Source organism: Agrococcus pavilionensis RW1 (assembly GCF_000400485.1).
Taxonomy (GTDB): domain Bacteria; phylum Actinomycetota; class Actinomycetes; order Actinomycetales; family Microbacteriaceae; genus Agrococcus; species Agrococcus pavilionensis.
In genome coordinates, this window is sequence record NZ_ASHR01000043.1 from 1 (window position 1) to 45,482 (window position 45,482).

The 45,482-nt window shown below is 72.4% G+C and carries 39 protein-coding genes; 20 read left to right on the forward strand and 19 right to left on the reverse strand.

Annotated features, from left to right (window positions below; all coding sequences use genetic code 11):
- The 3 genes from L332_RS0115835 to L332_RS28370 all read right to left on the reverse strand — a co-directional run.
- The coding region (locus tag L332_RS0115835; protein ID WP_031224392.1) for a biotin/lipoyl-containing protein at positions 1-511 on the reverse strand (511 nt) is incomplete at its 3' end.
- A gap of 24 nt (positions 512-535) precedes the next feature.
- Positions 536-1,909, reverse strand: a complete 1,374-nt coding sequence (gene lpdA, locus L332_RS28365; protein ID WP_021011742.1) for a dihydrolipoyl dehydrogenase — start codon at positions 1,907-1,909, stop codon at positions 536-538.
- 121 nt (positions 1,910-2,030) lie between these two features.
- Positions 2,031-3,479: a leucyl aminopeptidase gene (locus L332_RS28370; protein WP_021011743.1), complete on the reverse strand. Its 1,449-nt coding sequence runs from the start codon at positions 3,477-3,479 to the stop codon at positions 2,031-2,033.
- A 45-nt stretch (positions 3,480-3,524) separates the two neighbouring features.
- Between L332_RS28370 and L332_RS28375 the strand changes: the two genes are divergently transcribed.
- From L332_RS28375 to L332_RS28400, 6 genes are all read left to right on the forward strand, one after another.
- On the forward strand, positions 3,525-4,445 hold the full coding sequence (locus L332_RS28375) for a PAC2 family protein (protein ID WP_021011744.1): 921 nt from the start codon (positions 3,525-3,527) through the stop codon (positions 4,443-4,445).
- Positions 4,446-4,474: 29 nt separating this feature from the next.
- Entirely contained in the window at positions 4,475-5,773 is a 1,299-nt protein-coding gene (locus L332_RS28380; RefSeq protein WP_235045101.1) for an MFS transporter, read from the forward strand.
- 161 nt (positions 5,774-5,934) lie between these two features.
- A complete protein-coding gene (locus L332_RS28385; protein WP_021011746.1) occupies positions 5,935-7,368 on the forward strand; it encodes an RNA polymerase sigma factor in 1,434 nt (477 codons plus the stop codon).
- Between the two features lie 112 nt (positions 7,369-7,480).
- Complete coding sequence (locus L332_RS28390) at positions 7,481-8,305, forward strand: transporter substrate-binding domain-containing protein (RefSeq protein ID WP_021011747.1); 825 nt, start codon at positions 7,481-7,483, stop codon at positions 8,303-8,305.
- Positions 8,306-8,379: 74 nt separating this feature from the next.
- Positions 8,380-9,036 carry an amino acid ABC transporter permease gene (locus L332_RS28395; RefSeq protein WP_021011748.1) on the forward strand — a complete coding sequence of 219 codons (657 nt, stop codon included), beginning with the start codon at positions 8,380-8,382 and terminating at the stop codon, positions 9,034-9,036.
- Positions 9,026-9,802: an amino acid ABC transporter ATP-binding protein gene (locus L332_RS28400; protein WP_021011749.1), complete on the forward strand. Its 777-nt coding sequence runs from the start codon at positions 9,026-9,028 to the stop codon at positions 9,800-9,802. The genes L332_RS28395 and L332_RS28400 overlap by 11 nt, the downstream gene beginning before the upstream one ends.
- 75 nt (positions 9,803-9,877) lie before the next feature.
- Here the strand turns inward: L332_RS28400 and L332_RS28405 are convergent, their stop codons facing one another.
- Positions 9,878-10,099 (reverse strand): DUF7455 domain-containing protein, encoded by a 222-nt coding sequence (locus L332_RS28405; protein ID WP_031224395.1) that lies wholly within the window; start codon positions 10,097-10,099, stop codon positions 9,878-9,880.
- Between the two features lie 202 nt (positions 10,100-10,301).
- On the opposite strand from L332_RS28405, the gene L332_RS28410 reads away from it, so the two are divergent.
- Positions 10,302-12,383, forward strand: coding sequence for a DNA gyrase/topoisomerase IV subunit B (locus L332_RS28410; RefSeq protein WP_021011751.1), 2,082 nt, complete (start codon positions 10,302-10,304; stop codon positions 12,381-12,383).
- Between the two features lie 18 nt (positions 12,384-12,401).
- Here the strand turns inward: L332_RS28410 and L332_RS28415 are convergent, their stop codons facing one another.
- Complete coding sequence (locus tag L332_RS28415; protein ID WP_021011752.1) at positions 12,402-14,861, reverse strand: DNA gyrase/topoisomerase IV subunit A; 2,460 nt, start codon at positions 14,859-14,861, stop codon at positions 12,402-12,404.
- Between the two features lie 59 nt (positions 14,862-14,920).
- On the opposite strand from L332_RS28415, the gene L332_RS28420 reads away from it, so the two are divergent.
- Positions 14,921-15,949 (forward strand): alkaline phosphatase family protein, encoded by a 1,029-nt coding sequence (locus tag L332_RS28420; RefSeq protein WP_021065145.1) that lies wholly within the window; start codon positions 14,921-14,923, stop codon positions 15,947-15,949.
- A 273-nt stretch (positions 15,950-16,222) separates the two neighbouring features.
- Here L332_RS28420 and L332_RS28425 read toward each other — a convergent pair whose 3' ends face one another.
- From L332_RS28425 to sepH, 4 genes are all read right to left on the reverse strand, one after another.
- Entirely contained in the window at positions 16,223-17,344 is a 1,122-nt protein-coding gene (locus L332_RS28425) for an alcohol dehydrogenase catalytic domain-containing protein (protein WP_021011755.1), read from the reverse strand.
- On the reverse strand, positions 17,344-18,258 hold the full coding sequence (locus L332_RS28430) for an NAD(P)-dependent oxidoreductase (protein ID WP_021011756.1): 915 nt from the start codon (positions 18,256-18,258) through the stop codon (positions 17,344-17,346). Before L332_RS28430 ends, L332_RS28425 begins: the two co-directional genes overlap by 1 nt.
- Before the next feature lie 105 nt (positions 18,259-18,363).
- Positions 18,364-19,731 carry an MFS transporter gene (locus L332_RS28435; protein ID WP_021011757.1) on the reverse strand — a complete coding sequence of 456 codons (1,368 nt, stop codon included), beginning with the start codon at positions 19,729-19,731 and terminating at the stop codon, positions 18,364-18,366.
- Positions 19,732-19,869: 138 nt separating this feature from the next.
- On the reverse strand, positions 19,870-21,111 hold the full coding sequence (gene sepH / locus L332_RS29670; RefSeq protein ID WP_021011758.1) for a septation protein SepH: 1,242 nt from the start codon (positions 21,109-21,111) through the stop codon (positions 19,870-19,872).
- A 232-nt stretch (positions 21,112-21,343) separates the two neighbouring features.
- Between sepH and L332_RS28440 the strand changes: the two genes are divergently transcribed.
- On the forward strand, positions 21,344-21,628 hold the full coding sequence (locus tag L332_RS28440; protein ID WP_021011759.1) for a DUF4193 domain-containing protein: 285 nt from the start codon (positions 21,344-21,346) through the stop codon (positions 21,626-21,628).
- Position 21,629: 1 nt separating this feature from the next.
- On the opposite strand, the gene L332_RS28445 is transcribed toward L332_RS28440, so the two are convergent.
- On the reverse strand, positions 21,630-22,076 hold the full coding sequence (locus L332_RS28445) for a DUF3093 domain-containing protein (protein WP_021065146.1): 447 nt from the start codon (positions 22,074-22,076) through the stop codon (positions 21,630-21,632).
- 69 nt (positions 22,077-22,145) lie between these two features.
- Here L332_RS28445 and dut point away from each other — a divergent pair, with 69 nt between their 5' ends.
- The 7 genes from dut to L332_RS28480 all read left to right on the forward strand — a co-directional run bounded on the left by dut (position 22,146) and on the right by L332_RS28480 (position 30,249).
- Positions 22,146-22,598: a dUTP diphosphatase gene (gene dut, locus L332_RS28450; RefSeq protein WP_021011760.1), complete on the forward strand. Its 453-nt coding sequence runs from the start codon at positions 22,146-22,148 to the stop codon at positions 22,596-22,598.
- Positions 22,595-23,197, forward strand: coding sequence for a DUF3710 domain-containing protein (locus L332_RS28455; RefSeq protein ID WP_021011761.1), 603 nt, complete (start codon positions 22,595-22,597; stop codon positions 23,195-23,197). The genes dut and L332_RS28455 overlap by 4 nt, the downstream gene beginning before the upstream one ends.
- A gap of 2 nt (positions 23,198-23,199) precedes the next feature.
- Entirely contained in the window at positions 23,200-23,940 is a 741-nt protein-coding gene (locus tag L332_RS28460; RefSeq protein ID WP_021011762.1) for a DUF3159 domain-containing protein, read from the forward strand.
- A gap of 107 nt (positions 23,941-24,047) precedes the next feature.
- Positions 24,048-26,864, forward strand: a complete 2,817-nt coding sequence (locus L332_RS28465; RefSeq protein ID WP_021011763.1) for an aconitate hydratase — start codon at positions 24,048-24,050, stop codon at positions 26,862-26,864.
- A 76-nt stretch (positions 26,865-26,940) separates the two neighbouring features.
- A complete protein-coding gene (dxs, locus tag L332_RS28470; RefSeq protein ID WP_021011764.1) occupies positions 26,941-28,917 on the forward strand; it encodes a 1-deoxy-D-xylulose-5-phosphate synthase in 1,977 nt (658 codons plus the stop codon).
- 63 nt (positions 28,918-28,980) lie between these two features.
- Positions 28,981-29,391, forward strand: coding sequence for a hypothetical protein (locus L332_RS28475; RefSeq protein ID WP_021011765.1), 411 nt, complete (start codon positions 28,981-28,983; stop codon positions 29,389-29,391).
- Between the two features lie 57 nt (positions 29,392-29,448).
- On the forward strand, positions 29,449-30,249 hold the full coding sequence (locus tag L332_RS28480) for an ADP-dependent NAD(P)H-hydrate dehydratase (protein WP_021011766.1): 801 nt from the start codon (positions 29,449-29,451) through the stop codon (positions 30,247-30,249).
- A gap of 16 nt (positions 30,250-30,265) precedes the next feature.
- Here the strand turns inward: L332_RS28480 and L332_RS28485 are convergent, their stop codons facing one another.
- The 5 genes from L332_RS28485 to L332_RS28505 all read right to left on the reverse strand — a co-directional run bounded on the left by L332_RS28485 (position 30,266) and on the right by L332_RS28505 (position 37,077).
- Positions 30,266-31,792, reverse strand: a complete 1,527-nt coding sequence (locus L332_RS28485) for a DUF7059 domain-containing protein (protein ID WP_021011767.1) — start codon at positions 31,790-31,792, stop codon at positions 30,266-30,268.
- Positions 31,793-31,818: 26 nt separating this feature from the next.
- On the reverse strand, positions 31,819-33,960 hold the full coding sequence (locus tag L332_RS28490) for a 3-hydroxyacyl-CoA dehydrogenase NAD-binding domain-containing protein (protein WP_021011768.1): 2,142 nt from the start codon (positions 33,958-33,960) through the stop codon (positions 31,819-31,821).
- Entirely contained in the window at positions 33,960-35,144 is a 1,185-nt protein-coding gene (locus L332_RS28495; RefSeq protein ID WP_031224405.1) for a thiolase family protein, read from the reverse strand. Before L332_RS28495 ends, L332_RS28490 begins: the two co-directional genes overlap by 1 nt.
- 93 nt (positions 35,145-35,237) lie before the next feature.
- Positions 35,238-36,437 carry an HRDC domain-containing protein gene (locus L332_RS28500; RefSeq protein WP_052588784.1) on the reverse strand — a complete coding sequence of 400 codons (1,200 nt, stop codon included), beginning with the start codon at positions 36,435-36,437 and terminating at the stop codon, positions 35,238-35,240.
- A 43-nt stretch (positions 36,438-36,480) separates the two neighbouring features.
- Positions 36,481-37,077 (reverse strand): DUF3000 domain-containing protein, encoded by a 597-nt coding sequence (locus tag L332_RS28505; protein WP_021011771.1) that lies wholly within the window; start codon positions 37,075-37,077, stop codon positions 36,481-36,483.
- A gap of 22 nt (positions 37,078-37,099) precedes the next feature.
- Here L332_RS28505 and L332_RS28510 point away from each other — a divergent pair, with 22 nt between their 5' ends.
- Positions 37,100-38,278: an alpha/beta hydrolase family protein gene (locus tag L332_RS28510; protein ID WP_021011772.1), complete on the forward strand. Its 1,179-nt coding sequence runs from the start codon at positions 37,100-37,102 to the stop codon at positions 38,276-38,278.
- A 13-nt stretch (positions 38,279-38,291) separates the two neighbouring features.
- On the opposite strand, the gene L332_RS28515 is transcribed toward L332_RS28510, so the two are convergent.
- A complete protein-coding gene (locus tag L332_RS28515; protein WP_021011773.1) occupies positions 38,292-38,717 on the reverse strand; it encodes a SufE family protein in 426 nt (141 codons plus the stop codon).
- Positions 38,714-39,604, reverse strand: a complete 891-nt coding sequence (locus L332_RS28520) for a sulfurtransferase (RefSeq protein ID WP_021011774.1) — start codon at positions 39,602-39,604, stop codon at positions 38,714-38,716. Before L332_RS28520 ends, L332_RS28515 begins: the two co-directional genes overlap by 4 nt.
- A gap of 131 nt (positions 39,605-39,735) precedes the next feature.
- On the opposite strand from L332_RS28520, the gene zapE reads away from it, so the two are divergent.
- The gene (gene zapE / locus L332_RS28525; RefSeq protein WP_021011775.1) at positions 39,736-40,737 is read left to right on the forward strand and encodes a cell division protein ZapE; all 1,002 of its coding nucleotides are present in this window, start codon (positions 39,736-39,738) and stop codon (positions 40,735-40,737) included.
- Between the two features lie 5 nt (positions 40,738-40,742).
- Here the strand turns inward: zapE and L332_RS28530 are convergent, their stop codons facing one another.
- Positions 40,743-41,948: a Na+/H+ antiporter NhaA gene (locus L332_RS28530; RefSeq protein WP_021011776.1), complete on the reverse strand. Its 1,206-nt coding sequence runs from the start codon at positions 41,946-41,948 to the stop codon at positions 40,743-40,745.
- A gap of 163 nt (positions 41,949-42,111) precedes the next feature.
- Between L332_RS28530 and L332_RS28535 the strand changes: the two genes are divergently transcribed.
- Positions 42,112-43,344 (forward strand): ammonium transporter, encoded by a 1,233-nt coding sequence (locus tag L332_RS28535; RefSeq protein ID WP_021011777.1) that lies wholly within the window; start codon positions 42,112-42,114, stop codon positions 43,342-43,344.
- Between the two features lie 81 nt (positions 43,345-43,425).
- Here L332_RS28535 and L332_RS28540 read toward each other — a convergent pair whose 3' ends face one another.
- A complete protein-coding gene (locus L332_RS28540; protein ID WP_021011778.1) occupies positions 43,426-44,985 on the reverse strand; it encodes an HNH endonuclease signature motif containing protein in 1,560 nt (519 codons plus the stop codon).
- Between the two features lie 233 nt (positions 44,986-45,218).
- On the opposite strand from L332_RS28540, the gene L332_RS0115845 reads away from it, so the two are divergent.
- Positions 45,219-45,482 (forward strand): IS110 family transposase (locus tag L332_RS0115845; RefSeq protein ID WP_031224413.1); only part of this gene is annotated, 264 nt, incomplete at its 3' end.

The following is a 45,482-nucleotide window of genomic DNA, read 5'->3' on the forward strand; positions in this document are numbered from 1 at the left end:
CGATCTCGTCGCCGACCGCCTTGAGCCAGCGGATGATCGTGCCCTCGGTGACGCTCTCGCCGAGCTCCGGGAGCTTGATGTCGGTGCCGCCGCTCGACTGCTGCGCGTCGGCCTGCGGCGCGGGCGCCGACTCCTGCTGCTCGTCGGCCTGCTTCGAAGGCGACTCCTGCGCCTCGGCGGCCGACTCATCGTCGGCCTCCTGCTCGGGCTCGGCGTCGGTGCCCTCGGTCGCCGTCTCGGCGTCGGTCTCCGGCGCCTGCTCGGCGGGTGCGTCGCCCGCGTCGCCGACGCGCGCGATGACTGCGCCGACCTCGACGGTGTCGTCCTCGTCGGCCAGGATCTCGGTGAGCGTGCCGGCGATCGGCGACGGCACCTCGGTGTCGACCTTGTCGGTCGAGATCTCGACGAGCGGCTCGTCGACGGCGATCTCGTCGCCGACGGACTTCAGCCAGCGCGTGATCGTGCCCTCGGTGACGCTCTCGCCGAGCTCGGGGAGCTTGATGTCAGTCATTCTCGGATCTCCTGTGGCTGTCGATCAGATGGCGTGGAGCGGGGTGCCCGCGAGCTTCAGCATGGTCTCGCCAAGCGCCTCGTGCTGCGTCGGGTGGGCGTGCACGAGCTGCGAGACGTCCTCCGGGTAGGCCTCCCAGTTCACGATGAGCTGGGCCTCGCCGATGAGCTCGCTCACGCGGCGCCCGATCATGTGGACGCCGACGACGGGGCCGTCCTTGACGCGCACCGCCTTGACCGAGCCCGTCGTGCCGACGATCTCGCTCTTCGCGTTGCCGCCGAGCGAGTACTCGTACGACTCGATCCTGTCCTCGCCGAACTGCTCCTTGGCCTTCGCCTCGGAGTAGCCGATCGACGCGACCTCGGGGTCGGAGTAGGTGACCTTGGGGATGTTGATGTCCTGCACCATGCGCGGCTCGAGCCCGGCGATCTCCTCGGCGACGAAGATGCCCTGCTGGTAGCCGCGGTGCGCGAGCTGCAGGCCCGGGACGATGTCGCCGACGGCGTAGACGCCGGGGACCGAGGTCTGCAGCCGGTCGTCGACGGTCACGAAGCCGCGGTCGAGCTGCACGCCGACCTCCTCGTAGCCGACATCGGCGGTGTTCGGGCCACGGCCGACGGCCACGAGCAGCAGGTCGGCGTCGATCGTCTCGCCGGTCTCGAGCGAGACGTGCACGCCCGAGTCGTCCTGCGTGACGCCCGAGAAGCGCGCACCGAGCTGGAACTGGATGCCGCGCTTCTTGTAGGCGCGCTCGAACTGCTTCGAGACCGACTCCTCCTCGTTCGCGACGAGGTGGGGCAGGCCCTCGATGATCGTGACCTCGGCGCCGAAGGCGCGCCAGACGCTCGCGAACTCGACGCCGATGACGCCGCCGCCGAGGATCGCCACGCGCTGCGGGATCCAGTCGAGGCGGAGCGCCTGCTCGCTCGTGATGACGTTGCCCGTGATCTCGAGACCCGGGAGCGTCTTCGCGTACGAGCCGGTCGCGAGCACGATGTTCTTGCCCGTGAGGGTGCGGTCGCCGACCTGCACGGTCGTGGGGGAGGCGAGCTTGCCGTCGCCCTCGACGACCTCGATGCCCTTCGCCTTGATGAGCCCCTGCAGGCCCTTGTACTTCTTCGAGACGATGCCCTCGCGGAACGCGGTCACCCGCTCGATGTCGATGCCCTTGAGCTCGGCGTCGACGCCGGCGTGACCCGCGTCGCGCACCTCGTCGGCCACCTCGGCCGAGTGCAGCATCGCCTTGGTGGGCACGCAGCCTCGGTGGAGGCACGTGCCGCCGAGCTTGTCCTTCTCGACGATCGCGACGGTCTTGCCGAGCTGCACGGCGCGCAGCGCGACGGCGTAGCCGGCACTGCCTCCACCCAGGACGACGATGTCAAAGCTCTGATCGGACACGCACTTGCTCCTCATGAGTCTCTTGTGCCGCGCCGGTGGGCGCAGCGGTGCACGGCAGTTCCTGCCCGAGCCAGCCTAGCCGCTCAGCCCTGACCGGCCAGTGTCAACCGGTGAGCCGGTGTCACTCCGCCGAGCGCGACATCTTCGAGATCATGCGCAGCACGCCACGCACGACGACGCCCGTCGCGCCCGAGGGCGTGTGGCCGAAGGGCTTGCCGGTGTTCATCGAGGGACCGGCGATGTCGATGTGCGCCCACGGGATCGGGGAGCCGTCGCGCTCGCCCACGAACTCGTTGAGGAAGGCGGCCGCGAGGAGCATGCCGCCCGAGCGGTTGCCGACCTTGGCGTTCTGGAGATCGGCGACCTCCGAGTCGAGCATCGAGCGCATCTCCTCGGGGATCGGCATGGGCCAGACGAGCTCGCCCACCTCGCGCGAGGCGCGCACGAGGGCGTCGACGAACGCCTCGTCGTTGCCCATCACGCCGCTCACGCGGTCGCCGAGCGCGACCTGCTGCGCGCCGGTGAGGGTCGCGACGTCGATGATCGCGTCGGGCTGCGCCTCGGAGGCGAGCACGAGCGCGTCGGCCATCACGAGCCGGCCCTCGGCGTCGGTGTTCGTGACCTCGACGCTCGTGCCGCCGCGGATGACGATGACGTCGTCGGGCCGGGTCGACGTCGACGAGACCATGTTCTCGGCGAGCGCGAGGTGCGCGGTGACGCGAATCGGCAGCTGCAGCGCGGCGGCGGCGGCCGTCACGGCGTAGACGGTCGCGGCGCCCGTCATGTCGTACTTCATGTGCTGCATCGAGCCGGCGGGCTTGAGCGAGAGGCCGCCCGAGTCGAACGTGATGCCCTTGCCGACGAGCACGACGTGGCGCGTCGCGTTGTCGGGCGCGTGCTCGACCGTCACGAGCCGCGGCGGGCGGCTCGAGCCCTGGCCGACCCCGACGATGCCGCCGAAGCCCTCGCGGCGGAGGCGCTCCTCGTCGCGCACGACGACGCTCAGGCCGGCCTGCTGCGCCTCGGCCGCGACGCGGTCGGCGAAGTGCACGGGGCTCAGCAGGTTCGGCGGCGTGTTCGCGAGGTCGCGCGTGAGCCAGACGGCGGTCGAGGCGGCCTTCGCCATCGCGACGACGGTCTCGGTCACCTCCGCCTCGCCGGCGACGACCGCGATCTCGACGACGCCGGGCTTGGGCTCGCGCTTGAGCCCGTCGAAGCGGTAGGCGCCGAGCGCCGCGCCCTCGAGCACCGCGAGCACGTCGTCGGTCGTCCGCACCGGCAGCGCGAGCGCGAGCGTCGGCACGTCGCGCAGCGCGCGCACGGCGGCGCCGGCGATCTGCCGCAGGCGCACCGAACCGGTGTCGTCGCCGAGCCCGACGAAGGCGACGCGGCGGCCGTCGACGACCGCTCGCACGACCTGCTCGCGCTCGCCCGTGGCGCCGATGCCGCGGAGGAGCTCGGGGTCGAAGCCCTCGGCGGTGGGCTCCTCCCCGGGGTGCACGCCGTGCACGATGAGGTCGGCGGTGGCGTCCTCGGGGCGGGCGATGATCGAGAGTGCGGGGATGGGCATGGGTCACGAGGATACCTGCGGCTCGACGGTCACTAGGCTGGGAGGGTGTTCGATCCGCGCGCGCTGACCCTGCACCTCGAGGACCTCGAGACGGTCCCGCGCGGCCTCGACCTCGTGATCGCGATCCACGGCTTCGTCGACGCGGGCGCCGCGGCGGAGGCCGCCGCTGCCGCGATCCTCGACACGCTGCCGCACCGCCCGGTCGTCGCGTTCGACACCGACGTGCTCATCGACCACCGCTCGCGCCGGCCGCGCATGCTCTTCAACGAGGACCACGTCGAGGAGTACCTGCCGCACTCGCTCACGCTGCTGCAGGTCGAGGACGACGCGGGCGCGCCCTTCCTGCTGCTCACCGGACCCGAGCCCGACTGGATGTGGGAGCGGTTCACGGATGCGCTGCTCGAGCTGCACGAGGAGCTCGAGGTCGCCTCGACGACGATCATCAGCTCGATCGGCATGCCGGTGCCGCACACGCGGCCGCTCGTCTCGACCGTCTCCGGCAACCGTGCTGAGCTCATCGAGCAGTACTCGGCCTGGCGGCCGGTCTCCTCGGTGCCGGCCTCCGTCATCCACCGCATCGAGCACCGCCTGCACCCGACCTCGCCCGTCGCGTCCTTCACCGTGCTCGTGCCGCACTACGTCGGCGAGTCCGGCTCTGCGGGACCGGCGCTCGCGGCGCTCGAGGGCGTGACGAGCGCGACGTCGCTCGCGTTCCGCACCGAGGAGCTGCGGCAGGCCGACCGCGAGTTCCAGCAGCTCGTCGCGCAGCAGATGGAGACGAATGAGGAGCTGCAGCGCGTCGTGCGGACCCTCGAGGCGCGCTACGACGCGTTCATGGCGCAGTCGTCGGTGAAGTCGCCGCTCACCGACGAGGACGGCTCGCTGCCGAGCGCCGACGAGATCGCCGAGGAGCTCGAGCGCTACCTGCAGGAGCGGCGGAAGCCGGGCTCGGACTCGTTCGGATGAACAGCGCGCGCTCCTGGCTGGTCTGGGGCGTGGCGGCACTGGCGTACATCGCGGCGGTGCTGCACCGCTCGTCGCTCGGCGTCGCCGGTCCCGCGGCCTCCGAGCGCTTCGAGGTCGCCGCGACGGAGCTCTCGACGCTCGGCGCCGTCCAGGTGGGCGTCTACGCGGCCATGCAGATCCCGGTCGGCGTGCTGCTCGACCGGCTGGGCCCGCGCGTGCTCATCGCCTCGGGCGCGGCGGTCATGGCCGGCGGTCAGCTGCTCGTCGCCATCGCCGAGGACATGCCGCTCGCGATCCTCGGCCGCGTGCTCGTCGGCATCGGCGACGCCGCGACGTTCATCTCGGTCATCCGCCTGCAGTCGGGCTGGTTCCGCGGGCCGATCCTCGCGCAGATGTCGCAGTACACCGCGATCAGCGGCCAGGTGGGGCAGCTGCTCTCCGCCGTGCCGTTCGTGTGGCTGCTCTCGGCGGCCGGCTGGACCCTCTCGTTCGGCACGCTCGCGGCCGTCGGCGGCGTCGCCTTCGTGCTCGTCCTCCTCATCGTCTTCGACGCGCCCCCGGGCGGTGCCCCGCCGACCGGCTCGATCGATGTGCCCGAAGGATGGCTGCCGCGGCTCCGCAGCGCCTTCCGCACGCCCGGCACGCGGCTCGGCTTCTGGACGCACTTCTCGCTCCTGGGCTCCACCAACCTCTTCCTGCTCCTGTGGGGCTTCCCGATGCTCGTCGAGGGGCTCGACTACTCGCAGGCCCAGGCCGCCGGCCTCATGAGCATCGTCGTCGTGACCGGCATGGTCGTCGGCCCGATCGTCGGCATCACGACCGCGCGCTTCCCGCTGCGGCGCTCGACGCTCGTGCTCGCCCTCGTCGCCCTCGTCGTCGCAGCCTGGGCCGCCGTGCTCGCGTGGCCGACGCAACCGCCGACCTGGCTCGTCGTGCTGCTGCTCGTCGTGCTCGGTGCGGCCGGCCCCGGCTCGACGGTCGGCTTCGACTTCGCCCGCACGTCGAACCCGCTGCGGGTGCTGGGCTCGGCGAACGGCATCGTCAACGTCGGCGGCTTCATCGCGACCTTCGCGGCCATGCCGGCGGTCGGCATCATCCTCGACCTCGTCCACTCGGCGCGCGTCGCGGGCGGCGAGGCCGTCGGCCTCTACGACTGGGAGGGCTTCCGCGTCGCCCTCTCGTTCCAGTTCGTGCTGCTCGCGCTCGGCTTCCTCATGGTCGTGCGGATGCGTCGCATCACTCGCTCGCGGCTGCGCGAGGAGGAGGGGATCGAGGTGGGTCCGCTGTGGGCGGCCATCGCCAGGCGCATGCGCCGACGCCCCGATTGAGCGCTCGATCGACGAGCTGGGAATGCCCATGCCACATCCGGCGCTATACTGTCAAGACCGACCCAGTCGAGATCGTGCCCGCGCCCGGACTTGACATGGGTCATTCGACTGCCCTCAGCGCGACTGGACCGAGTCTGGACGCTTGACCGACCGGAGGACGCATGCCAGCTGACAAGACCACGAGCCCGCGAAGCCGAACGACGAAGGCGGCTGTCGACGCTGAGCAGAGCGCCACGACCGCCGCGCCGAAGGCTGCTCCCGCCAAGGCCGCCGCCGCGAAGTCGACGACCGCGAAGTCGACGACCGCGAAGTCGACGGCCCCGAAGACGACGGCGGCGAAGGCGCCTGCCGCGAAGACGACGGCCACCAAGGCGACCGCTGCGAAGACCGCTGCCGCGAAGGCGCCGGCCAAGACGACGACTGCCAAGACGACGGCCGCGAAGGCGAGCACCGCCAAGACGGCCGCTGCGAAGAAGGCCGCCGACTCCTCGACTGGCCCGGCGAAGCCCGCGCGCGGCGGTCGCCGCAAGGCGGTCGACCCGGTCGCCGAGGTGATGGCCGAGGAGACGACCGAGGCCGCACCCGAGGAGGACGAGGAGGAGGTCCACGTCGAGAAGCTCCCGACCGGCGCCCTGCGCCTCTCGGGTGACGACGACGAGCCCGCCGCCACGCAGATCACCGGCGCGACGGCCGACCCGGTCAAGGACTACCTCAAGCAGATCGGCAAGGTCGCGCTGCTCAACGCCGAGCAGGAGGTCGACCTCGCGATGCGCATCGAGGCGGGCCTGTTCGCCGAGGAGAAGCTCTCGCTCGAGGGCGACGACCTCGACTGGCAGCTCAAGCGCGACCTCACGCGCATCGCCCGCGACGGGCAGCGCGCGAAGAGCCACCTGCTGGGCGCGAACCTGCGCCTCGTGGTGTCGCTCGCGAAGCGCTACACGGGCCGAGGGATGCAGTTCCTCGACCTCATCCAGGAGGGCAACCTGGGCCTCATCCGTGCGGTCGAGAAGTTCGACTACACGAAGGGCTTCAAGTTCTCGACCTACGCGACGTGGTGGATCCGCCAGGCGATCACGCGCGCGATGGCCGACCAGGCCCGCACGATCCGCATCCCCGTGCACATGGTCGAGGTCATCAACAAGCTCGCCCGCGTGCAGCGGCAGATGCTGCAGGACCTCGGTCGTGAGCCGAGCCCCGAGGAGCTCGCTCGCGAGCTCGACATGACCCCCGAGAAGGTCATCGAGGTGCAGAAGTACGGTCGCGAGCCCATCTCGCTGCACACGCCCCTCGGCGAGGACGGCGACAGCGAGTTCGGCGACCTCATCGAGGACACCGAGGCGGTCGTGCCGGCCGACGCGGTGGGCTTCACGATGCTCCAGCGCCAGCTCGAGTCGCTGCTCGACTCCCTCTCGGAGCGCGAGGCGGGCGTCATCCGCATGCGCTTCGGCCTCGGCGACGGGATGCCGAAGACGCTCGACCAGATCGGCGACACGTTCGGCGTGACGCGGGAGCGCATCCGCCAGATCGAGTCGAAGACGATGGCGAAGCTGCGGCACCCGTCGCGCTCGCAGCAGCTGCGCGACTACCTCGAGTGATCGACGCGTGATCGAGGGCCGACCCGCGAGGGGCGGCCTTCGCGTTCCTCCATGCGATCGGATGCGCTCGGCTCGTTCTAAGATGGAGTTCTGTCCCCGAGAAGGAGAAGTCATGTCCCGTCGTTCCACCCTCGCCGGCCTCGCAGCCGTCGCCGCCGCATCCGTCGCCCTCGTCGGCTGCTCGAGCAGCGCGGAGCCCGGCGCGAGCGGGGAGGCCGAATCGTCGGGCGTGACGCTCGAGCAGGTGCAGGAGGCGGGCGTGCTCGTCGTCGGCACCGAGGGCACGTACTCGCCGTTCTCGTTCCACGAGGGCGGCGCCGGCGAGCTGACCGGCTACGACGTCGAGGTCATCACCGCGGTGGGCGAGCAGCTCGGCGTCGAGGTCGAGTTCGTCGAGACCCAGTGGGACGCGATCTTCGCCGCGCTCGACTCGGGCCGCATCGACGTCATCGCGAACCAGGTCTCGATCACGCCCGAGCGCCAGGAGCGCTACCTCTTCAGCGAGCCGTACACGTACTCGACCGGCGTGCTCGTCGTGCCCGAGGGCAGCGACATCGCCTCGCTCGACGACCTCGCGGGCCGCGTGAGCGCGCAGTCCCTCACGAGCAACTGGGCCGAGGTCGCGCGCGGTGCGGGCGCCGAGGTCGAGGAGGTCGAAGGCTTCGCTCAGGCGGCCGAGCTGCTGCGCTCGGGCCGCGTGGACGCGACGATCAACGACTCCCTCACGTTCCTCGACTACGAGCAGGCGCAGGGCGGCGAGACGGGCCTCGAGGCCGTCGCCGAGACCGACGAGGTGAGCGAGAGCGCCGTCGCGATGCGGCAGGGGAGCGAATCGCTGCTCGCCGCGATCGACGAGGCGCTCGCCGCGCTCGCCGCCGACGGCACGCTCGCCGAGATCTCGCAAGTCTACTTCGGCGAGGACGTCTCCCAGCCGTGACGCGCGTCTCGATGGAGCGGCCCCGGCGAGCGCCGGGGCCGCTTCCGCGCAGGCTCCCGGCGTAGGCTCCGCGCGTGGACTGGCAGCTCGTGCTCGACTCGATCGGGCCCATCGCCCTCGGCGGGCTCACCGGCACGATCCCGCTCACGCTCGCGTCGTTCTCGCTCGGGCTCGTGATCGCGATCGGCATGGCGCTCGCGCGCATCTCCGGCATCGCGTGGCTCTCGGGCCTCGCTCGCGCCTACATCTCGATCATCCGCGGCACGCCCATGCTCGTGCAGCTGTTCGTGATCTTCTACGGCATGCCGCAGATCGGCATCACGCTCGACCCGTGGCCGAGCGCGATCATCGCGCTCTCGCTCAACGTGGGCGGCTACGCGGCCGAGATCATCCGCGCCGCGATCCTGTCGATCCCGCGCGGCCAGTGGGAGGCGGCGGCGATGATCGGCATGTCGCGGGGTCAGGCGCTCGGCCGCATCGTGCTGCCGCAAGCCGCGCGCGTCTCGGTGCCGCCGCTGTCGAACACGCTCATCTCGCTCGTGAAGGACACGTCGCTCGCGTCGCTCATCCTCGTCACCGAGCTCTTCCGCGTCGCGCAGCGGATCGCGGCGCCGAGCGGCGAGTTCATCCTCATCTACTCGGTCGCGGCCGGCGTCTACTGGGTCATCTGCCTGGCCCTCGCCGGCGGCCAGGACCGCCTCGAGCGGAGGCTCGACCGCTATGCCGTCTGAACCGATCGCGCCCGCGCCGCTCCTCGCCGCCCGCGGCCTCCACAAGTCGTTCGGCGACAACCACGTGCTGCGCGGCGTCGACCTCGACGTCGCGCCCGGCACGGTGCACGCGCTCATCGGCCCGTCCGGCTCGGGCAAGACGACCGTGCTGCGCTCGCTCAACGGGCTCGAGACCCCGGACGCCGGCACGCTCCGCATCGGCGACCTCGAGCTCGACTTCAGCCGCCCGCTCGGGCGACGCGAGCGCGCGGCCCTGCACCGCGCATCCGCAATGGTCTTCCAGCAGCACCACCTCTTCCCGCACCTGACCGTGCTCGGCAACGTCACCGTCGGCCCGATCCGGGTGCAGGGGCGGGGGAAGGAGGAGGCGAGGGCGGATGCGCTCGCGCTCCTCGAGCGCGTCGGCCTGCGGGAGAAGGCGGACGCGTACCCGTCGTCGCTCTCGGGCGGCCAGCAGCAGCGCGTCGGCATCGTGCGCGCGCTCGCGCTGCAGCCGTCGATGCTGCTGTTCGACGAGCCGACGTCGTCGCTCGATCCCGAGCTCGTCGGCGAGGTGCTCGCGGTCATGACCGAGCTCGCCGCCGAGGGCTGGACGATGGCGGTCGTGACCCACGAGCTCGGCTTCGCGCGCGAGGTCGCCGACGAGGTGTCGTTCTTCGACGAGGGCGTCGTCGTCGAGCGCGGCGCGCCGGAGCAGGTCTTCGGCGATCCGCAGCACGAGCGCACGAAGCGCTTCCTGCAGCGGCTGCAGGGCCCCTTCGCCTGATCGAGCGCCCTCCACCGGGACAGCGAAGCGGCCCGCCCCCGATCGGGGACGGGCCGCGCTCGAAGTCGCCGGGGCCTAGACCTCTGCGAGCTTCGCGGTCTCGTCGTGCCACACGGTGGCGAGCGGCTGCAGCGCCTCGCGGTGCTTGGCCGCGTGGTGCGCGCAGAAGAGCAGCGTGCCGCTCTCCATCGTCGCGCGGACGTATGCCTGGGCGCCGCAGCTGTCGCAGCGGTCGAGCGCGCTGAGCGGCGCGTTCGCCTCGTCGGTCTCGAGCGTCGCGGTCTGGGTGTCGTTCACGGTGCCCTCCTTCATCACGTCTGGTGTCCATCGTGGCACGCCATCCTGTCAATACCGCATCGCGCGGGGCGCGGTTCGCCAGCGGCGCAACGCGGCGACGGGCCGCGCCGCCTGCCGCCGGGCGGGGATCGGCGGCCGTAGGCTGGAGCGTCGACCGCCCGATGACTGCAGACCCCGGGCGTGTCACGCGAAGGGGGATCGGTTGGCGACTGCGGCATCGGACTACTCGGCTCGGCACCTCACCGTGCTCGAGGGGCTCGAGGCGGTGCGCAAGCGCCCCGGCATGTACATCGGCTCGACCGACTCGCGCGGCCTCATGCACTGCTTGTGGGAGATCATCGACAACTCCGTCGACGAGGCGCTCGGCGGCCACGGCGACGAGATCGCGGTCGTGCTGCACGCCGACGGCTCCGTCGAGGTGCGCGACCGCGCCCGCGGCCTGCCGATCGACGTCGAGCCCCGCACGGGCCTCACGGGCGTCGAGGTCATCTTCACGAAGCTGCACGCGGGCGGCAAGTTCGGCGGCGGCGCCTACAAGTCCTCCGGCGGCCTCCACGGTGTCGGCGCATCCGTCGTCAACGCCCTCTCGGAGCGCCTCGACGTCGAGGTCGACCGCGACGGCGCGACGTGGGCGATGTCGTTCCACCGCGGCGAGCCGGGGGAGTTCCTCGACGAGGGCGAGCCCTCGCCGCACTCGACGTTCCTGCCGTTCACGGATGCGTCGAGGCTGCGGAAGGTCGGCAAGGTCGCGAAGGGCGTCACCGGCACGCGCGTGCGCTACTGGGCCGACCCGCAGGTGTTCACGAAGGGCGCCGACTTCCTCGCCGACGAGCTCGCGCGCCGCGCGCGGCAGACGGCGTTCCTCGTGCCGGGGCTCGCGATCCAGATCATCGACGAGCGCGGCGACGAGCGCGTCGTGCACGACTTCAAGTACGACGGCGGCATCAGCGAGTTCGCCGAGTACCTCGCGCCCGACCCGGCGCTCACCGCGACGTGGCGGCTCACGGGCGAGGGCGCGTTCCAGGAGACCATCCCGGTGCTCGACGAGGCGACCGGCCACATGGTCACGCGCGAGGTCGACCGCACGTGCGAGGTCGACATCGCGCTGCGCTGGGGCACGGGCTACGACACCGTCGTGCAGACCTTCGTCAACATCATCGCGACGCCGAAGGGCGGCTCGCACCTCGCCGGCTTCGAGCAGTCGCTCCTGAAGCTGCTGCGCGACCAGGTCGCCGCGAACGCGCGCAAGCTCAAGGCCGGCAACGACAAGGTCGAGAAGGACGATGTGCTCGCGGGCCTCACCGCCGTCGTCACCGTGCGCCTGCCCGAGCCGCAGTTCGAGGGCCAGACGAAGGAGGTGCTCGGCACGCCCGCCGTGCGCCAGATCGTCTCGCAGGTCGTCGCGCGCGAGCTCGGCGCGATCCTCACCTCGTCGAAGCGCGACGACAAGGCGCAGGCGGGGCAGCTGCTCGAGAAGGTCGTGAGCGAGATGAAGGCGCGCCTCTCCGCGCGCTCGCTCAAGGAGACCGCGCGGCGCAAGAGCGCGCTCGAGTCGTCGTCGCTGCCAGTGAAGCTCGTCGACTGCCGCTCGAACGACGTCGCGCAGACCGAGCTCTTCATCGTCGAGGGCGACAGCGCGCTCGGCACGGCGAAGCCCGCGCGCGACAGCGAGTTCCAGGCGATCCTGCCCATCCGCGGCAAGATCCTCAACGTGCAGAAGGCGTCGATCGGCGACATGCTCGGCAACGCCGAGTGCGCGGCGATCATCCAGTCGATCGGCGCGGGCTCGGGCCGCTCGTTCGACATCTCCGCCGCCCGCTACGGCAAGATCATCATGCTCTCGGACGCCGACGTCGACGGCGCGCACATCCGCACCCTGCTGCTGACGCTCATCCACCGCTACATGCGGCCGCTCATCGAGGAGGGCCGCGTCTTCGCCGCGGTGCCGCCGCTGCACCGCGTGATGGTCAAGCACCGCGGCAAGCCCGACGAGGCGGTCTACACCTACTCCGACGCCGAGCTGCACCGGCTGCTCGCGAAGCTCAAGAAGAGCGGCAAGAGCTGGGTCGAGCCGCCGCAGCGCTACAAGGGCCTCGGCGAGATGGACGCCGACCAGCTCGCCGAGACGACGATGGACCGCTCGCGCCGCACGCTGCGCCGCGTGACGATCTCGGACTCGGAGCGCGCGAGCGAGATATTCGAGCTGCTGATGGGCAACGACGTCGCCCCGCGCCGCGAGCTCATCCAGACCTCGCAGGTCGACCGGGAGCGCATCGACGCCTGAGCGCCGCGCCGGCCGCCGTCAGTCCGCGGGCGTCCCGAGCCGCGCGCCGATCGCGCCGATCGCGCCGATCGCGCCGTCGATCGCGACGCCCGAGCCCGCGCGCGGCGCGCCGCCCGGCGGCAGCTGCCGCTGCGAGCCGTCGGCGCCGACCGCGAGCGGCGAGGGGCCTGCCCACGCGAGCGCGAGCCCGACCTCGCCCTTCAGCAGCCGGTGCGCCTGCACGCCGCCCGTGCCGCGGCCCTTCGCGGGGAACTCCTCGAGGCTCGAGACCTTCACGCGCGGCTCGTCGAGGCCCGCGAGCGTCTCGGCGGCCTCGGTGACGGTGACGACCTCGGCGCCGTCGGCGACCGCGCCCGCGAACCGCACCGACGCATCCGCCTTGAGCCCGATGCCCTTCATGCCGCCGGCCCCAGGCCCTTGCGGGTTGATCGCCGCGGCGGCGAAGCGCAGCAGCTGCGCGTCGCTCGTGACGAGCACGACCCACGACTCGTCGGGCGCCGGCGCGACGCCGACGACCCGGTCGCCGGCCTTGAGCGCGATGACCGACTCGCGGTCGCGGTCCCGCAGCTCCGCGGGCTTCACGCGCTTGACGACGCCCTGCGCGGTCGCGACGAGCCACGGCTCGCTCGAGCCGAGGTCGATGAGCGCGACCGCCTCCTCGCCGCGCTCGAAGGCGCCGAGGTCGCGCACCTTGACGCCCGCGGTGAGGCCGACGGATGCGGGCGGCACCGAGGGCAGGTCGGCGGGCGTGAGGCGCAGCACGGCTCCCGTCGAGGTGACGAGCCCGAACGCGCCGCGCGTGGTCGTGGCGATCGTCGAGCGGATCGCGTCGTGGCGCGAGCGCCGCGCGGGCACGGGGATCGGCTCCTCGCCGTCGACGCGCACGAGCCTGCCGGTCGCCGACATCACGACGCGCGTGGGCGCATCCGCGATCTCGAGGCTCACGGCCGCCTTCGCGCTCGCGCGGCCCGTCGTCGCCTGCCCGTTGCCCTCGGTGAGCGCCGTGCGGCGCGGCGTGCCGAAGCGCTCGGCGACCTCGTCGAGCTCGGCCGCGACCACCTCGTGCAGCGCGGCGTCGGAGCCGAGGATCCGCTCGAGCTCGGCGATCTGCCCGAGCAGCTCGTCGCGCTCCGCCTCGAGCTCGATGCGGCTGAACTTCGTCAGCCGCCGCAGGCGCAGCTCGAGGATGTACTCGGCTTGCGGCTCGGAGAGGTCGAAGACGCTCTGCAGGCGCGAGCGGGCCTGCTCCGAGTCGTCGGACGTGCGGATGACCTGGATGACCTCGTCGATGTCTAGGATCGCGATGAGGAGGCCCTCGACGAGGTGCAGCCGCTCGCGCTTCTTGCGCAGCCGGAACTCGCTGCGGCGCCGCACGACGCCGACGCGGTGGTCGAGGTAGACGCGCAGCAGCTGCTTGAGCCCGAGCGTCTCGGGCTTGCCGTGCACGAGCGCGACGTTGTTGATCGAGAAGCCGTCCTCGAGCGGCGTGTAGCGGTACAGCTGCTGCAGCACCGCCTCGGGGTCGAAGCCCGTCTTGATGCTGATGACGAGCCGCAGGCCGTGCTTGCGGTCCGTGAGGTCCTGCACCTCGGTGAGGCCCTGCAGCTTCTTCGACTGCACGCCGTCCTTGATCTTCTCGATCACGCGCTCGGGGCCGACGAGGTAGGGCAGCTCGGTGATGACGATCTGCGTCTTGCGGCCGTGGCGCTCGATCGACGCCCGCGCTCGGGTCTTGAACGACCCGCGGCCGCTCTCGTACGCATCCCGCACGCCGTCGAGGCCGACGATGACGCCGCCGCCGGGGAGGTCGGGCCCCGGCACGTGCCGCATGAGGTCGGCGACGGATGCGTCGGGGTGCGCGAGCAGGTGCTTGGCCGCCTGCACGACCTCGACGAGGTTGTGCGGCGCCATGTTGGTCGCCATGCCGACGGCGATGCCGCTCGCGCCGTTGACGAGCAGGTTGGGGTAGGAGGCCGGCAGCACGTCGGGCTGCTGGTAGGAGTTGTCGTAGTTGGGGACGAAGTCGACGACGTCCTCGTCGAGGCCCTCGGTGAGCGAGAGGCCTGCCGCGGCTAGGCGCGCCTCGGTGTAGCGGGGCGCGGCGGGGCCGTCGTCGAGCGAGCCGAAGTTGCCGTGCCCGTCGACGAGCGGGAGCCGCAGGCTGAACGGCTGCGCGAGGCGCACGAGCGCGTCGTAGATCGCGGTGTCGCCGTGCGGGTGCAGCTTGCCCATGACGTCGCCGACGACGCGCGCGCTCTTGACGTGCCCCTTCTCGGGCCGCAGCCCCATCTCGGACATCTGGAAGAGGATGCGGCGCTGCACGGGCTTGAGGCCGTCGCGGGCGTCGGGCAGGGCGCGGGCGTAGATGACGGAGTAGGCGTACTCGAGGAACGAGTCCTGCATCTCGCTCGCGACGTCGACGTCGTCGATCCGCTCGGCGATCGCGGCGGAGGGGTCGGGGGGAGGCGTGGCAGTCATAGGCTGACGGAATGCTACCGACGAGGGCGCCTGGATCCCGGAGCCTTGCCGACGTTCTCGTGAGCTCGTCGCTCGCGATGCGGGGCGAGCCGAACGCGCTCGGCCTGCCGCCCGTCGCCGGCGCGATCGTGCTGCTCGTCGACGGGCTCGGGGCTGCGCAGCTCGGGCAGCGCGCGGGGCACGCGCGCACGCTCGCGGGGGCGCCAGGCGGCTCGATCGAGGCGGGCTTCCCGTCGACGACCGCAACGGCGCTCGCGTCGCTCACGACCGGCGGGCTCGCCGGCGCGCACGGCATCGTCGGCTACGACGCGTTCGTGCCGGGCGCGGGCGTGCGCAACCAGCTGCGCGACTGGGGCGGCGCGATGGACCCGGTCACCTGGCAGCGCAGCCCGACGATCTTCGAGCGCGTCCCCGCGATCGCGATCGGCGAGCCGAAGCACGCCGCGAGCGGGTTCACGCACGCGGTGCTGCGCGGCGCCGACTACCGCGGCGGCCGCTCGGTCGCCGACCGCTTCGCGCTCGCTCGCGACGCGGCGCGCGAGCGGTCGCTCGTCTACCTCTACGTGCCCGAGCTCGATCGCGCCGGCCACGAGCTCGGCTGGCAGTCGCCCGAGTGGACCGACGAGCTCGAGCAGCTCGACGGCGCAGTGGCCGAGCTCGCGGCGGCGCTCCCGCGGGACGTGGGCCTCATCGTCACGGCCGACCACGGCATGGTCGACGTCGACCCGACGGGTCACCTCGTCGTGCCCCACGAGCTGCTCGAGCCGGTCGCGCACGTCGCGGGGGAGCCGCGCTGCCTCCAGCTGCAGGTCGAGGGCGATGCGGATGCGGTGGCCGAGGCCTGGCGGTCATGGCTCGGCGATGCGGCGTGGGTCGCGACCCGGGCCGAGGTGGCCGCCGCCGGCTGGCTCGGCGAGGTCGACGCGGAGGTCGAGCCGCGCCTCGGCCACGTGTTCGTCGCCGCGCGGAAGCGCTTCGCGATCTACGTCGACGAGGCCGACCCCGGCCGCGGGATGGTGGGCCAGCACGGCTCGCTCACGCAGGACGAGCTGCGCGTGCCGCTGCGCCGGTTCGGCGCCTTCGCCTGAGCAGCGCGTCCACCGCGCGTCCAGCGACGCCGGTCAGGATGGGCGTCCGCCGGCACGGCCGGACACCGAGGGAAGGATCGCACCATGCGCAGGTGGCTCATCACGACCGTCGCGACCGCACTCGTCGGCATGATCGTCAAGAAGCTCACGAGCGGCGACGACGAGAAGACCCGCAAGGGCCGCCGCCGCTGACGCCGCGCGGCGACCGGGGCTGCACCGCCCGAGCGGGGAGCTCGCGCCCGCCCCGCTCGGGCGCGAGCGCCCCGGTCGCGGTCAGCTGCATCGCACGACCTGCCGGATCGCCCGGCCGTCGGCGAGCGTGTCGAGCGCCTCGTTGAGGTCGTCGAGCGCGATCTCGCTCGTGACGAGCTCCTCCACCGGCAGTCGGCCCTCGCGCCACAGCTGCTCGTAGCGCGGGATGTCGCGCGACGGCACCGCGGAGCCGAGGTACGAGCCGATCACCGTGCGCGCCTCAGCGGTGAACGCGAGCGGCGAGAGCGACGAGCGGGCGTCGGGATGCGGGAGGCCGACGGTCACGGTCGTCCCGCCGGGCGCGGTGAGGGCGAACGCCGTCTCGAACGCCTTCGGGTGCCCGGCCGCCTCGATCACGACCGGCGCGCGGAGCCCCTGGGCGAGCGCGTCGTCGGGGGAGAGTGCGACGTCGGCGCCGAGCTCCCGAGCCCGGTCGAGCTTCGCCGGCACCGCATCCACCCCGATGACGCGGCCGAGGCCGAGCGAGCGGGCGGCGAGGAGCGCCGCCATGCCGACGCCGCCGAGCCCCACGATGACGATGTCGTCGCCCTCGCGCGGCTTGCCGGCGTTGACGACCGCGCCGCCGCCCGTGAGCATCGCGCAGCCGAGCACCGCGGCGACCTGCGGCGGCACGTCGGCGCCGACCGGCACCACCGAGCGGCGGTCGACGACCGCGTGCGTCGCGAACGCCGAGACCCCGAGGTGGTGGTGCACCTCGCCGCTGCGGCCCTCGAGCGCCGCCTCGTGCAGGCGCCGACCGCCGCCGAGCAGCTCGCCCGCGCCGTTCGCCGCCGAGCCGCGCTCGCACGGCAGGCGGCCGTCGGTCGCGCACGCCGCGCACTCGCCGCAGCGCGGGAGGAACGTCGTCACGACGCGGTCGCCGACCGAGACGTCGGTGACGCCCTCGCCGACCACCTCGACGATGCCCGCTGCCTCGTGGCCGAGCAGCATCGGCACCGGCCGCGGGCGCGCGCCGTCGACGACCGAGAGGTCGCTGTGGCACAGGCCCGCCGCCTCGATGCGGATGAGCAGCTCGCCCTCGCGGGGCGCGTCGAGCTCGAGGTCGACGAGCTCGAGCGGCCGCGACTGCGCGAACGGACGCTCGGCGCCGATCCGGCGCAGCACCGCGCCGCGCACGCGCATCAGCGGCCGTCCCAACCGGCGACCGTGCCGTCGGGGCTCGCCTCGCGCACGACCAGGGTGCAGTCCTTGCCCTCGAAGCCGTCGTCGAGCAGCCGCTGCAGCTGGTCGCGGATGAGCCTCGCCGCCGGCACCTTGACGCCCGCGGCCTCGGCGCCCTCGACGGCGAGCGAGACGTCCTTGTGGCACAGCATGGCCGAGAAGGATGCGTCGAAGTTGCTGTTCACGGCGGCACCGGGCACGACGCCCGGCACCGGGTACCAGGTGCGGAGCGCCCACGAGTCGCCGGAGGAGACGCGCGCGACGTCGAAGAACGCCTTGGGGTCGAGCCCGAGCTGCTCGGCGAGCTGCGAGCCCTCCGAGATCGCGAGGATCGAGACGCCGAGCATCATGTTGTTCACGAGCTTCGCGGCGATGCCGTGCGTGGGGCCGCCGACCGCGAAGACGTTGCCGGCCATGGGCGTGACGATCTCGCGAGCTCGCGCGACGTCGTCCTCCTCGCCGCCGAGCATGAACGTCAAGGTGCCGGCCGCGGCGCCCTGGATGCCGCCGGAGACGGGGGAGTCGACGAAGCGGAGGCCGCGCGAGCCCGACTCGCCGTGGCTCCAGCGCGACGTGTCGAGGTCGACGGTGGTGGTGTCGATGATGAGCGTGCCGGGCGCCGCGTGCTCGAAGACGCCGTCGGGGCCCGCGAGCACCGAGCGCACGTGCTCGCCCTTCGGCAGGCTCAGGATGACGACCTCGGCGCCCTCGACGGCCTCCGCGACCGAGGCGACCGGCACGATCCCGTGCTCCGCCGCCGACTGCCGCAGCGCATCCACCACGTCGAAGCCCCGCACCTCGTGGCCCGCGGTCACGAGGTGGGCGGACATGCGGCTGCCCATGTTGCCGAGCCCGATCCAGGCGATTGACGTCATCGTCGATTCCTTCCGTAGTGCTTGGGCCAACGCTAGCGGCCCGGAACGGCGAGGGGCGGCGAGATCGCTCTCGCCGCCCCTCGCGGTCGGGATCCTGTCAGGGGATCAGAGCTTGCCCTTCTCGGCGAGCAGTCGCTCGCGGTCGAGGTCGTCGACGTCGTGCAGCGAGATGCCCTTGGTCTCCTTGAGCGCGAGCACCGCGACGAGCGTGATGGCGCACGCGATCACGAGGTAGATCGCGACCGGGATGTAGCTGCCGAACTGCCCGAGGAGCGCCGTGGCGATGATCGGCGCGAGCGAGCCAGCGACGATCGACGTCACCTGGTAGCCGAGCGAGACGCCCGAGTAGCGCATGCGGGTGGGGAACAGCTCGGCCATGATCGCGGGCTGACCCGCGTACATGAGCGCGTGGAACGCGAGGCCGAGGATGATCCCGCCGAGGATGACGATGTCGTTGCCGGTCTCGAACATCGGGAACGCGATGAAGCCCCACGTCGCACCGAGCAGCACGCCGATGAGGTACATCGGCTTGCGGCCCACGGTGTCGACGAAGCGGCCCACGATCGGCACGAAGATGAAGTGCGCGATGTGCGCGATCGCCATGAGGCCGAGGATGCGCGACACGTCGTACTCGAGGTAGGTGCGCAGGTAGACGATCGAGAACGTGACGACGAGGTAGTAGAGCACGTTCTCGGCGAAGCGCAGGCCCATGGCCGTCAGCACGCCCTTCGGGTAGCGCTTGAGGACCTCGAGGACGCCGTAGGACTGCGCCTTCGACTCCGCGACCTCGTCGCGCACCTGCTGGTAGATCGGGGCGTCCGTGACGCGCGTGCGGATGTAGTAGCCGATCGCGACGATCACGACCGAGAGCCAGAAGGCGATGCGCCAGCCCCAGCCGAGGAAGTCCTCGTCCGACAGCGTCCACTGCAGCACGAGCAGCACGACGGTGGCGATGAGGTTGCCGGCCGGCACCGCGGCCTGCGGCCACGACGACCAGAAGCCGCGCTCCTTGTTGGGGGAGTGCTCGGCCACGAGCAGCACACCGCCGCCCCACTCGCCGCCGACCGCGAAGCCCTGCGCGAAGCGGAGCAGCACGAGGAGCGCGGGCGCCCAGTAGCCGATGACGTCGAAGGTGGGCAGGCATCCCATCAGGAAGGTCGAGACGCCGACGAGGATGATCGCGAACTGCAGCATCTTCTTGCGGCCGTACTTGTCGCCGAAGTGGCCGAAGACGATGCCGCCGAGCGGGCGAGCGATGAACCCGACCGCGTAGGTGAGGAACGCGCTGATGATCGGGAAGTACGGATCATCGCTCGCGGGGAACATGATCAGGTTGAAGACGATCGTCGACGCCGTGGCGTACAGGAAGAACTCGTACCACTCGACGACCGTGCCGGCCATCGCGGCCGTGACGACCCGGCCGAGGCCCTTGCGGTCGTTGTCTCGAGCGGTGTCATGCGCGGGTGCGCTCATGCCTACCTCCTTGTAGGTGTGCACGGGACTGTGCGCCGAGAATCTAACATGACGACGCGTTCAGGTCGCTGGGACGCGCGGAGACGCACGGAGGCGGGCGCCGTCCCGGGCGCCCGCCTCTGCTGCGTTCCTCTGCCGTCAGTCGTCGCTGCGGGAGCCGAAGACGATCTCGTCCCAGCTCGGCATCGCCGCGCGGGAGCCGCGCTTCTTGCCCGCGACGGGACCCGTCGCCTGCGCGCGAGCGGGTCGCTGAGGCTCCTCCGCCTCCGCGGTGCGAGCGGCGGGCTGCTCCGGCTCGATGGGTGCAGGGTCGCTCTCAGCGGTGCGCAGGGCCGCTTCGCGCTCGCTGCGCCGGCGCCGCAGCGCGTCGAGCAGCTCGGCCGTGTGGTTCGGCTGCGTCGCGGCTGCCGGGCGGTTGATCGCCGCGGCCTGCACGTTCTCCGGCTGGCTGCCGACCTCGCCGGTGCGACGGCGCAGCCACGGGTTCTCGGCGCGGGTCGGCTCCTTGGGGCGCTCGTCCGGGGCGCTCTCGGTGAGGGTCGCGGAGGCGACGGCATCCTCGAGGCCGACGCCCGGCTCGACCGGGCTCGGTGCCGAGCGCTGCGTGCCCCGCTGGATGCGGAAGGCGTCGGAGTCGAAGCGGCCGGTGTCGTGTCGAGCTGCGTCGTGCCGACCGGTGTCGTGCGTCGCCGCGCGCTGGGAGATGGGCGGGGCGGCCGGCTGCTCGGTCGGCGCCTCCAACGCGGGAGCGGTCGCCGCGGCGTCGGGCGTCGTCGGCCGCGACTGCCGGTCGATCGCGCGCAGGCGAGGCACGAGCACGCTCGTCGCGTCGCTCGACTGGCTCAGCGAGGTCGCCTCCTTGCCGCGCGGGGTCAGCGTGGCCTTCTTCGGCTCGTAGCCCCACAGCGCCTCGTGCTGGATGCCCTCGGTCGTGAAGCGGAGCCGGACGGTCCAGGCGCCGCCGTCGGCGTCCTTCCACGCCGCCCACGAGCGCTCGATCGCGCGCAGGTCGTCGAGGCGCTCGCCGATCGCGGCGCCGAACGCGGTCTCGCCGGCGAGCGGGTCGATGTCGCCTGTCGCGACCGGGATGGAGAGCGCGGAGTCGAGCATGTGCGCGCGCTCGGCCAGCACGGGGCCCTCGAAGCGCTCGACGTAGGCGAGCTCCTCGCCCGTGGACGAGGCGACCTGCTCGGCGGTCATGCCGCCGCGGATGAGGGCCTGGATCTCGCGCGGCGTGGCCTTGCGCTCGCGGTGCGGGACGGCCGTCGCGGGCTTGCGGTGCTCCGGGAGGTCGGCGACGGGCACGCGGTAGCGCTCACCCGACTCGGACTCGAGGATGAGCACCTCGTCCTCGATGCCGATGACGCTCAGCTGCTGCATGATTCGTCGGTCCTTCCTTGCCGGTGTCGGGTCGCGTCAGCATCCCACGCGACCCGCGCTGCGATCGGGAATGGTGCGGGCGCGCCGCGCGTTCCGTCGGATGCAGGCACCGCCTGCCGCTCCGCACCGGCGCAGTCGCGGAGCCGTCGCTGATATCTGATTTGCTCCGGTGTCCTGTTTCGTGCAGAATGTGCGCCGACGCCGACCCCGAACCCCCTCGAAGGACTGCCGCATGGCCACCGATTACGACGCCCCCCGCAAGACCGACGACGAGAGCGAGTCGATCGAGGCGCTCAAGGAGCGCGTGCCTGCGAAGAGCGTCTCCACGGACGAGGACGCCGACAACCCCGGCAGCTTCGACCTCTCGGCCGCCGACCTCGCAGACGTCGAGCTCGACGTCGTCGTGCTCCCGCCCCAGGAGGACGAGTTCACGTGCGTCAGCTGCTTCCTCGTGAAGCACCGGCTGCAGTTCGACCACGAGTCGAAGCTCGGCCCGATCTGCCGCGAGTGCGCCTGAGCTAGCGAGCCGCCTCGATCGCCGCCGCGAGCGCCTCCGGGCGCCGCGAGCTGATGAGCCACGCCGGCGTCGGGTCCTCCGGGTCCTCGACGGCGGCGCGCACGAGCGCGCGCGTCCACGGCGAGACCACGTGGTGGTCGGCCGGGTCCCAGCCGGCCCGCAGCGCCGATTGCGCGGCGTCGCCGCGGAGCACCTCGGGCGCGCCGAGCTGGTCGACCGGGATGCGCGCGCGGCCCGCGCGCAGCTGCGATCCCTCGACGGCGACGACGGGGGCGCCGAGCCAGAGCAGCGCCACGACGGCGACGTAGAGCGCGATCGCGATCGCGATCCCGACCTGCAGGTTGACCGGCAGGAAGACGAGCAGCACCGCAGGCACGATGAGCAGCAGCACGAGCGGGAGCCACCACGGCGGCACGAGCCGCTCGCGGTACGAGGGGGCGGTTTCCATGCCCCCATCCTCTCGCGATCCGCGGGCGCGGTTCTCCCGCGCGCCCTCGCTCGGCTAGCCTCGAGTGCGATGGAGCAGGTCGAAGTCCTCATCACCGGATCGCCGGTGCCCGCATACGCGCACCCGGGTGACGCCGGTGCCGATCTCCACGCCGCGGAGGCGGTCACGCTCGGCCCGGGCGAGCGATCGCTCGTCGGCACGGGCGTCGCGATCGCGCTGCCCGACGGCTACGCCGCGTTCGTGCACCCGCGCAGCGGCCTCGCGGCCAAGCACGGCATCACGATCGTGAACGCGCCCGGCACCGTCGACGCGGGCTATCGCGGAGAGATCAAGGTCAACCTGCTCAACACCGGCGGAGAGCCGCACCGGATCGAGGTCGGGGACCGCATCGCTCAGCTCGTCGTGCAGCGCGTCGAGCGCGTGCGCTTCATCGAGGTCGAGCGGCTGCCGGGCTCGGACCGAGGGGAGCGCGGGCACGGATCGACCGGCCTGAGCGCAGTCCAAGAGGGGATCGCACGATGACCGACACGACCGACAGCGCGGACGAGCAGCCGATCGACGAGGAGGCGCTCGTCGAGAAGACGGCCCCCGAGGACCGCGCCGTCGCGGGCCCGCTCGACGAGGCCGAGGCGCCCGTGCGCCCCTACGTCGATCTCGGCGGGCTCCGCATCGTCCCGCGCCCCGGCATGCAGATGCGCCTCGAGGTCGAGGAGAAGACCAAGCGCATCGTCGCGGTGACGCTCGAGCACGAGGGCTCGACGGTGCAGCTGCAGCCGTTCGCCGCTCCGCGGAGCGAGGGCATCTGGCTGCCCGTGCGCGAGGTCCTGCGAGGCCAGCTCGAGCGCCAGGGCGCCGCGGTCGAGGAGGCCGAGGGCCCGCTCGGCCCCGAGCTCCGCGCCCGGCTGACCGTTGGGCCGGACGGCGCGCCTCGCGCCGTGCGCATCATCGGCGTCGACGGACCGCGCTGGATGCTGCAGGGCCTCATCGGCGGCAAGGCGGCGCTCGACGACGACGAGGCGGCGAAGGCGTTCGAGCTCTTCCGCTCGACGGTCGTGTGCCGCGGCGCGCAGCCGATGCCCCCGCGCGAGCTCATCCCGCTCAGCGCGCCGAAGGCCGTCTGACGGTGCCCGCCGAGCAGCCCGGTCCCGCAGGCGAGGCCGAGCCCGCCGAGGCATCCTTCTCCGAGCAGGTCGGGGCCGCGATCCGCGGCTCGAAGCTCGGCCACCTCGACCCGGCCGCGAAGCCGAGCGCCGGCGCGCTGCTCGGCGCGATGGGCGGCGTGCGCGGGCTCGTCGAGTCGCTGCTGCCCGGCATCCTCTTCCTCGTCCTCTACGCGACGACGAAGGACGTGCTCGTCTCGGTGCTCGTGCCGCTCGTCGTCTCCGTCGGCTTCGTCGCATGGCGCGTGCTCCAGAAGGGCCAGCCCGTGCTCGCCTTCGCCGGCCTCATCGGCGTCGGCATCTCGGCGGCGATCGCCCTCATCACGGGGCAGGGCGAGGACAACTTCCTGTGGGGATTCACGGTCAACACCGTGGTCATCCTCGTGCTGCTCGCGTCGATGCTCGCCCGCCGGCCGCTCGTCGGCATCATCGCCGGCGCCCTCACGGCGAAGCCGTTCGCCTGGCGCACGGAGCGCGCGAAGCGCGCGGTCGCGTGGCGCGCGTCGCTGCTGTGGCTCGCGGTGATCGGCGCGCGGCTCGCCGTGCAGGTGCCGATGTACCTCGCGGGCGCCGTCGAGGCGCTCGCCGCGACGAAGCTGCTCATGGGAGTCCCGCTCTACCTCGCGGCGCTCTGGGTCACGTGGCTCATGGTGCGAGCCGTGCTCGACACACCTGCGGATGCGGTCGACGAGCCGTCGCGGTAAGATATCTTGACGTCAAGATATTCCGCGCCCGCCCGCCCATGGCGGAGGGTGCAGGCATAGACTGCACGCGCAGCCAGCGCAACCCGTGAGACCCAGAAGGAGTCACGATGGCGAACCCGAACAGCTTCGACAGCAAGGCATCGCTGTCGGTCGGCGGCACCGACTACACGTTCTACCGGATCGACAGGGTCGCGGGCCACGAGCGCCTGCCGTTCAGTCTCAAGGTGCTGCTCGAGAACCTGCTCCGCACCGAGGACGGCAAGAACGTCACGAGCAACCAGATCGAGGCACTCGGGTCGTGGGACGCATCCGCCGAGCCGAACGTCGAGATCCAGTTCTCGCCGGCTCGCGTCGTGATGCAGGACTTCACCGGCGTGCCCTGCATCGTCGACCTCGCCACGATGCGCGAGGCCGTCGCCGAGCTCGGCGGCGACCCGACGAAGATCAACCCGCTCGCGCCCGCCGAGCTCGTCATCGACCACTCCGTCATCGCCGACCTGTTCGGCACGGCCGACGCGTTCGAGCGCAACGTCGAGATCGAGTACGAGCGCAACGGCGAGCGCTACCAGTTCCTCCGCTGGGGCCAGACGGCGTTCCAGGACTTCAAGGTCGTCCCCCCGGGCACGGGCATCGTCCACCAGGTGAACATCGAGAACCTCGCGAAGGTCACCTACTCCCGCACCTTCGACGGCGAGCTCACGGCATACCCCGACACGGTCGTCGGCACCGACTCGCACACCACGATGGTCAACGGCCTCGGCGTGCTCGGTTGGGGCGTGGGCGGCATCGAGGCCGAGGCCGCGATGCTCGGCCAGCCCGTCTCGATGCTCATCCCGCGCGTCGTCGGCTTCAAGCTCACTGGCGAGATCGCCACGGGCGTCACCGCGACCGACGTCGTGCTCACGATCACCGACATGCTGCGCAAGCACGGCGTGGTCGGCAAGTTCGTCGAGTTCTACGGCACCGGCGTCGGCGCCGTGCCGCTCGCCAACCGCGCGACGATCGGCAACATGAGCCCCGAGTTCGGCTCGACCGCCGCGATCTTCCCGATCGACGACGTCACGCTCGACTACCTGCGCTTCACCGGTCGCGACGAGCAGCAGGTCGCGCTCGTCGAGGCCTACTCGAAGGAGCAGGGCCTGTGGCACGACCCGGCGGTCGAGCCGGTCTTCTCCGAGTACATGGAGCTCGACCTCAGCACCGTCGTGCCGTCGATCGCCGGACCGAAGCGCCCGCAGGACCGCATCGAGCTCACGCGCGCCAAGGAGCAGTTCGCGGAGGACATCGTCCACTACGCGTCGCCCTCGACCACGCACGAGACGGCCGACCTCATCGCGAAGCACTCCTTCCCGGCGTCCGACCCCGGCAACGTGCCCGGTGAGGAGGACGAGGACACGCGCGAGGTGCACATCAACGGCGGAGGCCCCGTCGAGTTCTCGAAGCCGGTCACGGTCTCGACGCCCGACGGCGAGACGTACACGCTCGACAACGGCGCGGTCACGATCGCCGCGATCACGTCGTGCACGAACACGTCGAACCCGTCCGTCATGCTCGCCGCGGGCCTGCTCGCCCGCAAGGCGGTCGAGAAGGGCCTGAAGGCGAAGCCGTGGGTCAAGACGACGCTCGCGCCCGGCTCGAAGGTCGTCACCGACTACTACGACAAGTCGGGCCTCACGAAGGACCTCGACGAGCTCGGCTTCTACACGGTCGGCTACGGCTGCACGACGTGCATCGGCAACTCGGGACCGCTCATCGACGAGGTCTCGGCCGCCGTCAACGAGCACGACCTCGCCGTCACCGCGGTGCTCTCGGGCAACCGCAACTTCGAGGGCCGCATCAACCCCGACGTGAAGATGAACTACCTCGCGTCGCCGCCGCTCGTGATCGCCTACTCGCTCGCCGGCACGATGGACTTCGACTTCGAGACCCAGCCGCTCGGCAAGGGCAAGGACGGCCAGGACGTCTTCCTCGCCGACATCTGGCCGTCGGCCGACGAGGTGCAGCAGACGATCGACTCGTCGATCGACACCGAGATGTTCACGAAGCAGTACGCGGCCGTCTTCGACGGCGACGAGCGCTGGCGCAGCCTGCCCACGCCCGACGGCGACGTCTTCGAGTGGGACGAGCAGTCGACGTACGTGCGGAAGCCCCCGTACTTCGAGGGCATGACGATGGAGCTCACGCCGGTCGAGGACATCCAGGGCGCTCGCGTGCTCGCGAAGCTCGGCGACTCGGTCACGACCGACCACATCTCGCCGGCCGGCAGCATCAAGGCCGACAGCCCCGCGGGCAAGTACCTCACCGAGCACGGCGTCGACCGCAAGGACTTCAACTCCTACGGCTCGCGTCGCGGCAACCACGAGGTCATGATCCGCGGCACGTTCGCGAACATCCGCCTGAAGAACCTGCTGCTCGACGGCGTGGAGGGCGGCTACACCCGCGACTTCACGACCCCCGAGGGCGAGCAGGCCTTCATCTACGACGCGTCGCAGCACTACCAGGAGCAGGGCATCCCGCTCGTCGTGCTCGGCGGCAAGGAGTACGGCTCGGGCTCGAGCCGCGACTGGGCCGCCAAGGGCACGAACCTGCTGGGCGTCAAGGCGGTCATCACCGAGTCGTTCGAGCGCATCCACCGCTCCAACCTCATCGGCATGGGCGTCGTGCCGCTGCAGTTCCCCGAGGGCGAGAGCTGGGAGAGCCTCGGCCTCGACGGCACCGAGGTCATCTCGATCTCGGGCCTCACGGAGCTCAACGAGGGCCGCACGCCCAAGACCGTGCGCGTCACCGCCGAGCCGAGCGAGCACAGCCCCGAGGGCAAGCAGACGATCGAGTTCGACGCGGTCGTGCGCATCGACACCCCGGGCGAGGCGGACTACTACCGCAACGGCGGCATCCTGCAGTACGTGCTGCGCTCGCTCGTCTGATCGAGCAGCGACTCATGGAAGGCCCCCAGCCCCGGCTGGGGGCCTTTCCCATGTCGCTCGGTAGCATTGGGGGACTATGGCGCTCCTCGATCAGATCCACGGCCCGCGCGACCTCGACCGGCTCTCGCAGACCGAGCTGACCGAGCTGGCGGGGGAGATCCGCGCGTTCCTCATCCGCGAGGTCGCGCGCACGGGCGGCCACCTCGGCCCCAACCTCGGCGTCGTCGAGCTCACGATGGCGATGCACCGGGTCTTCGACTCGCCGCGCGACGCGTTCGTGTTCGACACCGGGCACCAGTCGTACGTGCACAAGCTCCTCACGGGCCGGCAGGACTTCTCGCGCCTGCGGCAGAAGGGCGGCCTCGCGGGCTACCCGCAGCGCGCCGAGAGCGAGCACGACATCGTCGAGTCGAGCCACGCATCCTCGTCCCTCTCGTGGGCCGAGGGCATCAGCCGGGCGTTCGACATCACGGGCCAGCACGACCGGGCGGTCGTGGCGGTCGTGGGCGACGGCGCCCTCACGGGCGGCATGACGTGGGAGGCGCTCAACAACATCTCCGACGACAACAGCCGCCGGCTCGTCATCGTCGTGAACGACAACGGCCGCTCGTACGCGCCGACCATCGGCGGCATGGCACGGTTCCTCAACGGCGTGCGCACGCGCCGCTCCTACGCGAACCTCCGCACCTCGAGCGAGCGGGCCTTCGCGAAGCTCGGCCGTCCCGGTCGCGCCGTGTACCGCGGCGTCCGCGGCGCGACGCACGGCTTCCTCACGCGCTTCGTCAACAACGAGGCGCTCTACTCGAACCTCGACATCAAGTACCTCGGCCCGATCGACGGGCACGACCTCGAGGCGCTCGAGGAGGCGCTCACGCAGGCGCGCGACTTCGGCGCTCCCGTCATCGTGCACGTCATCACGCAGAAGGGGCAGGGCTTCGACCCCGCCATCCGCGACGAGGCCGACCAGTTCCACGCCGTCGGGCAGATCGACCCCGAGACGGGCGAGCCGCTCTCGAGCGCGGGCCGCTCCGCGTGGACGTCCGTGTTCGCCGACGAGCTCGTCTCGCTCGCGAAGCAGGACGAGCGCATCGTCGGGATCACGGCCGCGATGCTGCGCCCGACGGGCCTCGACCGGCTCGCCGCCTACGACGCCTCGCGCGTGCTCGACGTCGGCATCGCCGAGCAGCACGCCGTCACGACGGCAGCCGGCCTCGCCTATGGCGGCCTCCACCCCGTCGTCGCGATCTACGCGACGTTCGTCAACCGAGCGTTCGACCAGGTGCTCATGGACGTCGCGCTGCACAAGGCGGGCGTGACCTTCGTGCTCGACCGGGCCGGGGTCACGGGCCCCGACGGGCCGAGCCACCACGGCATGTGGGACCTCGCGCTGCTGCAGTTCGTGCCCGGCATCCGGCTCGCCGCGCCCCGCGACGCCGCACGCCTGCAGGAGGAGCTGCGCGAGGCCGTCGCGGTGCAGGACGCGCCGACGGTCATCCGCTACCCGAAGGGCTCGGTGCCCAACGAGATCGAGGCGGTGCGCCGCACCGACGACGGCGTCGACCTGCTGCTCGAGGCTCCGCACCGCGACGTGCTCATCATCGCGATCGGCTCGTTCGCGCACCTCGCGATGGACGTCGCCCAGCGCGTCCAGGCGCAAGGGATCGGCGTGACGGTCGTCGACCCGCGCTGGGTCGTGCCGGTCGCGCCGTCGATCGTCGAGCTCGCGCGCGACCACCGCATCGTCATCACGCTCGAGGACGGCGTGCGCGTCGGCGGCATCGGCACGCGCGTGCGGCAGGAGCTCCGCGCCGCGGGCGTCGACACGCCGGTCGACGAGCTGGGCCTCCCGGATGCGTTCATCGACCACGCGGAGCGCTCCGAGATCCTCGAGGAGGTCGGGCTCTCGGCGCAGACGATCGCGCGGAACGTCATCCAGCAAGTGCTCGGCACCGGTCGCGTGCCGGTCGCTCGGCCGCTGCCCGAGGAGCGACCGCTCGTCCTGGGCACCCCCGACGAGGCCGACGCGTCGCGACCGGGCACCGTCGCCGACTGACGCTCTCCACAGGCCGGCGCGCACGCCGCCCGGCGTCGGTCGAGGTTGCGGTTCCCTGCCGCCATGGACGAACTCACGACCGAACGCCTGCTCGAGCTCGGCGACCTGCCGATCCTCGACGACGACGCGCTGCTCGACCGCGCCACGACGCTCATCGAGCGCGGTGCCGTGCGCCGCATGTGGCTCCTGTTGCTCGACGAGGAGCGCCGCCAGCTGCCGCTCCTGCCGCAGATCGAGGGCACGCCCGTCTCGCCCGACGCCGGCACCGCCGCGACGCTCGCCGCGCTCCTCACCGGCGTCGCGGAGGTCGCGGCCCACGTCGCGGTCGTGCTCGAGCGGCCGGGCTCGGCGCGCGCCACGCCCGACGACCTGGCCTGGGCCGACGCGCTCGTGCGCGCCGCCGGCCGCACGCCCGGCGTGCAGCTGCTCGGTGTGCTGCTCGCGCACGGCCGCGGCGTCGACGCGCTCTGGTGAGCGAGCGCAGCGGCGGCCGTCCGGCGACTGCCGAGGCGAGCGCCGTAGGGTGGCGGGATGCAGTGGCTGCGCGTGCCGGGCTCCGACGACGACAAGCGCTCGATGGGGGTGCTCGGCGTCATCACCGGCTCGGAGCGCTACCCGGGCGCCGCGGTGCTCGGGGTCGAGGCGGCATGGCGCACGGGCATCGGGATGGTGCGCCTGTGGGCACCGCGCCGCGTGCAGGACCTCGTGCTCGCGAGGCGGCCGGAGACGGTCTGCCACGCCCTCGACGAGCCCGCCGACGGGGTCGACGCGTGGCTGCTCGGCTCGGGCCAGGACGCGCGCGAGCGCGACCCGGCGCTCCGCTCGGCGCTGCTCGAGGCGCTGGCCGCCGGAGCCCCGTGCGTCGTCGACGCGGGCGCGCTCGACCTCGTTCCTGGCCACGCCGGGCCCGCCGTCGTCACGCCGCACGGGCGCGAGCTCGAGCGCATCCTCGAGCAGCTCGGCGCGCCGGTCGAAGCGGACGCGCGGATGCGCGCGGCGGCCGCCGCGGCAGCGCTCGACGCCGTCGTGGTCGCGAAGGGCGCCGCGACCCATGTCGTCGAGCCGAGCGGCGCCGCGACGACCGTCGAGGCGGCGACGCACCGCCTCGCGACCGCCGGCACGGGCGACGTGCTGGCCGGCATGCTGGGCGCCCTCGTCGCCGCGAACCCCGATGCGACGCGCGAGTCGGAGCGGCTCGCGTCGATCGCCGCCCTTGGCGTCGCGCTGCACGGGCAAGCGGCAGCGGCCGCAGCGGAGGGCGACCGACCGATCGCCGCGCTCGACGTCGCCGAGCACGTGCCGGCCGTGATCGCCGCGCGGCTCGAGCGCTGAGCCGGTCGCCGCGGCGTCAGTCCTCGAGCCGGCGCAGGAATCCCGTCAGCACGAGCTCGCGCACGCGCGGCAGCACGTCGGCGGCGAGCGCGGCCTCGTCGACCTCGAGCAGGCCGGCGATCGCCGTGAGCAGCGTGCCGACCGGCAGCTCGCCGTCGCTCGCGCCGACGAGCGCGGCGAGCGCGGTGTCGACCGAGAGGGAGCGCCCGAGCCCGCCGCCCTGGCGCAGCTCGATGACGTTGGGCCCGGCGGCGCCGGGCAGCTGGTGCCGCGCCTCGGTGACGTCGGGCGAGGCGACGAGCACGGTCTCGCGGAGCCCGTCGTCGTCGACGCCAGCGAGCCATGCTGCGTCGTCGAGCGCCGCCCGCAGGTGCGCCCCGACGTGCTCGAGGGCGACCGGCTGGCCGACGCGCTCGAGGCGCCGCAGCGGCGGGCGTCCGCCGCTCGCGCGAGCCGCGATCCAGCCCATGCCGATCGCGCTCACGCCCCTGGCGTCGAAGTCGTCGAGCCACGCGTCCGCGAGCCGCGGGAAGTCGGCGTCGCGGGGCAGCGTGCCGCCGTCCCGGAGCCACAGCTCGGCGTAGCGCACGGGGTCGAGCGACTCGCGCTCGATCGCCCAGAGGTCGAGGTCGTCGCTCGCCCACGCGCCGGCGCGCTCGAGGCCGTCGGCGCGGTAGATCCCATCAGCACCGACGACCGACTCCCAGTTGCCGAGCAGTCGAGCCTCGCCGGCGGGCGTCAGGTGCTCGGCGAGCCCGGCGACGACCTCGCCCATGAGCGCATCGCCCGTCCGGCCGGCGTCGCGGTACTCGAACGCCGGCACGTCCGGCTCGCGCGGCGTGATGACGAACGGCGGGTTCGAGGCGATGAGGTCGAAGCGCTCGCCCGAGACGGGCTCGAAGAGCGAGCCGAGCCGGGTCTCGATGCCGTCGACGCCGTTGAGGCGGGCGTTGAGCGCGGCGAAGCGCAGCGCGCGCTCGGAGACGTCGGTCGCGACGACGCGCCGCGCGAAGCGCCGCAGGTGCAGCGCGATGACGCCGCAGCCCGTGCCGAGGTCGAGCGCGGCATCCACGCGCGCGTCCGCGGGCGGCAGGAGCGACGCGAGCGTGCGCGCGGCGCCGCCGATGCCGAGCACGTGGTCGGGCCGCAGCGGGGCGACGCCGGCGAGCTCATCGAGGTCGCTCGCGATCCACCACTCGCCCTCGCCGAGCGCGTCGCGGTAGGCGTGGGGCCGGATCGCGAAGCGGGGTCGGGCCGAGTCGCCGTCGAGCTCGACGAGGCCGAGCGCGACCGCACCGTCGACGCCGAGCGCGGGGAGCGCATCCGCCAGCTCGTCCGTCGGCACGGGGTCGCCGAGCACGAGCGCTCGCAGCAGCGTCGAACGGGCGCCGGGAGAGCGCAGCGCCGCCCGGCGGGCGGGTGCCGCGACGGCGCGCGCGAGCGCCGCCTCGGCGTCGAGGCCCACGAGCGCACGGATGCCCTCGCCCGTGAGGCTCGCGGTCGCGAGGTCTCGGGCGAGGGCATCGATGTGCGCGGGGTGCATCCCGCCAGTCTGCCCGACGGTGCGGGTCAGGCCTTGACGCCCTCGATCCGCGGGTCGTGGAACGTGCCGCCGAAGACGCGCTCGGACGCGCCGACGCGGTCGAGGTAGGGCGTGATGCCGCCCATCTGGAACGGCCAGCCCGCGCCGAGGATCATGCACAGGTCGATGTCCTCGGCCGCCTCGACGACGCGGTCGTCGAGCATGCGCTTGATCTCGTCGGCGAGGCCGTCCTCGATGCGCAGCCGCAGCTCGTCGACCGAGAGGGGCACGGCGCCCTTGGGCGTGTGCTTCGCGACGATCTTCCGGGCGCGCTTGTCGATGCCCTTCGCCTCGCCCTTCGAGTCCTTCTCGAGCAGGACCCCCTGCTCGGCGAGCTCGTGGAGCGCCTTCGACTCGAAGAAGCGGTCGGGGAAGGCGCCGTGGTGCGTGTCGAGCACGTGGGCGCCGACCTTGAGGCCGACGAGGTCGAGGAGCACGAACGGGTCCATGGGGAAGCCGAACGCCTGCTGCGCCTCGACGACCGACTCGAACGGCGTGCCCTGCTCGACCGCGTGCATCGCCTCGCCGAGCAGCTTCGCGAGCACGCGGTTGACGACGAAGCCGGGGGTGTCGCGCGTGATGACGGCGTTCTTCTTCAGGTCCTTCGCGACCCGCATCGCGGTCGCGAGCGTCGCGTCGTCCGTCTGCGGGGTCTTCACGACCTCGATGAGCGGCATGACCGCGACGGGGTTGAAGAAGTGGAAGCCGACGAGGCGCTCGGGGTGCGCGAGCTTCGCACCGATCTGCTCGACCGAGAGGCTCGAGGTGTTCGTCGCGATCACCGCCGTCTCCGACAGGTGCGGCTCGACCTCGGCGAAGACCTGCTGCTTGACGGCGAGCTCCTCGAAGACGGCCTCGATGACCCAGTCGCACTCGGCGAAGTCGGCCTTGTCGACCGTGCCGCTCACGAGCGCGCGGAGGCGCTGCTGCTCGTCGCTCGAGATGCGACCCTTGTCGGCGAGCTTGTCGATCTCGCCGCGGATTCCCTCGAGCGCCTTGTCGACGCGCGACTGGTCGAGGTCGGTGATGACGACGGGCACCTGCAGGCGGCGCACGAAGAGCAGCGCGAACTGGCTCGCCATGAGGCCGGCGCCGATGATGCCGACCTTCGACACCTTCTTCGCGAGCTCCTTGTCGGGCGCGCCCGCGGGCCGCTTCGCGCGCTTCTGCACGAGGTTGAACGCGTAGATCGACGCGACGAACTGGTCGCCCGAGGCGAGGTCGGCGATCGCCTCGTCCTCGGCCGCGAAGCCCGCCTTCCGGTCGTTCTTGCGGGCGAGCTCGAGCAGCTCGAGCGCCCGGTACGGCGCGGCCGGCACGGTGCCGATGCGCTTCTGCAGCGACTCGCGCGCGATCCGCAGCGCGACGGGCCACTTGACCGTCCGCTCGATCGTGCCGGGCACGTGGCGCCGCTCGACCTTCTTGCCGCCGAGCACCTCGTCGGACCACCGCAGCGACGACTCGAGGAACGTCGCCGGCCCGAACATCGCGTCGGCGATCCCGAGCTCGAACGCCTCCGCGGGCTTCAGCATGCGGTTCTGCTTGAGCGGGTTCTCGATCACGACCTTGAGGGCGCTCTCGATGCCGATGAGGTTCGGCAGGATCGTCGCGCCGCCCCAGCCGGGGATGAGCCCGAGGAAGACCTCGGGCAGCGCGACCGCGGGAGCCGCCGCGTTGATCGTGCGGTAGTCGGCGTTGAGGCCGATCTCGAGGCCGCCGCCGAGCGCGAGGCCGTTGATGAACACGAAGGTCGGCACCGGCGCCTCGTGGAGGAGCCCGAGCACGCGGTGGCCGAGGCGCGGCAGCTCGGCCGCGGTCGCCCGGTCGGGGATGTCGGCGACGTTCGAGAGGTCGACGCCCGCGGCGAGGAAGTAGGGCTTCCCGGTCACGGCGATCGCGTCGATCTCGCCCGCCGCGCCGCGGGCGCGCTGCGCCTCGAGCACGTCACCGAGCTCGAAGAGCGTCTCGGGGCCGAGCGTCGACGGGCGCGTGTGGTCGCGGCCGTTGTCGAGCGTCACGAGCGCGAGGGTGCGGCCGGAGGCGAGGCGGACGTCGCGCACGTGGCTGTGGCTGACGACCTCGTCGAACGCCGCGGAGGCGAGGCGGGGGAACTCGTCGCGGATCGCCATCAGTTGCTCTTCCCGTAGCGCTTGTGGTGCGGGTTCTCCCAGATGACGGTGCCGCCCTGGCCGAGGCCCACGCACATCGCGGTGACGCCGTAGCGCACGTCGGGGCGCTGCTCGAACTGCCGCGCGAGCTGCAGCATGAGGCGCACGCCCGACGAGGCGAGCGGGTGGCCGATCGCGATCGCGCCGCCCCACGGGTTGACGCGCGGGTCGTCGTCGGCGATGCCGAAGTGGTCGGTGAACGCGAGCACCTGCACCGCGAAGGCCTCGTTGAGCTCGAACAGGCCGATGTCGTCGATCGACAGGCCCGCCTTGCGGAGCGCCTTCTCGGTCGAGGGCACCGGGCCGATGCCCATGATGTCGGGGTCGACGCCCGCGAACGCGAACGAGACCATCCGCATCTTGGTCGAGAGGCCGAGCTCCTTCGCGGCCGAGGCCGAGGCGACGATCGACATCGTCGCACCGTCGTTGAGGCCGGATGCGTTCCCGGCGGTCACGCGCCCGTGGTCCCGGAACGGGGTCTTCAGGCCCGCGAGGCCCTCCATGGTCGTCTCGGGGCGCGGCGCCTCGTCGGCGGTCGCGAGGCCCCAGCCCTCGGGGGTCTGGGTCGCGACCGGGATGAGGTCGGGCGTGATGTGGCCGGCCGCGAGGGCTGCCGCGTACTTCTGCTGCGACGCCATCGCGTAGCGGTCCGAGCGCTCCTTCGTCAGGTGCGGGTAGCGGTCGTGGATGCGCTCGGCGGTCTTGCCCATGTTGAGCGCGTCCATCGAGACGAGCTTCTCGGAGACGAAGCGCGGGTTCGGGTCGGCGTCGAGGCCCATCGGGTGGTGGCCCATGTGCTCGACGCCGCCGGCGATCGCGACGTCGTAGGCGCCGAAGGCGATGCCGCCCGCGACGGTCGTCACGGCGGTCATCGCGCCCGCGCACATGCGATCGAGCGCGTAGCCCGGCACCGTCACGGGGAGGCCCGCGAGCATGCCGACGGTGCGCCCGAGCGTGAGGCCCTGGTCGCCGGTCTGGGTCGTCGCGGCGATCGCCACGTCGTCGACCCGGTCGAGCGGCAGGCTCGGGTTGCGCTCGAGGAGCCCCGTGAGCGCCTTGACCGCGAGGTCGTCCGCTCGGGTCTGCCAGTACATGCCCTTCTCGCCCGCGCGCCCGAATGGGGTGCGGACGCCGTCCACGAACACGACGTCGTCGTTGGCCACTGTGCCTCCTGGTTGGGTGGTTGCGGCATCAGTGTAGGAAGCCCGCACTGCAGGCCGTGCGGCGGTTGCCGCTTCCTACGAGTCGGCCTCGGGCACCTCGGCGGGCGCTTGGTCGGCCTCTACAAAGGCGTCGGCGATCCTCTGTGCGGTCGCCGCAACCTGCCACGGCCTCGCCTCGCGGGCGCGCAGGGCCTCGGCGATCGCATCGGGCGTGGCATCGATGGGGTCCCACGCGAGGCGCCGCAGCGTGTCGGGCATGAGCACGTTCTCCGCCGGGATGGCGAGCTCCTCCGACACCTGCTGCAGCACGGCGCGCGCCGCCTTGAGCCGCGCGTCGGCCTCGGGGCGCCGCTGGCGCCAGAAGCGCGGGGGCGGCGGCTCGTCGCTCTTGACGCGCAGCGCCGGCAGGTCATCACTCGAGCGGCCCGCCTCGATCGCCCTCCACCAGCGGTCGAGCTCCGCCCGGCTCGCGCGGCCGGTGAAGTCCTTGCGCGCGGCGAGGCGCTGCTTCGCGTCGATGCCGGCGGTCGCGGCGACGAGCAGCGAGCGGTCGGGCACGAGCCGGCCGGGCGCGGTGTCGGTCTCGCGCGCGAGCGCGTCGCGGGCGAGCCACAGCTCGCGCGCGACGGCGAGCTGGCGGCGGTCGCGGATGGTGTGGAGGCCCGAGAGGCGGCGCCACGGCTCCGGCGCGGGCGGCTTCGGGCGCCGCTCGAGGGCGTAGGCGAACTCCTGCTCGGCGATCTCCCGCTTGCCCTGCGACTCGAGCTCCGCCGCGAGCGCGTCGCGCGCATCCGGGAGCACCTCGACGTCGAGCGCGGCGTACTCGAGCCACGACTGCGGGATGGGCCGAGTCGACCAGTCGCTCGCGCCGTGCTCCTTGCGCAGCCGCAGGCCGACGAGCCGCTCGGTCACGGCGGCGAGGCCGACGCGCTCGAAGCCGGCGAGCCGGGCGCCGAGCTCGGTGTCGAAGAGGGTCGCGGGCTCGAGCCCGATCTCGCGCAGGCACGGGAGGTCCTGGCTCGCGGCGTGGATGATCCACTCCTCGGCGCCGATCGCCTCCTGCACGGGGGAGAGGTCGTCGACCGCGATCGGGTCGATGAGCACGGTGCCGCTCCCGCGCCGGTGCAGCTGCACGAGGTAGGCGCGCGAGCTGTAGCGGAAGCCGTTCGCCCGCTCGGCGTCGACGGCGACCGGCCCCGTGCCCGCCGCGAGCCGGTCTGCCGCGCGCCGGAGCGCATCCGCGTCGACGATGACGTCGAACGGGCCCTGCGCCACCGCGTGCGGGAGCTGCGGCGCCTCGGTCTCGGGCTCGGCCGCGTCAGCCACGCGATCGCCTGTGGGCGTCGAGGCCGGCGGCGCCGGGCTGCACGGGGAGGCCGGCGATCGCGCACAGCAGGTCGGTCCAGGCGGTGAGGTGCGCGCCGAAGTCGCGACCCGTCGGCGTCCACGAGGCGCGCAGCTCGATCTGCGCGCCGTCGCCCTGCGCGGCGAGCTCGCCGAAGCCGCTCGAGAGGATCTTCGTCGCGGTGCCCGACTCGGAGTGGTACTCGGCGTGCCGCTGCTCGAGGGCCTCGAGCAGATACGTCCAGGTGACCTCGGCGAGGAACGGGTCGACGCCGATCTCGGGGTCCTGCGACGCCTGCGTGAAGCTCACGATGCGGAAGTCGCCGCCCCACGCCTCGGGCTCCTCGGGGTCGTGCATGAGGATGAAGCGGCCGGTGCCGATGTCGGAGTCGCGGCCGTGGACGGGCACGCCGACATCGGCCGCGATGGCGAAGGAGTGCGGCGCGATGCGGCCGGGGGCCGGGATCTCGCGCACCGACAGCTCGCTGCGCAGCTCCGCGCGCCGCAGCTGGTCGATCGCGGCGCGGAAGGCCTCGGGCTCCGCACCGGGTGCTGCACTGCTCGTGTCCACCCGGCAAGACTACGATTCGAGGGTGACCGACCAGGCGAGGCGCGCCGCCGCCCGAGACCGGCGAGCGGGCCGCGTGGCCCTCGCCGCGGGCGGCGCGGTCGTCGCGGGCGCCGCGCTCGCCGTGACGGGCGCCTCCGCCGTGCTCGCCTCGATGCTCGTGACGCTGCCGCGCGAGCAGCCCGACGACGTCGCGGTGCTCGGCCTCGAGGAGCGCGGCGTGCGGCTCGCGCGCACGCTCGACACCGCGCTGCCCGGCGCCTATGCGCTGCGGGTCGGCGAGCGCATCGTCGTGCTCGGCGCGGTCGTCGAGGCGGACGGCTCGAGCGTCGTTCGCCAGGTCGACGACGAGGCGCGCGCGGTGCTCGAGGGCGTCTCGGCGGCGCGCTGGTCGGGCTACGTGCTGCACGAGCCGGAGCAGGTGACGGATGCGGTGGAGCACGCGGTCGTGCCGACCGAGGTGGGCGGCGCCCCGGCGTGGGTGATGGGCGACCAGTCGGCCGGGACGTGGTGCATCCAGGTGCACGGGCGGGGCGTGACGCGGCACGAGACGATCCGAGCGGCATCCATCTACCTCTCGCGCGGGATCCCCGTCATGGCGGTGTCGTACCGCAACGACTCGGAGGCGCCGCCGAGCCGCGACGGCAAGCTGCGGCTCGGGCTCGACGAGTGGCGCGATGTCGACGACGCCATCGGGCTCGCCGTCGCGCGCGGGGCACGGCGGATCGTGCTGCACGGCTGGTCGATGGGCGGGCAGATCGCGCTGCAGGTCGCGCGCCGCTCGCGCCACCGACGGCGCATCGCCGCGGTCGTGCTCGACTCGCCCGTCGTCGGCTGGCGGCCGACGCTGCTGCTGCAGGTGGGGCTCCTCAAGCTGCCTGCGTGGCTCGCGTCGAGCGCCGTGCGGCTGCTCGAGTCGCCCGCGTCGCTGCTGAGCGGCAGCCGCAGCCTCGACTTCGACGAGCTCGACAACGTGCTGCACGCCGATGCGCTCTCGCAGCCGATCCTGCTGCTGCATTCGGCCGACGACGGCTTCGTGCCCCCGGATGCGTCGCGGTCGCTCGCCGAGGCGCGGCCCGACCTCGTCGACTACCGCGAGTGGACGGTGGCGCGGCACACGAAGCTGTGGAACCTCGACCGCGCCCGCTACGAGCGCGAGGTGGGCGAGTGGCTCGACGAGACGCTCGCCCGCGCGGGGGCCTGAGGCCCCGGCAGGCTCAGCCGGCGGACTGCTCGCGCACCTGCCGCTGGATGCGCCCGAGCATGCCCGCCATGCCGCGCAGGCGCAGCGGTGAGACGGCGCGGTCGAGGCCGAGGAGCCGCGGCATGTCGGCGGGCACCGCGAGCACCTCGTCGACGCTCGCGCCCTCGAGCCCCTGCACGAGGATCGACGCGAAGCCGCGCGTCGTCGGCGCCTCCTCGGGCGCCGTCGCGTGCACGTGCACCGCCTCGTCGACCTCGACGAAGAGGAAGACGGGCGACTGGCACTCGGCGACGCGCTCCCCGAGATCGGGGTGGTCGGCGTAGCGCTCGGGCAGCGGCGGCAGGTCGTCGGCGTACTCGAGCAGCAGCTGCAGCCGGTCCTGCTCGGCCATCGACTGGAACGCATCCACCGCGTCCTGGAGCGCGGGCGTGAGGCTCATCGCGACGGCACCTCTCCGGGCTCGGCGCCGATCGCGATCGGCACCCCGACGAGCGAGCCCCACTCCGTCCACGAGCCGTCGTAGTTGCGCACGCGCGGCAGCCCCAGCAAGTGCTGCAGCACGAACCACGTGTGGCTCGAGCGCTCGCCGATGCGGCAGTAGGCGATGACGTCGTCGGCGCCCCGCAGCCCCGCACCGTCGAGGTAGATCGACTCGAGCTCCTCGCGCGAGCGGAACGTGCCGTCCTCGTTGACCGCCTTGCCCCACGGCACGCTCGCCGCGGTCGGGATGTGGCCGGCGCGCAGCGCCCCCTCCTCGGGGTAGGCGGGCGCGGTCGTGCGCTCGCCCGAGTACTCCTCGGGGCTGCGCACGTCGACGAGCGGCTTGCCGAGGTGCTGCAGCACGTCGTCGCGGAAGGCGCGGAGCGTCGCGTCGTCACGCGGCGTGACGGGGTAGTCGACCGCGGGACGCGTCGGGCGCTCGCGCGTGAGCTCGCGGCCCTCGGCGATCCACTTGTCGCGGCCGCCGTCCATGATGCGGGCGTCGTCGTGGCCGTAGAGCGCGAACACCCACAGCGCGTAGGTCGCCCACCAGTTCGCCTTGTCGCCGTAGAAGACGACCGTCGTGTCGCGGCCGATGCCCTTCGAGCCCAGCAGTCGCGCGAACTCCTCGGGGCTCACGTAGTCGCGCAGCACGGGGTCGTTGAGCTCGGTGTGCCAGTCGATCTTCACGGCGCCGGGGATGTGGCCGACCTCGTAGAGCAGCACGTCCTCGTCGGACTCGACGATCACGACATCGGGGTCGTCGAGGTGCGCGGCCACCCACTCGGTCGACACGAGCCGCTCGGGCGCGGCGTACTCGGCGAAGCGGGGCTCGGACTCGGGCATGGATGCTCCTCCTGCGGGGCTGGCGGGACGTCGAGGGGCGGATCGCGCTCTCGGTAGGCTTCTGCGATGGGAGAACGCCATCCTCCCACTCCATCTTCCCCGCGGCGCTCGGCGCCGATGAAGGAGCGCGCATGTCCGCACCGATCTCGCTCGTCGATCGCCGGCCGCAGGCCGACGCGGAGCAGATCGTCGCGAGCCTCGTGCCGCCGCCGCAGTTCGACGGCGCGACGTTCGACTCCTACCGGCCCGACCCCGCGCATCCGTCGCAGTCCGAGGCGCTCGAGCGGATGCGCGAGCTCGCGACCGTGTGGACGTCGCCCAAGCGCGGCCTCTTCAAGCGCCGCGCGCCCGAGGTCAAGCCCGGCATCTACCTCGACGGCGGCTTCGGCGTCGGCAAGACCCACCTGCTCGCGGCCCTCTGGAAGTCGATGCCCGGGCCGAAGCGCTTCGGCACGTTCATCGAGTACACGGCGCTCGTCGGGGCGCTCGGCTACGCCGAGACGGTGCGCGCGCTGCAGGGCTCGACGATCGTGTGCATCGACGAGTTCGAGCTCGACGATCCGGGCGACACGATGGTCATGACCCGCCTGCTCGGCGAGCTCGTCGCGAACGGCACGAAGCTCGCCGCGACGAGCAACACACCCCCGAACGCGCTCGGCGAGGGCCGCTTCGCGGCCGCCGACTTCCTGCGCGAGATCCAGGCGATCGCGGATCGCTTCCAGATCATGCGGATCGACGGCGACGACTACCGCCACCGCGACGTCTCGGGCCACGCGCCCGTCACCGACGACGACGCCATCGCGGGCGAGCTCGAGCGCATCGGCGGCACGGTCGCGCTCGACGACTTCGACGCGCTCATCGCGCACCTCTCGCACGTGCATCCCTCGCGCTACGTCGGCCTCGTCGACGGCGTGCGGGCGCTCGGCCTCCGCGGCGTGCGCGTGCTGACCGACCAGAACGACGCGCTGCGGCTCGTCGCGCTCGTCGACCGGCTCTACGACGCGCAGGTCGCGCTGCGCGCGAGCGGCGTGAGCCTCGATCGCGTCTTCAGCGACGAGATGCTCGGCGGCGGCTACCGCAAGAAGTACCTGCGGGCGATCTCCCGCCTGCACGCGCTCGCCGGCGAGGGCTGAGCCGGCTACTCCGCGTCGGTGCGGCGCCGCTGCTCGTCGGCGTCGAGCGCCGCGCGCTCGCCCGTGTCGACCGAGGGGTAGCGGCGGTCGAGCAGCGCGATGTAGGTGCCGCCGACGACGGCCGAGATGAGCGAGCCGGCGAGCACGCCGAGCGTGCCCTCGACGATGAGCTCGGGCGTCGAGCGGTGCGCGAGCTCGTTCATGAGCAGCGAGACGGTGAAGCCGATGCCGCCGAGCAGTCCGACGCCGATGAGCTCGGGCACCCGCACGCGCGACTCGCGCGGCACGCGCAGCGCCGCTTGGCCGATGAGCCCGGCGATGCCGATGCCGAAGAGCTTGCCGACCGGCAGGGCGATCACGATCGCCCAGAAGACGGGGCTCAGCTCGCCGAGCGGCACCTGCGGGATCGCCACGGAGGCGGAGACGAACGCGAACAGCGGCAGCACGATGCCGTTCGAGAGCGGCTCGAGCTGCACGCGACCCGACTCGGCGGGTGCGGGGGAGAGCACGAGGCCGAGCGCGACGCCCGCGATCGTCGCGTGGATGCCGCTCATCGCCACGAGCCACCACGTCACGAGCGCGACGACGACGAGGAGCGCCTTGAAGGCGACGCTCCCGCGGCGGGAGCGGTACACGCGGCCGAGCAGCCAGAACACGGCGACGCCGACGGCCGCGGCGCCGAGGTGCGGGATCGAGAGCGACTCGGTGAAGAAGACGGCGATGAAGAGGATGCCGATGAGGTCGTCGATGACTGCGAGGGCGAGCAGCAGCGCGCGCACGCGCGGCGGCAGGCGCTTGCCGAACAGCGCGAGCACCCCGAGGGCGAACGCGATGTCGGTCGCGGTCGGGATGGGCCAGCCCTGCGCGCCGTCGGCGCCCGCGACGTTGAAGTAGATGAGCGCCGGCAGCGCGACGCCGCCGAGCGCCGCGATCGTCGGCACCGCCGCCTTCGACAGCGAGTTGAGCTCGCCTTGCGTGAACTCGTAGCGGAGCTCGACCGCGACGACGAAGAAGAAGACGACGAGCAGGCCGTCGGTCACCCAGTGCGCGGCCGAGAGGTCGAGCCCGAAGACGGGGAACGGCAGGTGGGCGCCCTTGAGCTCCTGCAGGCCCGGTCCGAGTCCCGTGTTGGCGACCACGAGGCCGAGGATCGCCGCTCCCAGCAGCAGCATCGCCGACACCTGCGGGTTGCGGATCCAGGAGAGCGCCATGCCTTCGATCCTTTCATCCAGGGGGAGCGCCCGGCGCCCGAAACGCGCCCGTAACAGCGCCGCGCATCCGTTCACGAACTGGAAACGCACGCGCGCAGCCCGGCGAAACAGGGCGGGAGGATGCTCGGCTCACGTCCCTTCCAAGACCCTCAAGGAGCACCCCATGGATGCAGGCAGCATCGCCTTCGGCGTCGTGGCGACAGCCCTCGTGCTGTTCATGACGCCCGGGCTCGCGTTCTTCTACGGCGGCCTCGTGCGTGCGAAGAGCGTCATCAGCATGATGATGATGTCGTTCGGGGCCATCGGCCTCGTCGGCACCCTCTGGATCCTCTACGGGTTCAACATGGCGGCGGTCGAGTCGCCGCTCGCCTTCTCGGGCAACCCGTTCAGCGACTTCGGCCTCGCGGCGCTCGCGGCCGGCGAGAGCGCGAACACCGATCTCGTCGGCGTCGCCTACGGCTCGACCTTCGCGATCATCACGGTCGCGCTCATCTCGGGCGCGATCGCCGACCGCGCGAAGTTCGGCGCGTGGATGCTCTTCGCGGGCGCCTTCGCGACGCTCGGCTACTTCCCGATCGCGGCGTGGGTGTGGGGCGGCGGCTGGGCGTACTCGCTCGGCGAGCTGCTCGGCCTGCCGGCCGTGATCGACTACGCGGGCGGCACCGCCGTGCACATCAACGCCGGCGCCGCGGCGCTCGCCCTCACGTTCGTGCTCGGCAAGCGCATCCGCTTCGGGAAGGGCGAGCACAAGCCGCACAACGTGCCGTTCGTCATCCTCGGCGCCTCCATCCTGTGGTTCGGATGGTTCGGGTTCAACGTCGGTGCGGAGTGGTTGAACGGCCTCGGCAACGCGGGCCTCATCACGCTCAACACCATCGGAGCGACCGCCGCCTCGATCTGCGCCTGGCTGCTCGTCGAGAAGCTCAAGGACGGCAAGCCCACCTCGGTCGGCGCCGCCTCGGGTGCCGTCGCGGGCCTCGTCGCGATCACGCCGGCGTGCGCCAACCTCACGCCCGGCTGGGCGCTGCTGCTCGGTGCGCTCTCCGGAGCGCTGTGTGCCCTCGCGGTCGAGCTGAAGTTCAAGCTCGGCTTCGACGACTCGCTCGACGTCGTCGGCATCCACCTCGTCGGCGGCATGCTCGGCACCGTCTACCTCGGCTTCTTCGCGACCGACACGGGCATGCTCGTCGGCGGCGGCATCGGCCAGCTCGTCGTGCAGCTCATCGCCTCGCTCGGCGTGATGCTCTACGCCTTCGTGGTCGCGTTCGCGATCGGCTTCGCGATCGAGAAGACGATCGGGTTCCGCGTGAAGCACGAGGACGAGCTCGCGGGCGTCGACCTCATCGTGCACGGCGAGGAGGCCTACGAGTACGAGCTCGAGCGCGCGAACGCCTGAGCAGATCTCGGTCGGGGCCCCGGGCGCACGCCCGGGGCCTCATCGCGCGCCGGGTGCGTGTCGAGCGCTTGGAAGGACGGGTCAGCGTGCGGCGCCGGTGAGGTCGCAGGTGCAGTCCTTGAGGTGTGCCCATGGCGGGTCGCTCGCGGTGCAGCGGGCGGGTTGGTCGCTCGTGAGGTCCCAGATGTCGACGCCGCGGTCGACGAACGCGGGTCCGGCGGGCTCTGGCTCGTCGAGGTAGATCTTCCCTGTGGGACTGGTCCATTCGAGGACGCCTTGGTCGAGCTGGCGGACGGTCCAGGCGGTGGCGTGCTTCATGAGGTGGTGGCGGCGGCAGAGGTGGGCGAGGTTTCGGATGCTGGTGGGTCCGCCGTCGGCGTGGGCGATGGTGTGGTCGGCGTCGGCGCGGGAGACGCGGTTGGTGCAGCCGGGCCAGCGGCAGCGGCCGTCGCGGCGCTGGAGCCAGCGGCGCATGGCCCGGTTGGGCTTGTACGTGTCGACCGCGACCGGGACCCCGGTGACCGGGTGGAGGAACAGCCGCTCCCAGGTGATCGTCTCGGAGGCCAGGGCTCGCACCGTGGCCGCGTCGACGAGCGCCCCGCCCTCGAGGGCACCGGAGAAGCGCAGCTGCGGCTCATCCTCGTCGTCGGTCTGCTTCAGCAGCTCCGTCGCGGGGATCGTGATCGTGACCGTTGCCGAGATCGGGTTGATGCGGTGGAGGTCGTCCGGCGTCTGCCCGGTGAGGAGCGTCTCCATGAGCGCATCGAAGCGGTACTGGTCGAAGGTGCGCGGGTCGTCCTTCGGCTTCCCGCGGGCGGCGTCGGTCGTCCGGTTGAAAGCGCCGTGGATGGTCACCGACGGGCCCGACAGCGACAGCGTCGAGACCCCGTCGTCGTGGTCTTCGACCCAGGCGCGGCGCTGCTCGACCGCCCGGTCATGGCGGCGCTGGAGCGGCTCGGCCATCGCCCGGTCCACGATCCGCCGGGCGCGCGAGCGCAGCTGCGAGGGGGTGACCCGTTCGGCGATCTCGACCAGCTCCGCCTCGACCCTCGCGCGGTCGGCCGGGTCGACGGCCGGGTCGGTGCGGAGCGCTTCGGTGGCCTGCTCGATCGCGCGCAGGTGCGTGCCGGTGATGCGGCCGGCCTTGTGGGACGCGTGGGCGGCGGGCAGGTCGGTGACGGTCGTCCACGCCTCGACCAGCCTCCGCTCCATGGCGCGGTCGGAGAGCCGCAGCTCGGCCGCGAGGATCGAGGCGCTCTCCTTCACGGCCATGCCGACGTCGCCGCCAGCGTCGCGCAAGTGCTGGAGCTCGGCGGCGAGGACCTCCCGGTGCTCGGCCTCGAGCCGGGCGCGGCGCTGTTCGATCGCCCGGATCCGGCCGGCGAGCGCCTCCTGCCGCCGCACCGACTCCGGCCGCTCCGCCGCGGGCACCGTGCCCGGCAGCGGCGGCACCTCCATGCGGCCGGCGATGACCTGCTCGACCTCCGCATCGCTCAGGCGAGCGAGCCGCTCCGCCCAGTCCCGGTCGTAGGCGGCCAGCTCCTCCTCGAGCTCATCGGCGGTGCGGCCGCGCGGGTCGATCGCCCCGGCACGGATCGACGCGATGTACTCCTCCGCATCGAGCCCCGACCACTCATCCATGCACGCATTCCACCACGCACCACTGACGTTGATGATGGAGATGCTCGTCGGTCGTGTGGCTCAGCCACTGACTGACTTCGTGTCTTTCACTTGATCTGTCCACGGCCGACGAGCTTCTGCAAGTAGGTGCCGGCCAGACGGTCATGACCTCATAGGAGCCTGGTTCAGAGGCCCCATCAACGTCCTGTCTGCCCGCCTGGCCGGGTGCCCAGAGATGAGATGAGGGCTCAACCATGATGGCAAGCCAGGACCGAGAAGTCATCGTCGGCGTGGACACGCACGCCGACACGTTGCACGCGGCGGTGGTCGATGCGACAGGGCGCCGGCTCAGCGATAGCGGGTTCCCCGCGACCGGCGCCGGCTACGCCGCGCTGCTCGCGTTCGCTGGCTCCTTCGGCCGCATCCGTCGCGTCGGCGTCGAGGGCACCGCCTCGTACGGCGCCGGTCTCGCTGATCATCTCCGGGCGGCGGGTGTCGACGTGCGGGAGGTGATCCGG

Bases quoted from the DNA above. Each gene is read 5' to 3' on its own strand.
- L332_RS28430 (WP_021011756.1), bottom strand. From the start codon at position 18,258: ATGACGTCAATCGCCTGGATCGGGCTCGGCAACATGGGCAGCCGCATG.
- dut (WP_021011760.1), top strand. From the start codon at position 22,146: ATGGAGCAGGTCGAAGTCCTCATCACCGGATCGCCGGTGCCCGCATAC.
- L332_RS28435 (WP_021011757.1), bottom strand. From the start codon at position 19,731: ATGAGCGCACCCGCGCATGACACCGCTCGAGACAACGACCGCAAGGGC.
- dxs (WP_021011764.1), top strand. From the start codon at position 26,941: ATGGCGCTCCTCGATCAGATCCACGGCCCGCGCGACCTCGACCGGCTC.
- sepH (WP_021011758.1), bottom strand. From the start codon at position 21,111: ATGCAGCAGCTGAGCGTCATCGGCATCGAGGACGAGGTGCTCATCCTC.
- L332_RS28455 (WP_021011761.1), top strand. From the start codon at position 22,595: ATGACCGACACGACCGACAGCGCGGACGAGCAGCCGATCGACGAGGAG.
- L332_RS28475 (WP_021011765.1), top strand. From the start codon at position 28,981: ATGGACGAACTCACGACCGAACGCCTGCTCGAGCTCGGCGACCTGCCG.
- L332_RS28520 (WP_021011774.1), bottom strand. From the start codon at position 39,604: ATGCCCGAGTCCGAGCCCCGCTTCGCCGAGTACGCCGCGCCCGAGCGG.
- L332_RS28515 (WP_021011773.1), bottom strand. From the start codon at position 38,717: ATGAGCCTCACGCCCGCGCTCCAGGACGCGGTGGATGCGTTCCAGTCG.
- L332_RS28385 (WP_021011746.1), top strand. From the start codon at position 5,935: ATGCCAGCTGACAAGACCACGAGCCCGCGAAGCCGAACGACGAAGGCG.
- L332_RS28390 (WP_021011747.1), top strand. From the start codon at position 7,481: ATGTCCCGTCGTTCCACCCTCGCCGGCCTCGCAGCCGTCGCCGCCGCA.
- L332_RS28440 (WP_021011759.1), top strand. From the start codon at position 21,344: ATGGCCACCGATTACGACGCCCCCCGCAAGACCGACGACGAGAGCGAG.
- L332_RS28540 (WP_021011778.1), bottom strand. From the start codon at position 44,985: ATGGATGAGTGGTCGGGGCTCGATGCGGAGGAGTACATCGCGTCGATC.
- L332_RS28490 (WP_021011768.1), bottom strand. From the start codon at position 33,960: ATGGCGATCCGCGACGAGTTCCCCCGCCTCGCCTCCGCGGCGTTCGAC.
- L332_RS28370 (WP_021011743.1), bottom strand. From the start codon at position 3,479: ATGCCCATCCCCGCACTCTCGATCATCGCCCGCCCCGAGGACGCCACC.
- L332_RS28465 (WP_021011763.1), top strand. From the start codon at position 24,048: ATGGCGAACCCGAACAGCTTCGACAGCAAGGCATCGCTGTCGGTCGGC.
- L332_RS28535 (WP_021011777.1), top strand. From the start codon at position 42,112: ATGGATGCAGGCAGCATCGCCTTCGGCGTCGTGGCGACAGCCCTCGTG.
- L332_RS28485 (WP_021011767.1), bottom strand. From the start codon at position 31,792: ATGCACCCCGCGCACATCGATGCCCTCGCCCGAGACCTCGCGACCGCG.
- L332_RS28445 (WP_021065146.1), bottom strand. From the start codon at position 22,076: ATGGAAACCGCCCCCTCGTACCGCGAGCGGCTCGTGCCGCCGTGGTGG.
- L332_RS28425 (WP_021011755.1), bottom strand. From the start codon at position 17,344: ATGCGCGTGCGCGGCGCGGTGCTGCGCCGGATCGGCGCCGAGCGTCCG.
- L332_RS28480 (WP_021011766.1), top strand. From the start codon at position 29,449: ATGCAGTGGCTGCGCGTGCCGGGCTCCGACGACGACAAGCGCTCGATG.
- L332_RS28400 (WP_021011749.1), top strand. From the start codon at position 9,026: ATGCCGTCTGAACCGATCGCGCCCGCGCCGCTCCTCGCCGCCCGCGGC.
- L332_RS28530 (WP_021011776.1), bottom strand. From the start codon at position 41,948: ATGGCGCTCTCCTGGATCCGCAACCCGCAGGTGTCGGCGATGCTGCTG.
- zapE (WP_021011775.1), top strand. From the start codon at position 39,736: ATGTCCGCACCGATCTCGCTCGTCGATCGCCGGCCGCAGGCCGACGCG.
- L332_RS28415 (WP_021011752.1), bottom strand. From the start codon at position 14,861: ATGACTGCCACGCCTCCCCCCGACCCCTCCGCCGCGATCGCCGAGCGG.